General features: G+C 68.3%; 39 protein-coding genes and 2 pseudogenes. 18 read left to right on the top strand and 23 right to left on the bottom strand.

What is annotated here, in order from left to right:
- Positions 1 to 148: 148 nt before the first annotated feature.
- Complete coding sequence (locus tag ACFYWI_RS33480; protein WP_389239534.1) at positions 149 to 496, bottom strand: PRC-barrel domain-containing protein; 348 nt, start codon at positions 494 to 496, stop codon at positions 149 to 151.
- Positions 497 to 856: 360 nt separating this feature from the next.
- On the opposite strand from ACFYWI_RS33480, the gene ACFYWI_RS33485 reads away from it, so the two are divergent.
- The 3 genes from ACFYWI_RS33485 to ACFYWI_RS33495 all read left to right on the top strand — a co-directional run bounded on the left by ACFYWI_RS33485 (position 857) and on the right by ACFYWI_RS33495 (position 4594).
- A complete protein-coding gene (locus ACFYWI_RS33485) occupies positions 857 to 1084 on the top strand; it encodes a DUF5133 domain-containing protein (protein ID WP_389239535.1) in 228 nt (75 codons plus the stop codon).
- A gap of 88 nt (positions 1085 to 1172) precedes the next feature.
- Positions 1173 to 2477 (top strand): acetyl-CoA carboxylase biotin carboxylase subunit family protein, encoded by a 1305-nt coding sequence (locus ACFYWI_RS33490; RefSeq protein ID WP_389239536.1) that lies wholly within the window; start codon positions 1173 to 1175, stop codon positions 2475 to 2477.
- A gap of 89 nt (positions 2478 to 2566) precedes the next feature.
- Positions 2567 to 4594 carry a CocE/NonD family hydrolase gene (locus ACFYWI_RS33495; RefSeq protein ID WP_389239537.1) on the top strand — a complete coding sequence of 676 codons (2028 nt, stop codon included), beginning with the start codon at positions 2567 to 2569 and terminating at the stop codon, positions 4592 to 4594.
- A 759-nt stretch (positions 4595 to 5353) separates the two neighbouring features.
- On the opposite strand, the gene ACFYWI_RS33500 is transcribed toward ACFYWI_RS33495, so the two are convergent.
- Positions 5354 to 5485 (bottom strand): hypothetical protein, encoded by a 132-nt coding sequence (locus ACFYWI_RS33500; protein WP_389239538.1) that lies wholly within the window; start codon positions 5483 to 5485, stop codon positions 5354 to 5356.
- A gap of 88 nt (positions 5486 to 5573) precedes the next feature.
- Here ACFYWI_RS33500 and ACFYWI_RS33505 point away from each other — a divergent pair, with 88 nt between their 5' ends.
- The gene (locus tag ACFYWI_RS33505) at positions 5574 to 7937 is read left to right on the top strand and encodes a tetratricopeptide repeat protein (protein WP_389239539.1); all 2364 of its coding nucleotides are present in this window, start codon (positions 5574 to 5576) and stop codon (positions 7935 to 7937) included.
- Between the two features lie 266 nt (positions 7938 to 8203).
- On the opposite strand, the gene ACFYWI_RS33510 is transcribed toward ACFYWI_RS33505, so the two are convergent.
- Positions 8204 to 9130 (bottom strand): anti-sigma factor RsbA family regulatory protein, encoded by a 927-nt coding sequence (locus ACFYWI_RS33510; protein WP_389239540.1) that lies wholly within the window; start codon positions 9128 to 9130, stop codon positions 8204 to 8206.
- On the bottom strand, positions 9127 to 9423 hold the full coding sequence (locus tag ACFYWI_RS33515) for an STAS domain-containing protein (protein ID WP_389239541.1): 297 nt from the start codon (positions 9421 to 9423) through the stop codon (positions 9127 to 9129). The genes ACFYWI_RS33510 and ACFYWI_RS33515 overlap by 4 nt, the downstream gene beginning before the upstream one ends.
- A 270-nt stretch (positions 9424 to 9693) precedes the next feature.
- Here ACFYWI_RS33515 and ACFYWI_RS33520 point away from each other — a divergent pair, with 270 nt between their 5' ends.
- Positions 9694 to 10797 (top strand): low temperature requirement protein A, encoded by a 1104-nt coding sequence (locus tag ACFYWI_RS33520; protein WP_389239542.1) that lies wholly within the window; start codon positions 9694 to 9696, stop codon positions 10795 to 10797.
- Positions 10798 to 10854: 57 nt separating this feature from the next.
- On the opposite strand, the gene ACFYWI_RS33525 is transcribed toward ACFYWI_RS33520, so the two are convergent.
- Both ACFYWI_RS33525 and ACFYWI_RS33530 read right to left on the bottom strand, forming a co-directional pair.
- Positions 10855 to 11778 (bottom strand): LysR family transcriptional regulator, encoded by a 924-nt coding sequence (locus ACFYWI_RS33525; RefSeq protein WP_389239543.1) that lies wholly within the window; start codon positions 11776 to 11778, stop codon positions 10855 to 10857.
- A gap of 192 nt (positions 11779 to 11970) precedes the next feature.
- Positions 11971 to 12495 carry a GNAT family N-acetyltransferase gene (locus ACFYWI_RS33530; RefSeq protein ID WP_389239574.1) on the bottom strand — a complete coding sequence of 175 codons (525 nt, stop codon included), beginning with the start codon at positions 12493 to 12495 and terminating at the stop codon, positions 11971 to 11973.
- A gap of 958 nt (positions 12496 to 13453) precedes the next feature.
- On the opposite strand from ACFYWI_RS33530, the gene ACFYWI_RS33535 reads away from it, so the two are divergent.
- The 4 genes and pseudogenes from ACFYWI_RS33535 to ACFYWI_RS33550 all read left to right on the top strand — a co-directional run bounded on the left by ACFYWI_RS33535 (position 13454) and on the right by ACFYWI_RS33550 (position 16466).
- Positions 13454 to 14311, top strand: a complete 858-nt coding sequence (locus ACFYWI_RS33535) for an RNA polymerase sigma factor SigF (RefSeq protein WP_389239544.1) — start codon at positions 13454 to 13456, stop codon at positions 14309 to 14311.
- A gap of 410 nt (positions 14312 to 14721) precedes the next feature.
- A pseudogene (locus ACFYWI_RS33540) lies at positions 14722 to 15030 on the top strand (IS3 family transposase); the annotation flags it as partial.
- A gap of 171 nt (positions 15031 to 15201) precedes the next feature.
- Positions 15202 to 15432, top strand: a complete 231-nt coding sequence (locus ACFYWI_RS33545) for a hypothetical protein (protein ID WP_389239545.1) — start codon at positions 15202 to 15204, stop codon at positions 15430 to 15432.
- 5 nt (positions 15433 to 15437) lie between these two features.
- On the top strand, positions 15438 to 16466 hold the full coding sequence (locus ACFYWI_RS33550; RefSeq protein WP_389239546.1) for a serine hydrolase domain-containing protein: 1029 nt from the start codon (positions 15438 to 15440) through the stop codon (positions 16464 to 16466).
- A 665-nt stretch (positions 16467 to 17131) separates the two neighbouring features.
- Here the strand turns inward: ACFYWI_RS33550 and ACFYWI_RS33555 are convergent.
- Entirely contained in the window at positions 17132 to 17599 is a 468-nt protein-coding gene (locus tag ACFYWI_RS33555) for an NUDIX domain-containing protein (RefSeq protein ID WP_389239547.1), read from the bottom strand.
- 578 nt (positions 17600 to 18177) lie between these two features.
- Entirely contained in the window at positions 18178 to 19128 is a 951-nt protein-coding gene (locus tag ACFYWI_RS33560; protein WP_389239548.1) for a LysR family transcriptional regulator, read from the bottom strand.
- 115 nt (positions 19129 to 19243) lie between these two features.
- Between ACFYWI_RS33560 and ACFYWI_RS33565 the strand changes: the two genes are divergently transcribed.
- Both ACFYWI_RS33565 and ACFYWI_RS33570 read left to right on the top strand, forming a co-directional pair.
- Positions 19244 to 20695 carry an MFS transporter gene (locus tag ACFYWI_RS33565; RefSeq protein ID WP_389239549.1) on the top strand — a complete coding sequence of 484 codons (1452 nt, stop codon included), beginning with the start codon at positions 19244 to 19246 and terminating at the stop codon, positions 20693 to 20695.
- Between the two features lie 19 nt (positions 20696 to 20714).
- Positions 20715 to 21257 (top strand): pyridoxamine 5'-phosphate oxidase family protein, encoded by a 543-nt coding sequence (locus tag ACFYWI_RS33570; protein ID WP_389239551.1) that lies wholly within the window; start codon positions 20715 to 20717, stop codon positions 21255 to 21257.
- Between the two features lie 320 nt (positions 21258 to 21577).
- Here the strand turns inward: ACFYWI_RS33570 and ACFYWI_RS33575 are convergent, their stop codons facing one another.
- The 11 genes and pseudogenes from ACFYWI_RS33575 to ACFYWI_RS33625 form a co-directional block, all read right to left on the bottom strand.
- Positions 21578 to 22471, bottom strand: a complete 894-nt coding sequence (locus ACFYWI_RS33575) for an IS982 family transposase (RefSeq protein ID WP_389239552.1) — start codon at positions 22469 to 22471, stop codon at positions 21578 to 21580.
- 77 nt (positions 22472 to 22548) lie between these two features.
- The gene (locus tag ACFYWI_RS33580) at positions 22549 to 23163 is read right to left on the bottom strand and encodes an AAA family ATPase (protein WP_389239553.1); all 615 of its coding nucleotides are present in this window, start codon (positions 23161 to 23163) and stop codon (positions 22549 to 22551) included.
- Positions 23085 to 23912, bottom strand: coding sequence for a hypothetical protein (locus ACFYWI_RS33585; protein WP_389239554.1), 828 nt, complete (start codon positions 23910 to 23912; stop codon positions 23085 to 23087). The genes ACFYWI_RS33580 and ACFYWI_RS33585 overlap by 79 nt, the downstream gene beginning before the upstream one ends.
- Before the next feature lie 78 nt (positions 23913 to 23990).
- Positions 23991 to 24767 (bottom strand): hypothetical protein, encoded by a 777-nt coding sequence (locus ACFYWI_RS33590; RefSeq protein ID WP_389239555.1) that lies wholly within the window; start codon positions 24765 to 24767, stop codon positions 23991 to 23993.
- A 1-nt stretch (position 24768) separates the two neighbouring features.
- Positions 24769 to 25746 carry a radical SAM protein gene (locus tag ACFYWI_RS33595; RefSeq protein WP_389239556.1) on the bottom strand — a complete coding sequence of 326 codons (978 nt, stop codon included), beginning with the start codon at positions 25744 to 25746 and terminating at the stop codon, positions 24769 to 24771.
- Positions 25747 to 26062: 316 nt separating this feature from the next.
- The gene (locus ACFYWI_RS33600; RefSeq protein ID WP_389239557.1) at positions 26063 to 26272 is read right to left on the bottom strand and encodes a hypothetical protein; all 210 of its coding nucleotides are present in this window, start codon (positions 26270 to 26272) and stop codon (positions 26063 to 26065) included.
- A gap of 422 nt (positions 26273 to 26694) precedes the next feature.
- The gene (locus tag ACFYWI_RS33605; protein WP_389239558.1) at positions 26695 to 26898 is read right to left on the bottom strand and encodes a DUF5999 family protein; all 204 of its coding nucleotides are present in this window, start codon (positions 26896 to 26898) and stop codon (positions 26695 to 26697) included.
- 146 nt (positions 26899 to 27044) lie between these two features.
- A pseudogene (locus ACFYWI_RS33610) lies at positions 27045 to 27437 on the bottom strand (DUF6302 family protein); the annotation flags it as partial.
- Positions 27437 to 27883, bottom strand: a complete 447-nt coding sequence (locus ACFYWI_RS33615; protein ID WP_389239559.1) for a DUF6415 family natural product biosynthesis protein — start codon at positions 27881 to 27883, stop codon at positions 27437 to 27439. The pseudogene ACFYWI_RS33610 and the gene ACFYWI_RS33615, both read right to left, overlap by 1 nt.
- Positions 27884 to 27907: 24 nt before the next feature.
- The gene (locus ACFYWI_RS33620) at positions 27908 to 28051 is read right to left on the bottom strand and encodes a hypothetical protein (protein ID WP_389239560.1); all 144 of its coding nucleotides are present in this window, start codon (positions 28049 to 28051) and stop codon (positions 27908 to 27910) included.
- On the bottom strand, positions 28048 to 28380 hold the full coding sequence (locus ACFYWI_RS33625) for an ATP-binding protein (RefSeq protein ID WP_389239561.1): 333 nt from the start codon (positions 28378 to 28380) through the stop codon (positions 28048 to 28050). The genes ACFYWI_RS33620 and ACFYWI_RS33625 overlap by 4 nt, the downstream gene beginning before the upstream one ends.
- A gap of 163 nt (positions 28381 to 28543) precedes the next feature.
- Between ACFYWI_RS33625 and ACFYWI_RS33630 the strand changes: the two genes are divergently transcribed.
- Together ACFYWI_RS33630 and ACFYWI_RS33635 are read left to right on the top strand one after the other, a co-directional pair.
- Positions 28544 to 29947 (top strand): helix-turn-helix domain-containing protein, encoded by a 1404-nt coding sequence (locus tag ACFYWI_RS33630; protein WP_389239562.1) that lies wholly within the window; start codon positions 28544 to 28546, stop codon positions 29945 to 29947.
- Positions 29944 to 30831, top strand: coding sequence for an aminoglycoside phosphotransferase family protein (locus ACFYWI_RS33635; RefSeq protein WP_389239563.1), 888 nt, complete (start codon positions 29944 to 29946; stop codon positions 30829 to 30831). The genes ACFYWI_RS33630 and ACFYWI_RS33635 overlap by 4 nt, the downstream gene beginning before the upstream one ends.
- Here ACFYWI_RS33635 and ACFYWI_RS33640 read toward each other — a convergent pair.
- Positions 30824 to 31096: a hypothetical protein gene (locus tag ACFYWI_RS33640; protein ID WP_389239564.1), complete on the bottom strand. Its 273-nt coding sequence runs from the start codon at positions 31094 to 31096 to the stop codon at positions 30824 to 30826. The genes ACFYWI_RS33635 and ACFYWI_RS33640 overlap by 8 nt on opposite strands.
- 352 nt (positions 31097 to 31448) lie before the next feature.
- Complete coding sequence (locus tag ACFYWI_RS33645) at positions 31449 to 31802, bottom strand: transposase (protein WP_389239565.1); 354 nt, start codon at positions 31800 to 31802, stop codon at positions 31449 to 31451.
- A gap of 864 nt (positions 31803 to 32666) precedes the next feature.
- Here ACFYWI_RS33645 and ACFYWI_RS33650 point away from each other — a divergent pair.
- Both ACFYWI_RS33650 and ACFYWI_RS33655 read left to right on the top strand, forming a co-directional pair.
- A complete protein-coding gene (locus ACFYWI_RS33650; RefSeq protein ID WP_389239566.1) occupies positions 32667 to 34391 on the top strand; it encodes a SpoIIE family protein phosphatase in 1725 nt (574 codons plus the stop codon).
- Positions 34392 to 34886: 495 nt separating this feature from the next.
- On the top strand, positions 34887 to 35573 hold the full coding sequence (locus ACFYWI_RS33655; protein WP_389239567.1) for a TOPRIM nucleotidyl transferase/hydrolase domain-containing protein: 687 nt from the start codon (positions 34887 to 34889) through the stop codon (positions 35571 to 35573).
- Positions 35574 to 35698: 125 nt separating this feature from the next.
- On the opposite strand, the gene ACFYWI_RS33660 is transcribed toward ACFYWI_RS33655, so the two are convergent.
- Complete coding sequence (locus ACFYWI_RS33660; protein ID WP_389239568.1) at positions 35699 to 35956, bottom strand: WhiB family transcriptional regulator; 258 nt, start codon at positions 35954 to 35956, stop codon at positions 35699 to 35701.
- Between the two features lie 650 nt (positions 35957 to 36606).
- Here ACFYWI_RS33660 and ACFYWI_RS33665 point away from each other — a divergent pair.
- The gene (locus ACFYWI_RS33665) at positions 36607 to 37479 is read left to right on the top strand and encodes a potassium channel family protein (protein WP_389239569.1); all 873 of its coding nucleotides are present in this window, start codon (positions 36607 to 36609) and stop codon (positions 37477 to 37479) included.
- Between the two features lie 393 nt (positions 37480 to 37872).
- On the top strand, positions 37873 to 38451 hold the full coding sequence (locus ACFYWI_RS33670; protein WP_389239570.1) for a VanZ family protein: 579 nt from the start codon (positions 37873 to 37875) through the stop codon (positions 38449 to 38451).
- Positions 38452 to 38652: 201 nt separating this feature from the next.
- On the opposite strand, the gene ACFYWI_RS33675 is transcribed toward ACFYWI_RS33670, so the two are convergent.
- The gene (locus tag ACFYWI_RS33675) at positions 38653 to 39570 is read right to left on the bottom strand and encodes a serine hydrolase (protein ID WP_389239571.1); all 918 of its coding nucleotides are present in this window, start codon (positions 39568 to 39570) and stop codon (positions 38653 to 38655) included.
- 518 nt (positions 39571 to 40088) lie between these two features.
- Here ACFYWI_RS33675 and ACFYWI_RS33680 point away from each other — a divergent pair.
- Positions 40089 to 41369, top strand: a complete 1281-nt coding sequence (locus tag ACFYWI_RS33680) for an ATP-binding protein (protein WP_389239572.1) — start codon at positions 40089 to 40091, stop codon at positions 41367 to 41369.
- Positions 41370 to 43019 lie beyond the last annotated feature (1650 nt).

Raw genomic sequence — 43019 nt, forward strand, 5'->3', positions numbered from 1 at the left:
TTTGTGGGTTGGGGGGTTTTTTTGTTTTGTTTTTTTTCCCCGCCACCCCCACCGGCGCGGCCCGCCCCCCCCCCCCCCCCCCCCCCCCGGCGGGGGGGGGGGGGGGGGGGGGCCCCCCCCCCCCCCCCCCACGTCTCTCCCGCGAATGTCAGCTGCCGTAGCGGCTGTAATAGTCGCCGGTCTGCTGACGGTGCCCGAGGTCGCTGAGGTGCTTGTCCTTGTCGAACTCGGGGGCGTCCTTGATCTGGTCCTTGGTGCACTCGACGTAGATCTTTTCCTCGGCGGCGTCGACACGGGTGACGGTGCCGGCGGGAAGCAGCACGTGCTTGCCGAAGATCCAGACTCCGGTGTCGACGACCAGGTACGACGATCCGACCTCGTCGGAATGCTTGTCGACCTTTCCGATGCTTCCGTCGGTCGCCTCGACCTTGAAACCGACCAGGGTGGTGCCCGCGGTGTAGCCGGTCGTCGGCTGGTAGCCCCAGATGTCGCTCATGAAGTATGACTCCTCTGTCGACGATGTTGTAGCCGCGGGAACGTCCGCCGCAATTCGGCGTTCGCTCCTCGTCCGTTCGACTGCCCAGCATTTCGGAGCCAACGCACAGCACTCGAAGTTCTCTTCGGACGGAACCAGGACGACCACCGTGGGAGGCGCGATTCTCTGCGCGTCACGAAAGCACCCCCGGCACGTGTACGCCTGTCGCCGCAGCCCGCCGGTATCGCAGGGGAACCGTCGTCGACAACCTGGAGAAGGGGGAAGTACATCCCCATGATCGTGACGGCATGTCGTGGGAGGCGGGGGGTAGCCGGGGGACAACCCGCTCTGCAGCGGCCCTTGTCTTGAGGAGGCTCCCCTGTGCTGATGGCTCATCCTGTCGTCCTGCGCAATCTGATCGAGCAGTACGACGCGCTGCGTGTGCTGCATGCCGAGGAAGGGTCATCGCAGGCGCGACAGCGCATGGACGATCTCGCGTACACCCTGTGCGTATCGACCGGCACCGGCGACATCGACACCGCTCTCGTCGCGGCCCGCCACGGGCTCCCTGGTGCCCGCCCCGATGACGACTCCTGGCTCAGCGCCTGACCGGCCCAGCCCAGCTGCGGAGCCGGCCGCAGCGTGGCGGGTATCGGAACCCCCCGGACACAAGGACACCAAAGCCCGAGGAGAATCGGTGAGCGAGAAGAACATCTTCGTTATCGGCCTGGACGATGCCAACCTGCCCACCCTGCACAACGTGCCCGATGCTCAGGAGTACCGCTTTCACCCCCTGTTGACCACCGAGGAACTGCAGGTCGGCGAGGTGTCCGTGCCCGCGCTGCTGGAAAAGGCCCAGGGGGTACTGGACGCCTTCGACGGAAGCATCGACGCGATCGTCGGGTACTGGGACTTCCCGGTGAGCACGCTCGTACCGATCTTGAGCGAGCGGTATGGGACACGCAGCACCAGCCTGACGTCGGTCGTCAAGTGCGAGCACAAGTACTGGAGCCGCCTGGAGCAGCAGAAGGTCGTCGAAGAGCACCCCCGCTTCGGCCGGGTCGATCTGGAGACACGAGACCCGCACCCGCCGGAAGGCGTGCGTTTCCCGATGTGGCTCAAGCCCGCGCTGTCGTACTCGTCGGAGCTGGCCTTCGGCGTGAAGAACGAGGACGAGTTCCGCGCGGCGGTGGACGAGATCCGCGCGGGGGTGGGCCGCGTCGGCCGCCCGTTCCAGTACATCCTCGACCAGCTGGACCTGCCGCCGGAGATGGAGGGTGTCGGGGGCCAGGTGTGTCTGGCGGAGGAAGCGCTCTCCGGCATCCAGGTCGCGGTCGAGGGATACGTCCAGCACGGCGAGGTCACCGTCTACGGTGCACTGGACTCCATCAACTACCCCGGCAGCTCGTCCTTTCTGCGCCATCAGTACCCCTCCACGCTCCCCGAGCCCGTGGTGCGACGCCTTCACGACGTCTCCGAGCGCGTGATACGCCAGATAGGGATGGACTCGGCGACGTTCAGCATCGAGTACTTCTACGACCCGCGGACCGACGCGATCAACCTGCTGGAGATCAATCCCCGGCACTCCCAGTCGCACGCCGAACTGTTCGAGTACGTCGACGGGGTCCCCAACCACCACTGCATGCTCAGCCTCGCCCTCGGCAAGGACCCGAGCCTGCCCGACGGCGCCGGCCCCTACAAGACGGCCGCCAAGTGGTACTACCGGTGGTTCGCCGACGGTGTCGTGTACGACGTGCCCTCGCAAGAGGAGCTCCGGCGCATCGAGCAGGAGATTCCCGGTGTGCGGATCGACATGGTGCCCGAGGAAGGACAGCGGCTGTCGCAGATGCACGAGCAGGACAGCTACAGCTTCGAACTGGCCCACATCTTCACCGGAGGGGACAGTGAAGAGGATCTGCGCGAGAAGTACGACCGCTGCGTGGCGGCCCTGAGCCTCACGTTCGACCGCGTCACACCCCGCGGGGACGAGAAGAACACCTGAGGGCAGAACGGTCCGGCCCGATCGGTGTTCCGGACAGGACCCGGGGCAGCCGTCCAACCGAGCCCAAGGAGAAGGAGAGAGCCGGCCGTATGCGTTTTGTGAGCAATCTGCCCTACGCGACAACGGAGGAAGAGCACGTCGCCATCCCCATGTCCGACGGCATCTGTCTGTCGGCGCGGATCTGGCGTCCGGTCTCCTCGGAAGCGGAACCGGTGCCGGCGGTGCTGGAGTACATCCCGTACCGCAAACGCGACCTGTCCTCGGTGCGCGACTCGATCCACCACCCGTACATCGCCGGTCACGGCTACGCCTGTGTCCGTGTCGACCTGCGCGGCACCGGCGAGTCGGAAGGCGTGCTGGCGGACGAGTACCTGGAACAGGAGCAGACCGACGCCGAGGACACGCTGGCCTGGCTGGCCGAGCAGCCCTGGTGCGACGGCAATACCGGCATGATGGGCATCTCCTGGGGCGCGTTCGCCGCCCTTCAGGTCGCCGCACGGCAGCCGCCGAGCCTGCGAGCCATCGTCATCGCCTCCTTCACCGACGACCGGTACGCCGACGACATGCACTACATGGGCGGCGCCCTCCTGTCGGACAATCTGGCCGAGGCCGGCACCATGTTCGCCTACGCCACCTGCCCGCCCGACCCCGCCGTCGTAGGCGAGCGCTGGCGCGAGATGTGGCACGAACGCCTGGAGAACACCCGCCCGTGGGCGCTGGAGTGGCTGCGCCACCAGCGCCGCGACGCGTACTGGCAGCACGCCTCGGTCTGCGAGAACTACCAGGATGTGCGCTGTCCCGTCCTTGCCTCCAGCGGCTGGGCCGACGGCTACTCCAACGCGGTGACCCGTCTGCTGGGCAATCTCGACGTACCGCGCAAGGGCCTGATCGGCCCGTGGTCGCACAAGTACCCCCACCTCGGTGAACCGGGCCCCGCCATCGGCTACCTGCAAGAGGTCGTCGCCTGGTGGGACCACTGGCTCAAGGGCGTCGACAACGGAGTCATGGAAGGGCCCATGCTGCAGACCTGGATGCAGGACAGCGTGCCGCCCTCCACCTCCTACGAGGACCGGCCCGGCCACTGGGTGGGTGAACCGGCCTGGCCCTCACCGCATGTGGAGCAGACCGCCCACCCGCTCAGCCGGCACCGCATCGGCACCCCCGGTGAGACGACGTCGAACGAGGATGTCCTGACCGTGCAGTCGCCGCTGTCCGTCGGCCAGTTCGCAGGCAAGTGGGCCTCGTACAACGCGCCGCCGGACCTCCCCTACGACCAGCGGGAGGAGGACGGCGGCTCGCTGGTCTTCGACACCGACGAACTCACCGAGCGCGTCGAGATCCTCGGCTCTCCGAGCGTCGAACTGGAGCTGTCGGTCAGTGAACCGGTCGCCATGGTCGCCGCCCGGCTGTCAGACGTGGCCCCCGACGGCAGCGCCACCCGCGTCACGTACGGCCTGCTCAATCTCACCCACCGCGACGGGACCGGAGCCCCCCAGCCCCTGGAACCCGGCACGCGCTACCGGGCCACGGTCCACCTCAACGGCGTGGCCCAGGCATTCCCGCCCGGACACCGCATCCGGCTGTCGCTGTCCACCTCCTACTGGCCGCTCGCCTGGCCACCGCCGCGGCCGGTGCTGTTGAGCGTGTACGAGGGCTCCAGCACCCTGACGCTGCCGCTGCGCCCGACCAGGGAGCCCGACCACCTTCCCCAGCGTCCGTTCGGCGAGCCCGAGGGCACAGCCCCCCTGGCCACCACCCAGCTGACCTCCCCGGAGCAACGCTGGGAGGTCAAGCGAGACCTGGTCGGCTACAACTGCGAGCTCGAGATCGTCAAGGACCGCGGCATGGTGCGCTACGACGACATCGGCCTCGATGTCGGTCTGCGGGCTTACGAGAGGTATGCCGCCGTCGCCGACGACTTCACCTCGGTCGGCGGGGAAACGACCTGGACCATGCGGTTTTGTCGGGACAACTGGGACGTGCGGGTGGAGACCCGCACCGCGCTGAGGTCCAGCGAGACCGAGTTCTTCGTCGACGCCACGCTGGACGGCTTCGAGAACGGCCGCCGGGTCTTCTCCCGTACCTGGAACGAGACACTGCCTCGCGACCTCTTGTAGGAGCACCGGGCCGTGTGGGCGCTGACGTCGACGATCCCGGGATGTGCAGCCGCCTTCAGCCGGCGGTCCACGACAGTGCAGACGAAGGTGCCCACCCCGCGGCGTACGCCGGCGAACCGTGGCGTTGGCCAAAAGTGAGCCTCTGCCAACTTGAAGTCGCAGGTCAAAGGGCTGGCGTGGCGGTCTTTCGGGGCGCTCACGCTGGTCGGGGGCGGAAGTCTGCGGAGTAGATCGTCCGCCAGCACGGTCGGTGCGCCGGTTCCTGCTCGCTATGGCCGGGTGGCCTTCTACGATCCCGTGCATGGATCCCGAGCTGCTGGAACGAATCACCGCGCGGCGCGCGGAACTGGACGAACGTTCCGGGGCGATCTTGCTCGCCGCGAGGTGATGCCAGCCACAGGGCACCGGCGCACTGCGCGGGGTGGCCAGATGTTACTGGCGCGTTTAGGCGAAGAGTCAAGCGTTCTACATCGCCTAAATGCGTCGCTGCTTTCTTGGCGACCGTCGGACTCCGGCACCGTGGCCGTCGGCGCAGTCATCCCGGGCCGGGGCCCGCCCTGTGACAGCGGCCTCGCCCCGAGGCTCGACTGTGCCGTGAAGCGGTGGACTGGTCGGCACGGGGGAGAGCTCGGGCCTTACCGGGCTGTGCGGCGACACTGCTCCGCGCAGCTGACCACGAAAGCGGTGCCGCTGGGCGCGACTGGAACGAAGCCAACGAAGTCGAGATCGCTTGCATCGCGACCAGCAGCTTCGCGCGGTTCAGGGCCGCTGGGCTGTCGCGCCGCGGGTGCGCTCGTATTCGGCCTGGTCCAGGATCTGCCAGGCGGCCTGGCCGAGGGCGAGGAGGCCGTGGGCTGGCAGGGAACCGATCGCACCAAGCCCGCCCAACACGCTGCCCCTGCTCGCCAGGGCCAATACGCTTAGTGGTGGGGCGTCTTTGGCCGAACGAGTGGGCAGTACGCGCCCCAGTGGGGGCAGAGTGCGCGGGACGTTACTGGCAGACCGCTACCGGTTGGATGAACCGGTGGGGTCGGGAGGAGCAGGCGCGGTCTGGCGCGCCCGGGATATGCACCTGAACCGGCTGGTCGCGGTCAAGCTGCTCCACTGCGCCGCAACCATTCACGAGGCCGCGTTCGAGGCCCGCTTCCGACGGGAAGCAAGGATCACTGCGCAGCTCTCCGGGCACCCGCATATCGTGCCGGTCTACGACTACGGCCACTACCACGACTCCTATGGCCGCAGCGTCCCCTATGTGGTGATGGAACACCTCCCTGGCCCCTGCCTCACCGACCTGGTCACCCAGCCGTCAATGCTGGATCTTGCCCAGGTGATCGACTGGGGTGCGCAGATCTGCGACGCCCTGGCCACCGCCCACGATGCGGGGATCATCCACCGCGACATCAAGCCCAGCAACGTCATGCTCGCCCGCCCGTATCCGGACAACGGGTGCGTCAAAGTGGTGGACTTCGGCATCGCGACCTATATCGACAGCGCGTACACCCGGATCACCGCAGAGGGCCGTCTGATCGGCTCTCCCGCCTACATGGCCCCGGAGCAGGCCAAAGCAGGCGCCCGTCTGGACGGCCGTACCGACTTGTACGCCCTGGGCTGCCTGCTCTACGCGCTGCTGACCGGACGGCCCCCCTTCACCCCCGACAACTACTGGGCGCTGCTGACCGCCCACGCCCACACCGAACCCGAACCCCCCAGCACCCACCGCCACGATCTTCCCCCCGCCTTGGACCAACTCGTCCTGGATCTCCTCGTCAAAGACCTCGATGACCGCCCCCCGCACGCGCGCGCCGTCCGCGACCGCCTGCACACGGTGTTCTCCGCGCCGCACCACACGTCCAGCCACTCCACGCCAGAGGAACTGCGCCGCACGGAAGCACACGCACACAGGCTCGCCGAGGAAGGCGACCATGCGCAGGCGGTGCACCTGCTGGGCCACGTCGCCCGAGGTCGTGTTCGGGCGCTCGGCCCGGACCACCCCGCTACGTTGCGCGCCCGGCACGACCATGCGGTCAACCTCGGCGAGGCGGGGGAACGTGCGCGGGCGACACTCCTGCTGGAGCAGGTCGCCCGGGATCGTTCTCGAGTACTGGGTCCGGACCATCCCGACACCCTGCTCACCCTGCGTGCCCGCTACAACCACGCAATCTATCTCGGCGAGCCGGGCGAGCGTGTGGGCGAGCGCGAGGAGGCGGCGGGTCTGCTGGAGCAGATCGCCCGGGATCGTGCTCGGACGCTGGGCCCGGACCACCGTGACACCTTGAGCGCCCGGTACATCCACGCGTACTACCTCGGCGAGGTAGGCGAGCATGCGAAGGCGGCGGGCTTGTTTGACCAACTTGCCCAGGACTTTGTCCGGGTGCTCCGCCCCGACCACCGTGACACCCTGGGCGCCCGGTACTCCCACGCCCTGCACCTCGGCCATGCGGAGGAGTGTGCCCAGGCGGCGGGCCTGATGGAGCAGGTCGCCCAGGACTTTGCTCGAGTGCTGGGCCCCGACCACTCCACCACCCTGGAAGCCCGGTACTACCACGCGGGCAACCTCGGCCGGGCGGGACAGCACGTGCAGGCGACACGCCTGCTGGGCCAGGTCGCCCAGGACTGTGTTCGGGTGCTGGGCCCCGACCACCGTGACACCCTGCGCGCCCGGCACGACCATGCGTACTACCTCGGCCGGGCAGGCGAGTGTGCGCAGGCGGCGGATCTGCTGGAGCAGGTCGCTCAGGACTGTGCTCGGGTGCTGGGCCCCAACCACTCCACCACCCTGGACGCCCGGTACTACCACGCGTACTACCTGGGCGAGGCGAGCCGGCTTGTGGGCCAGAGTGAGGAGGCGGCGCGTCTGCTGGAGCAGGTCGCCCAGGATCGTGCTCGTTCTCGAGTGCTGGGGCCGGACCACCGTGACACCCTGGACGCCCGGTACTACCACGCGGTCAACCTCGGCAGGGCGTGGGAGCGTTCCGAGGCGGCGCGCCTGCTGGAGCAGCTCGCCCAGGACTGTGCTCGGGTGCTGGGCCCGGACCACCGCGACACCCTGCGCGCCCGGCACGGCAACGCGTACTACCTCGGCGAGGTAGGCGAGCATGCGAAGGCGGCGGGCCTGTTTGACCAACTCGCCCAGGACTGTGCTCGGGTGCTGGGCCCGGACCACCGCGACACCCTGCGCGCCCGGTACAACCATGCGTACCACCTCCACTTGGCGGGGGAGCGGGCGGAGGCGGCAGGCCTGTTTGACCAACTCGCCCAGGACTGCGCTCGGGTGCTGGGCCCGCGCCACCTCTACACCCGGCGCGCCCGGTACAACGTGTACGGCTGGGGTCCCTGCCTCTGAACAGTGGAGCGGGGGCAGGGACCGATGTGGCGGAACCTCTCTCATCATTGGCTCCCACCCGCGTGCTTTGCCGCACGGCGGCCGTGTTGGGGGGCCATTCGTACCGCAAGCGGATCATGCGAGCAGGTTGGCGGTGCAAACGGCCGTAGAGCTAACTCCCAGCAGGGCTCACGTAAGTCAGAAGTCCCGTAAGCTGATCACTGGTGCGGGAACGCCAGTCGGAGACTGCGGCTTCAAGTTGGCGGAGGCTCAGTGTTGCGTCACGGTCAGCTTCCGAGGTGGAAGCGGATCGCCGTGCCGTCCGGGCCGGTGTGGACGCGTACCAGGTCCGTCAGGTAGTTGACCATCAGCAGCCCTCGTCCGCCGAGTTGGTCGCGCTGGGGTGGTCGACGCCCCGCCAGCGGGTCACTCAGGTGCCCCGCGTCCCTCACCTCGCACAGGATCTGTCCGCCCTCTTCCCAGACCCACACGGCGCCTGATCCACCGCCGTGCACCACGCTGTTGGTGGTCAGCTCCGCGACAGCAAGGGCGAAGTCGTCCAGACGCTCGCCCGCCAGACCCAGGTGCCGGGCCCGCGCGACCGCGAAGTCCCGGGCGTCGGGCAGGCGTTCGGCTTCAAAGTCGAACGTGGCAGCGGCCCCCGGCGGGCGGGCCAGCGGCTGGTTGTGGGCAGCGACGGCGCGGTCGGGGTCGTAGGTGTCGCTGGGCTCCTCACGTCCTTCGTCGACGACGACGGGGTGTGTGGTGTACGCGTCGGCGAGCACCGCAGCATCGAGACGTACCGCGTCGTAAGGGCACACGATGGTGACGTTCCGGCCGTGGAACGCAGTGTTGATCAGTGCCTCATGCTGGACACAGGCGGGGTATTCGGCCTCGGTGCGGCCGGGCCAGATCGGCTCACCGATGATCCGCACCCGCCCGGTGGGATGGGTGTCGGCAAAGGCGCGCAGTACTTTGGGAATGATCCGCCCCGGGTTGCGCCCTGCCTCGTTCATGTCGATGAACTTCACTGCTTCGGCGCTTCCCTCCAGCTCTGCGCGTATCAGCTCGAGGTTGCCGCGGGGGACCGCTACCGCCACCGGCTCGCCGACAGCAAGCCCCTTCTGGATGAACGGCACAGTCCCGGCCAGGTACTCCTCGCTGCTCCGGTAGAACAGCGCCGGGTGGACGAAAGGCTCGGTCGCCTGCGTCACATCGTCACCTCGATCGCTGCCAGGTCGGGCCAGAACATCTCCAGGGCGCGCCGCAGCGCGGGGGGCGGCTCGTTGACGAACATGCGCCTTCCGGTGCCCAGCCGCTGGGCCGTGACCGCCACGGTGGACGACCCCGCTACGTCGACGAACGTCACCGCGGACAGATCCAGGTGAACGTCACCAGGCCCTCCGACCAGATCCTCCAGCGCCCGCTCCCACTCCGTGCGCGTGGTCAGAGTGACCTCTCCTGCCGCGACCACTCCCGCCCTGTCCGCCAGCGGACAGATCTCCAATGCCGCTACCCTGTGCTCCAACGACGTTGCCGGCGGGCCCGCACGGTGAGAGGCGTCCACACTTCCACCCCCACAGACTTCGGCAACATCCCGGCTTCGCCGAGCCTACCCGACGGGTCCGTCCGCAGGAGCATCACTGAGCACTCGACGTCGGTGGCGGCGGCGCGGCGTTGCATCTCCACGGGCAGACGCCGGTCGTTCAGGCACCCTCCCTCCCTCGGTCGGAGTGTCCCGGCAGGCTGCCGGGGCGGGGAGCGTTTGGGTAGGCACATGACGAACGGGGAACGGCATGCCGGCTGGCTCGAGCTCTTCTACGACCTGATGTTCGTGGCGTTCGTCGCCCAGCTGGCCCATCCGCTCGCCGGCAGTCCCAGTGTCGGCGCCGCACTGACGATGCTGGCGTTGTTCGCTCCTGCGTGGTGGCTGTGGGTGTCCTCCACCCTCTACACCAACCTGTTCGGCGAGGGCGGCCCCGAGCGCCGGATCTCGGTGCTCGGCCAGATGGCGGTGGTGCTGATCATGGCCGGCGGGGCCGAGGAAGCGGCGCACGGACAACCCGCACTCTTCGCCGGTGCCTACGTCGCCGGCCGGGCGGGGCTGCTGGTGGTCCGGTGGCTGCTCGGCGGCCGTCAGCCGCAGGGAGGCTCCAACACCGCGGTCCTCATCTCCATGGCCTTCTGGACGGCCTCGATCCCGCTGCATCCGCCGCTCACCTACCTCCTGTGGGCGGCCGGGCTCGCCACCGAGGTCGGCAGCACCCTCTACCGCCGGTCCCTCCCCGAGCTGGAGATCTCACACCTCGTCGAACGCTTCGGGCTCTTCGTCATCATCGTGCTGGGCGAAGGGGTGGCGCAGCTCGTCGCGGCGTTGGCGGCAGTGCACTCGACGGCGCAGGCGATGGCGACGGCGATCCCGGCCTTTGCCGTTCTGGCCGCCCTGTGGTGGGTGTACTTCGACTTCGGATCGGCAGTGGCAGCCTCAGCGCTGCGGGCACGAGGCGACGAGAGATTCCCGCTGGCCCGGCGGCTGTTCGTGTACGGCCATTTCGTGCCCGTGGCCGCTCTCGTGGCCCTGGGGGCCGGGCTGGGAGCTCTGGTCCGGGCGGCCCCAGCCCCCCGTGACGGCGTTCTGCCGCTGATCTGCGCCGCACTCGCGGCCTACTTCTGCAACAACTCGATCTGCGCGGTAGCCGTCGTAGGCCGGCCGGCCGCCACGCAGATCCGCTGGCTCGCACCGACCCTGCTCCTTCTGGCGCTGCTCGGCCTGTTGGGGCAGAACCTCACCCCGGCACTCCAGGTCACCGCAGCACTGGCCGCGTTCACCCTCCCCACAGCGGTCGACGGGCTGATGGCCCGCAAAATGCCCGCCCCGTGAACACGCCATGCCGCCCCCGGCCCCACTGAGTGACGCCTGGAAGGGCCGGACGCCGGCTCAATGCCCACCGTGCGTTCCCGGCCGAGCTTCCTGCCCGTGGGTGCAGCTGTGGATCACCGTGTCGGCGAAGGCGCGGGCCAGAGGGGACAGGGCGTCCCACTTCCGTACGGCCCAGCCCGCCGACAGGGCGGGCAGCGCCGGTATCGGAACGAAGCGCAGCGAGGGGTGGCCGGCGCCGCCCCAGCCGGGGAGGGCGGGGACGACCGCGTGGCCGAGGCCGAGTTCGGCCAGGAGGATGGCGGTGTCCCAGTCGGCGACACCCGTGTCCGAGGTGACATGGATGCCCCACTCGGCGAAGGCGGAGTCGAGCCGGGCACGCGAGGTGGAGTTCTCAGGGAGCCGGATGTGGCGGATGCCCGTCAGATCCCGCGGTTCGACACTGCTGCGGGTCGCAAGCGGGTCGTCCGCGTGGACGGCCAGCACCCAGGGCAGGTCGATCACCGGCCGCTGCTCGATGCCGCGCACGGGCGCGCCGATGGTGATCCATGCCAGGTCCAGGTCGTGTGCCGCGAGCGCGCCGAAACAGCTGCGGCTGGAGTTCTCCGTCTGGAACTCCAAGCTGACCAGCGGGTGTCGGTGCCGGAAGTCGACGACGGCTTCGGACATGAAGTGCCGCACGGTGGTGGCGCCGGTGGTGATGCGTACCGATCCGCCGTCGCCGCGTACGAGATCCGCGAGGCGCCGCAGCGCGAGGTCGAGGCCCGCGATGCCGTCGGCAGCGGCGGCCTGCAGGAGCCGGCCGGCCGGGGTGGGCACCACGCCGCGCGGATGCCGCTCCACCAGGGCGGCCCCGATCTCCCGCTCCAGCCGCTTCACGTGCTGGCTCACCGCGGACTGGGTGCAGGACAGCTCCCGGGCGACGGCACTGAGGCTGCCGGCACGGCACACGGCGACGAAGACGCGCAGATCATCGAGGGTCACAGAGCCCCAAGCTAATGCTTGAGTCAATACAAGGAAACCCTAGGATTGACTTGGGACTTGGGGATCGCGAAGATCTTCGTCGGATCCAGGGCGGCAACCTGGACCGCGTGACGACGCGTTCCAGGTGCCGACCCACCCCGCAGGAGAAGTTCACGTCACCGGGTGACCGACGGCAGCGGTCCGGTACGGCTGTCACGGGGGAGGAGGCGCAACCGTGTCCCGTTGCCACCTGACCTCGCCGTCGTGCCATCTGCCGGTCGGCACGAGGCCGCAGGCCGAGGCGATGGAAGCCGACGCCCGATGGTCGGGATGGATATGGGCGACGAGGGTGTGTACAGGGTGCTGCTCAAGCCAGGCGACCAGGGCCAGTGCCGCTTCCGTGGCGATACCCCGTCCCTGCCATGGCGTTCCGACGACCCAGGCGATCTCGGCTTCGAGTCTGCCGGAGGAGGGGACGACCGTCGCTTGAACGGTACCGACGAGACGTGACTCCTCCCGGAGCCGGACCGCCCAATTGCACCAGGAGACGCCAGGGTCGGGAGAGCCTGCCACCATACGTTGGTAGCGGGCGCGCAGCTCCCGAGGTGTGCCCGGGCTGCCGCCCACGAACGTGTGCAGGGCGGGATCGGACAGAGCGGCGGCCATCTCGTCGGCATGCTCGACAAGGAGCGGCAGCAACTCGAGCCGTTCGGTGCCAAGGACAGGAGGGTTGATCAGGGGACCCAAAAGCTTGCTCTCCGCACCAGGCCGACGGATTCCATCGACGGCCAGGCAGATACCGAAGACGCGGTCGTGGCTTGTCCAGCCGTTCACGCGCCCGCGGTTGTTGCTTATCTGTACGCGTCTCCTGGGTCTGTCCACTGCTGAGACCAGGTGCAGGTAGACGGTGCCTGCGACGCGGGCGAGAACGATGTCGCCGACTTCCAGCTTCGTCGGATCGGCAGGCCCGACAACGACCTGCTGCCGACTGCGTATCAAGGGGACCATTGAGCAGCCACTGGGCCGGAACTCCACCGTGTGTCCACCGGCGACCTTGCTTGCCACTCCGTCCAACATGCCCATTGCACAGATGGTGCCTGATCCGAGGGTGCCCGAGGAACTGATTTTTCCCCGGGGGTGATGCAGGTTCCAGCGGCGCGACCGGTACTCGGGCGGGCGTGACGGCGCCTCACGTGTCCGCTGTGGTGGCCAGCCGTGAGTTCACCGAGCCTGCCGTCACCGGCGGGACCACTTCTTCGGCCGGAGCCCGTTGACCAGGCTGAAAACGAAGACGAGCCCGGTTCCGACGACCGCCACGCAGGTCCACATCCCCCGCGTTCCCGGCCCGAGGAGCAATACCAGACAGATAATCAAGCAGATCACCGCGAGGGTGAGCAGTCCCGCCGAAGTCGCTCGATCATCCCTGTTCCTTCGGCTCCTCCGAAGCAGCATGTTCCTCACCCTTCCGTCGGCGGCCTCCGACCTGTGCGCCTACCCAGAGCGGCCGCACCCACGGCCTGGAGGGAGGCAGATTCCGTGGGGGCGCACGCCAAGCCCTGTCTGCCGAGGCACCCCCCTGAACTCGGACACACTCTGGCCGAATTGAAATGGATAAGGGACAACGAGGGGGGTAGGCGCCGCTCAGCGACTTCACGGGGGCGAAAGAGAAAACCGAACGGCATGGGAGGGATGAAGCATGACGACGGTGGCAACGGCCCTGCGGACGGCGACCACGAAAACCGGTATCGCTGCGCTGCCAGAGGTGCCCGACCCTCGGAGGACCGCGCCGAAGGACGCCCGCGCCCTGTCGAAGCTGTTCTTCGAGCAACTGGCCACGCTCGAGGAGGGGACGCACGAGTACCAGTACGCGCGAAACACCCTCATCGAGATGAACATGTCCCTCGTCCGTTACGCGGCCGGCCGGTTCCGCAGTCGCGGTGACGACATGGAGGACATCGTTCAGGTCGGCATGATCGGCCTGATCAAGGCGATCGACCGGTTCGAGCTGTCTCGCGAGGTCGAGTTCACCAGCTTCGCCATCCCCTACATCGTCGGAGAGATCAAGCGCTTCTTCCGCGACACCTCGTGGGCCGTACATGTCCCGCGGCGCCTGCAGGAGGCGCGAGTGGAGCTCGCCCGCGCCACCGAGGAACTCCGAACCCGACTCGGCCGCGCCCCCATGGTCGCCGAACTGGCGGCTCTGATGAACCTTTCCGAGGAAGAGGTCATCGAGGCGCGGCTGGCCTCCAACGGCTACCACTCCACCTCGCTGGACGCCGCGGTCAACAACGACAGCGAGGAGGGCGAGGCTGCGCTGATGAACTTCATCGGTGTAGAGGACCCCGGGATGGAGCTCGTCGAGGACTTCCACGCCCTCGCCCCGCTGATCGCCGATCTCGACGAGCGGGACCGGCAGATCATCCATCTGCGCTTTGTCGAGGAACTGACCCAGTCACAGATCGGCGAACGACTCGGCTGCTCCCAGATGCACGTCTCCCGCCTCCTGTCGCGCACCCTGAAGCGACTGCGTGAAGGGATGCTCGCGGCAGACTGACGGCCGTGGGCGACAGCCGGGCCGGCCGCCGACGTGTGGCACGCGGCCCGGCCTCCTGCTCCAATGCCGATACCGACGACGCGCACAGGGTCGTCGGTATCGGCATTGCTGCGCGTACGCTGATGTCGTCATTTTGCTCGCGAAGGTACTGCCACAGCAACACCCGCTTGAGCGCGGCGGCTCGCCGCACTTCTTCCTTGGCCGTGGCAAGGACGTCGACGTTCTTCTCCGTCCAAATCGGCGCGCTGTAGAGCTCCGTGTCTGCGGGCATGCCGTCGGCCGTGCGGGCCTGCTCGTACATCTCCCGCAACTCACCCACAATCGCTGTAGCGTCAACAGACCCCACACGCGTAGGGTCCTTGAACCGCTCCGGGTCTGGTGGAGGCTCGATTCCCTGAGAGGATCGAGTCATGGCTCGTCCATCCCCCTACCCTGCCGAGCTTCGTGAGCGTGCAGTGCGCATGGTCGCGGAGATCCGCCCCAACTACCCGACCGAGTGGGCCGCGATGAAGGCGGTCGCCGCGAAGCTGGGCATCGGTGCCGCGGAGACAGTGCGGACGTGGGTCCGCAAATCCCAGGTCGACGCCGGCCAGCGTCCCGGCGTCACCTCTGAGGAGGCCGCGGAGATCAGGCGGCTCAAAACCGAGAACGCCGAGCTGCGACGGGCCAACGAGATCCTCAAGGCGGCCTACTCGTATGCGCCGAGCGCCCAGCGACCACCCAATCGAGACTCCCGTTCGACAGACACCGCTCAAGATCGGAAGGACACTTACATCGGTGATGAAGACATCGCGTGCCCCCTGGCTCCTCCGATTGCGACACTCTCGGCACCTCACCGGTGCGGTCAACTTAGGTTGACGATTGAGAGGGGGGTCAACTAAGGTTGACTCATGACTGGAGTTGATATTTCGTCGATCACCGAGAACACCGATCCCATCGAAGCACTGCGCGAGGCAGCCGCGCTGCGCCACCGCTTGGAAGGACAGGAAGAGGTTCTGGTGTACCGGGCGCGGGCGGCAGGGACAACGTGGACGGAGATCGCCGAGGCGCTGGGGGTCTCAAAGCAGGCCGTACACAAGAAATACGGCGGCCGACGCCTGTTCGGCCGGACGGAGGCCTGACGATCATGACCTCGCTCCTCGATGATCTGGTACGACGAACGGCGGAGCGGCTCGGCACCCGACAGCGTGGCGTCGTCGTGGTGGGTGCCGTCCGGGGCGGGCAGTCCGCACTGCACGGTGCAGACCCCGGCACGCTGTTCGAGATCGGTTCTGTCACCAAGACGTTCACCGCGCTGGCCCTGGCCCAGCTCACCGTGCGTGGCGTCGTGGGACTGGACCAACCGCTTCGCGACCTGCTACCCCGCGACATCACGGCTCCCGAACGCGGCGGCGGGGTCATCAAGCTGGCTCACCTGGCCTGCCACACTTCCGGCCTGCCCCGGTTGCCCAAAGGCCTCTTGCCGCGAGGCCTGTTCCGATCGGACCCCTACGCCGGCTGCACGGGCGAACTCCTGCTGGACGGATTGCGGCGCACCCGTTTGCGGTCGGTGCCCGGTACCCGCTTCCGCTACTCCAACTTCGGCGCCGGCCTGCTCGGGCTCGCCCTGGCACGCCACACCGGCACCGACTACGACGCGCTTATTCAGGCCGAGATCTGCCGGCCCCTCGGCATGACCGACACCCACGTGGTTCTCGACCCCGGACGCACCGCACGACTGGCCGCCGGCCACTCCCGCACCGCCCGCCCCCGCCCGCCCTGGCACCTGGCCGCCCTCGCCGGCGCCGGCGGCCTGCACTCCACCGTGCCCGACCTGCTCACGCTGGCCCGGGCCCAGATCGGCCCCGCACCCGAAGAACTCGCCGAGGCCATCGCTATCACCCACACCACCGCCCACCGCATCAACGCCAGAGCCGTTGTTCATCCCGGCTGGATCTCGGCCAACCTGCCCCGCAGCCAGCACCGGATCCTGTTCCACACCGGCGGCACCGGCGGCTACCGCAGCCTGCTGGCCATAGCCCCCGAACACCAGGCTGCAGTCGTCATCCTCAATGCCAACGCCCGACCCGTGGACCGTCCCGGCCTCAACCTGCTCGCACAGATCATCGGCTCCGGACCCGGTCCGGACCCCGTCCCGGCCGCCACCGGCGCCTGACCGGGGGCGGCCCACACCGGCAGCAGCGGCCGGACCACGGCCCACTCCGCGTCCGTCATGTCCGTCGGGTAGCGCGCCTGCCGAAACCCGTTGTCCGCGGCGTTTCCGAACCGGTGAGCCAGGCAGTCACACTCCAGCGGGACTGAACTGGACCGCCCGCCCATCGACACGGAAGACTGCGGCACCGGGGCTCCTGATGCTGCTCGGTGATTCGACACCAACGAGCTGCTCAGGAGGCCCTACTCGTATGCGCCGAGCGCCCCGCGACCACCCAATCGAGACTCCCGTTCGACAGACACCGCTCAAGATCGGAACGACAACAGCTACTAAGCGGCCCGCACGACCTGATGGGACTCAGAACCACCCGGCACGCCGCGGAAAGGGAAGTACATGTGTGGTCTCGCGGGCATAGCTCGGCTGGGTGGGGGAGCGCTCGGCCCGGAGACAGACGCCCTCCTGAACAATCTTGCCGACATCCTTCACCACAGAGGGCCCGACGAACGAGAGTTGCTGCGGCAGGGCCCGGTTGGTCTGGCGTTCACCAGACTCTCTCTTGTCTTGTCCAACCCCGAAGATGGCACTCAGCCGCTGATCAGCGACGATGGCAATCGCTCTCGTAGATGAGTGAGACCTCGACACCGTTTAGAGGGTCGCGGCAGTCGCCGTCAGCTCCATCCTACTTCGTCCCAGTCGTGCCAGTGAGCCGAAGTGGGCTCTCCCTTGAAGGCGTGGCCGATGCCGAGTGCGTTGTAACGCACGGTGTTGTCCGGGAGGTCGTCGGGGCGGTGCCAGCTCAGGCCCGCGCACTTGGCGGGCTCCTGGTTCACTGGTTCGCCCCGGTACTCGCTGACCGCGAAGAACCAGCCGATGCGGGTCTCGCCCTCGGGGTTCCGGAAGTACATGACGTGGACCAGGCGCAAAGCGTCACGGTGCAGCCGGAGGCCGACCTCCTCGTGCGTTTCGCGGATCACGGCGTCGAAGATGTCCTCACCTTCTTCGACCTTGCCGGAGGGGAGGTTCAGGCGGCCGTCGGCGTATCCGGTGTTGCGGCGTTCGGCGAGGCAGATTTCGGTGGTCTCGCCGAAGCGGCGCTCGAGGATGATCATGACGTCGTTGATCGGGCGAGCGGGCACGGAGTCCTCCAACGGTGCGGTTGCCGAGGGGACTCTAGACGAGTCATTCCGATGTGTAGGGTCTCAGGTTTCGTGACTTTCAATCACGATGGCACAACGGTGGCACTTATGCCGCTGTAGTGAGACTCCCTGGTCGGAGCTTTCATCCCTTCGGGTGACGGACCTTCTGGTCCGCCCATCGACGGATGCGGCGCTGACACCTTGGCTTCACAGGCGACGGGAGGGATGGCCACGACCCCGAGTGGCTGACATCCGACAGCGCTGGGGCCACCCGCGTCATCAGGGTGCGGGACAGTGGCCGCCGTCAAGGGCGCGCTGCGGGCGTCGCGCTGCGATGGGGCACCGCCCCCTCCCTGAGCTGCGGCCACTGGCCCGGGGCTGGCTGGCTATCGGATGGCCCCAGCGGCCGAACGCCGACAGACGCCCGTATCCCGGGGAATTCAGACCGTTCAGGCACCAGAAGTACCGGCCACCTGCAGCTTGTCCTGTCTCCTCCCACTGACTCGTCAGCCGGTCGACGGGGAGGCCGGTTCGGCCGAGGACTTCATCACCCGGGGCCGACGCCTCGGGGTGGCTGATCAGCCGGGTATCGCTCTCCTGGGATCAGCCGGAGCCATGTCCCGTGCGATCTCGCGTGCTATGCGACCGAAGAGTTCTATCGCCCGGTTGCCGCCGTCGGACCGCCACATCAGGCCGTATCCGAGGGGCTTTTCTCCCTCCACCGGGACGTAGGAGATACCGGGACGGCCGTGGTAGAGGGCGATGTGTGCCCCTGACAGCAAGGCTCCCTTGCCGCCGGCGACGAGTGTCAGCGCCTCCTGGAAGTTGGTGACGGACGGCCCCTGCTCGATCGGCCTGCCACTGGGTGTGCGCGTCGGCAGTTGATGCTCCAGCCAGTACTCCGGGATGTCTCCCGCGATCGTCAGCAACGGCACCCGGGCCAGGTCCTCAAGTGTCACCGTGTTCCGTCCGGCCAGGGGATGCCCGGCCGCGACAGCCAGCACCCTGTCCTCGACGAGGAGTGTGGGGCCGCGGGTCAAGTCGTCCTCGTGCACGGGGAAGTCCGCCAGCTGGAGGTCGAAATCGCCTTTTCGTAGCATTCCGTACGGATCGGAGAGCGGCACCTCGCATACCTCGACGGCGAGTTCGGGATGGGTGGTGCGCAGCTTCTCGATCGTCTTCATCACCATCTCTCCGGCCAAGGGCGTGGAGAAGCCGACGTGCAGGACTCCTTCGATGCCGCGTGCCGAGGCGACGGCACGCGCCAGGGCGTTCTCGATGCCGCGGTAGTGAGGTTTGAGGTCGTCACGGAGGCGGCTGCCCAGGCTGGTGAGGGCCACACGTCGGCTCGTGCGCGTGAACAGAGGCGCTCCGACGCGGCGCTCCAGCTTCTGAATGAGCTGACTCACCCGGGCGCGGGAGAGATGCAGGCGGGTGGCGGTACGGCCGAAGTGCAGTTCTTCGGCGAGTACGAGAAAGCAGTCGAGCTCGTTCTGGTCCACGTACGTCTCCGGGATGGGTGCAGACATGGATCGGTAAGCCTGGCTGTCCGAACGTCGCGATCACCGCTGTTGTTCCCAGGTGGGTTGTGGCGAAGGCTTGAGGCACCGACAACACCTCACACTCCGGAAGGAGTTCATCATCATGAGTGCCTTGAGCGCTTCGGGCGGACTGAGCACACGCAAGTGGGGCATCCTGCTCGTGCTGTGCGGCGCGATCTTCCTCGAAGGCATCGATGTCGCCATGCTCAATGTGGCGCTGCCGTCGATCCGCGCCGACCTCGGACTCTCCACCGGTGAGCTGCAGTGGGTCATGAGCGCCTACGTACTCGGTTACGGCGGCTTCATGCTCCTCGGCGGACGGGCGGCCGACCTGTTCGGACGCCGTCAGATGTTCGTCTTCTGGCTCACCGTCTTCCTGCTGTTCTCCGGGCTCGGCGGATTCGCCACCGAGGGGTGGATGCTGATCGTCGCGCGGTTCATCACGGGCGTCGCCGCAGCCTTCATGACCCCGGCGGGTCTGTCCATCATCACCACGGGCTTCGCCGAGGGGCCGGAGCGGAACAAGGCACTGCTCATCTACTCGGGCACCGCTGCAGGAGGCTTCACGATCGGTCTGGTCGCCGGCGGGCTGCTCACCGCCGTCGGCTGGCGGTGGGTCTTCTTCGCCCCGGTCGTACTCTCCTTCCTCATCCTCGTCGCGGCCCTCGCGTTCGTCCCCAAGTCGGCGCGCCCCGACAGATCCGGTAAGCGCGTCGACGCTGCCGGCGCGCTCACCGTCACCGCTGCCCTGGTGCTGATCGTGCTGGGCGTCGAGCGTGCGGCCCACGCCGGGATCGCCGCCAGCGTCGGAACGTTGCTGGCCGGGCTGGCGTTCTTCGCGACCTTCCTCGTCATCGAACGGCGCTCCGTCGAGCCCCTGGTACGCATGGGCATCTTCCGCAACGGCTCCCTGGTGCGGGCGAACCTTTCGGCGATGCTGTTCGCCGCCGGGTTCTTCGGCTTCCAGTTCCTGGTCGTGCTGTATCTCCAGGAACTGCGCGACTGGTCGACGCTGCAGACGAGCTTCGCGATGCTGGTCATCGGGGTCGACGCGATTCTCTCGCCGACCCTCACCCCACGGCTGGTCAACCGCTTCGGCACCGCCAAGGTGATCTTCGGGGGACTCCTGCTCGCGGTGCTCTCCTACGGGCTGTTCCTCCCGCTGGGTGCGGACTGGAGCTACGCGACGATGTTCCCGAGCCTGATCATCCTCGGCCTCGCGTTCTCCCTGGCGTACGGCCCGCTCACCATCGTGGCCACGGAAGGGATCGCGGAGGAGGAGCAAGGACTCGCGGGCGGCCTTCTCTATACCACCTTCCAGTTCGGTGCCGCCCTCGGACTCTCCGCAGTCACCGCCGTCAGCGTGGCCGCCACGCACGCGAAGACTCCTGCCGCACTGCTGGACGGCTACCGAGCCGGCCTGCTCGTCCCGTTCGCGGCAGCCGTCGTCGCCGCGGTCATCAGCGCCTTCGGCCTGCGCACCCGGCGGGACGGCGAGCCCTCCGCCGCGGTGGACGCTGCCGCTGAGCGAATCAACGTCCCAGTCTCCCGCTGAGCCTCGAAGGGACAGACTCATGACCGATACCGTCAGCGAGTTCTCCGAGATCCAGGACTCCTTCCTCGACTACATCCGCGACATCAAGTACGCGACCATGATCACTGTCGACCGTCAGCACCGCCCGCGCGCTCGTGTGCTGCTGCCCGTGTGGGAGATCGTCGACGGCGTGCCGGTCGGCTGGCTCGCCGCGTACCGGACCCCCGTCAAGAGCGCGCACCTCGCGGGCAACCCCCACACGACGTACGCGTACTGGAATCCCCGTCAGAACGCGGTCTTCGTGGACAGCTTCTCCACCTGGGCCGACGACGAGGAATCCAAGCTTCATGCGTGGGACCTGTACAAGCGGGGCGGTCCGCCGGGTGTGGGCTACGACCCGGTCCACTACTGGCATGGCGGTCCCGACGATCCCGGCTACCACGTGCTGCGGATCGATCCCTGGCGCATACAACTCGTCCGCGGTTCCGATCTGCGCAGCACGCTGTGGCGGATGCAGGACCCGGCCCCGGCGGTCACCTCGTCCGCCGCCTCGAGGGACTCGGCCAAGGCGGCCGTCTGCTGAATCCTCGTGAGAAGGACGGATGCCCCCCGCTCCGACGGGGGGCATCCGTCCTTCTGACGCGTGGTTCCCGCTCCGGCGGCCGTGGGGCCGGTGGTGTCACGGCCGTGATCACGGCCGCGGCGGGTCCAGGACGGTCCGGAAGCCGCACCGGGAACAGCCCGAGGCTTGTGGATGGGGGAGGGTGCAGGTGCGCCGTCCCCTCCGTAGGAAATGACGCGTTCGTGAGACAGAACCCTCCGGCCAAGCTGTGAGTCAGCCGCAGAAGCCGCAGGTCACGGCACCGCTCTATGCCACGGGCTGCGAGACCCTACACGATGTGATCAGTGGTCATAAGCGATCAAGGATCGTATGACGGGCTGGCCGGTCTTGTGGTTGTGCCAGATCGCGGCGGCCATCGCGAGGATGCGTTGGGCGACGCGGACGGCGACACCTTCGAAGGTCCGGCCACCGTGCTGTTCCAGGTCGAGCTGGCCTTTGAGGGTGTCGTTGACCGACTCGATCAGCTGCCGCACCGACTTCAGGAGGCTCTCGCCCTTGCGCTTCTTCTCGCGCTTGAAGGAGGGACGCAGCAACTCCGCGCCCTGGAAGGCCAGATCGGCCTCGAACTCCTTGGAGGCGAAGCCCTTGTCCGCGATCACCAGCAGGGCCGGCCGGTCCGTGGCCAGGTGCGGTTCGCGGTCCAGCATCGCCGACAGCACCTCCCGCTCGTCCAGCTTCGGGTTCGCCAGTGCCCACAGGATGGGCATCCCGGTCGGGGTGCACACCAGGAACAGGCGCAGACCCCAGAAAAACCGGGAGTGCGAGGCGCAGTACCCGTATCCGGCCCAGCCGACCATGTCCGACCGCTTCACCGTCGGACGCGAGCGGCCACACTCCACCGGCGTGGAGTCGATGATCCAGTGGTTGTCGAACCAGAAGTCCGTATCGACGGCCAGTAGCCGTATTGCCTTCTTGACCAGCGGCAACGCTGCCCGCAGCCGCTTGTTCCAGCCTGGCTGCCTGGGCACATACGGGAACATCGCTCCCAGCCGGGAGTCCACGAACCGCAGCCAGCGCGACTCCGAGGTGAAGCCCAGCAGAGCCTGCGCGACGGCAAGGGTGACCAGCTCGGAATCCGTCAGCTGCGGCGGTCGGCCAAGCCTTCGGGTACCTCCGAGCTCGTCGTCGATCTTCACGTACAGTGCGGTCAGCAGGGCGTCCAGGTTGTTCGTCACACAACGATCTTGGAAGCCCTGTCTGCGTTCCCGGACACACCGTCAGCATTCGGAATGACTCGTCTAGTCCTGGAGGGTCAGGCGGTGGCGATGAGTCCCACGCGGCTCAACTCCTTGTCGATCCACTGGACACGTGCGGCCGTCGTCAGCCCGCTGGGAAGGTCAAGAATGGGCACCTTGGTGTCCTTGCAGGTCTGGTAGATGACCGAGTCTGCCCGCTCTTGGAGGCCGAGGAGCTTCTGACGCATGCGGTCGCCGCCGGCCTTCTGGTCGAAGCGGTCGCGGCAGTACACGATCGCGTCATAGGTCTGCGGCATCCAGGCCCGGCAGACGGCTTCAAGGGCTGCGAGGACCGGAGCGACCTTCGGGTCCGTCTCGTCGAGGACGAGGCGGGAGAGCGCAACGACGTTCGCGGGGGTCTTGTCAGCGATCAGGAGCTGGTGATGGCGGGCGGCGCGCAGTGGCACGGAGAGCTGCTGGCCGAACAGGTCCACCTCGGCGATGAGGTCGAAGGTGCCCTTGCCGTGCATGACGATCTCTTCGAGGAAAGGGCTGACGCGGGCTGGCTCGCCTGTGCAGGCGACGTTGATGGACTGCTCACGGAAGTGACTGGTCAGCGCGTGGATGAGCGTCGTTTTGCCCGATGCTTGGGTGCCTTCGATGGCGATAACGGCCGTGTCGCGGATGGGCACGTACCCTCCAGGAGGTTGGTGAAGGTCGGGTGGTCGAGCCATCCCCAGGCCCCTTTGGCGCCGGTAGCGAGGGCCGTGTTGACGTTGAATCCCTCGGGTGCCCAGTGGCCGAGCCCGTCGGAACGGGCGGCCACAAAGGCGGTGGACAGGGAGTGGCGCAGGTTGAGGACGCTGACGCGTTCGCGGCCCTCGACGTCGCCGGTCTCGGTCCACTTCCGGTGCAGGGCGGGCATGGAGGTGCGCAGCAGCTCGGGCTGCGTGACGTCCAGGCCGATCTCGGTGCAGACGTCCACGAGCCGGCGGGAGTGGCCCTCGAGGAGGTGCCCGGCGTCGTAGCGGGTGTCGACGTACCGGACTTCGGCGTCGGTGGCTTTGCGCTGTTTCCAGTCGCCGCGGGCGCGCTGCAGGTCGGCGTCCTGCGGAGCCTTGTTGGCCAGGACAGCGAGGTCGGAGCAGAGCTGATGGCCGGTGATGACGTCGGCGTGCTCAGTGGCTGTGCGCAGCGTTGCGGCGGCGGCCTTGACCAGGCTGTCCTGTTCGCCGGGGTCTTCGACGTAGACGCTGGTGAACTCGTACGGTACGTCAGCCAGGTCGGTGGAGGTGTCGGCGCGCAGGTCGAGCCAGACGATCGAGTAGCAGAACGGCCTGTTGCCGCCTTGAACGAGCTTGTCCGTCCACTCGACGTCGATGGAGGCGATCCGAACTGCGCCGGTCCGGCGGCCGGGTGGGGCCTGGGTAGGCCTTTCCATGCTGCTGGTTGTGATCATGTGTGTCCTTGGGGTGCGGGCCTCGGACCGGGTGTCCAGGGCCCGCGACGACGCTACTGGCTAGGCCGGCAGCGAGGGGTGGAACAGGTCAGGGAACTCGTCGCATGCGGCGTCCCGGACTGCCTCGAACGCGTTCGGCGGTGTGTCCCAGGTGAGGTGGTCCAGGTGCCGGCCACCGATGAAGGCCGTGACGAGGGCTTGCGCGAGAGCACCGATGGCGGCGCCCTGGGTGGCCAGGGCCTTGGACGTCGGATCGTCAGGGTGCTTGAGAAGCAGCTCGTAGAGTTGCTGGGTGTGCTCCTGATCCTGTAAAGGCCTCAACCACGGCCCGAACGGGAGCCCGGCGGCATCCGCCGTCTTGGCCAGGAGACCGTCCGGACCGACGTCCTTTGCGGTGTCCACGCAGCGGGCGATGCCCTTCTCCGGGTGCGAGCGTCCGGCCCAGGCCTCGCTCAACCCGGTGACGCCGGCCCGGCCGGGACGCAGTGCCTCCATGACGTGAAGGTCGTCCTGTGCGGCGTGCCAGGTGATGGCAGGTGCATCGCGGCGGGCCTGGACGAACAGGACGTCCAGCGCCGAGAGAAGCCGCTCAGTGTCGTCGGGGCCTTCAGCAGCGAGGGCTCGGTACCCGAAGTTGACCGTGCCGTCGGTGACGGTGACGGGCTTGGTGCGATGGACGTCCAAGAACACCGCTGCTGCGCTCATGAGCACCGGGCTGCCGTCGTCGTCGGCCCACAGCGCGGCTATGCCGGTCAGCAGGCGCCGCGGCTTCTTCACGATCTGGGCTGTGGAACCGTAGGGCGTCACGGGCCAGCCCAGGTTGGTCATCTCCAGCACGTCACGCCCCCTGGCTGACGGTGGCGATGGTGCGGCCGAGGTACTTGTTGAAGTGGTTCACCTTGTAGGGGTAGCGCTGCCAGATTTCACTGATCGGCTCCTCCAGCACGTTGCCCAGGTTCAGCCACAGGTCCTTCTCGTCGTACACGGGCCAGGCGCGCGCGACACCGTTCGGCTCGATCACGATCATGTGGCCCTCGTTCTCGGGGGTCCACGTCGTCAGGCGCAGCGCGGGAGTCCAGCGGTATTGTGTGCGGTCGGCGGCCAGGCGGGCGAATGCCGCCTCGGCCTCCTCGTTGGTGATGAACTCGCTCTCGTCCATCTTGAGGGCGTTGCCCTTGCGTAGCGGCATGATCAGCTTGAGCTTTCCCGCGCCCAGGACGTCGCCGATCTGCGCGGTGTAGGACAGTGCCGGCAGCAGGGAGCGGGTGACGACGGTGGACATGGAGATGGGGATGCCTGCGTCGAGCAGAGCGCGCGTGCTGGCCATCGTCTTGTCGTAGTCGCCGCGAATCCGCTGGAAGTAGGCCCTCGGTCCCTCCCAGCCGACGTTGGCGTAGGCGACCTTGCCGGCGATGTTGCGGGCGTGGACCTTGCCGTGGGTGGCGTTGGTGGGGACAGCCAGGATCGCGTCGTTGTGCCACATGTCCACGATGTCGCTGAAGTCTCGGCGCATCAGCGGCTCGCCGCCGGAGAGGAAGATGCGGCCGACGCCGGCCAGGTTCTGCCGCATCATGTTGAGCTGGTCGAGCGTGGGGTCGGGCATCTGGAGGGTCTCGGAGCACATCGTGCAGTCGAAGTCGCAGCGCTTGGTGACCTGCACGATCACCGAAAGCGGCACCGTGGACGCCTCCGCCAGCGCGGCCACATCCAGATCGGCGGGCGCGGTGAAGTGGTGGCCTTTCACGGCGAAGGCAACTCCACCTCCAACGTCGCGCGACGTCTGTGCGGGGACCGTCGGCAGGCCGAGGTTCGTCATGGGGTTCTCCATCCGAGTCGTGTGGGCTGTGCTGATGAAGTGGTGCTGAGCCCGTGCACCGGAGCAGGGTCAGGCGCCCTTGATGCCAGGCGGGTTTCGCTGGCTGCGCTGGACGTTCACTGTCCGGCGCAGCCCCACGGGGGGACAGGGGGCGGCGGGCACGCGCCGCGAGTTCCGGCCCGGTGCGCGGCCGGGAGGTGCGGACCCCGGCGGGGCTCCTGGCTCACGAGGGGAGGGTCGTGAGGGTGCTCCCGCGCCGGAGGTCTTGCACCGCCCGAGGGGCCGGGCCGAAGCAGCCGGACCGCCGGGCGGTCTTCTAGGCCGTGGCGCAAGCCACGAGGTCGTCCAGGTCGACGGTGGTACAGCCCTGCAGGACAACCGCGTCACCTACGGCGAGGGTCCAGCGGATTCTCGGGTCGTCGTACGCCACGTACGTGAGCCCGTCGTCGTTGTCGCAGGGCAAAGGCCTGAAGGTCTTGGGGTCGTACACGATGCCGGCGACGCCCCAGGCCGGGGCGAACTCCACGAGCGACGCCGTATAGCCCTTCCGCAAGTGCGAGCAGTCCCGCACGGCCTCGACAGCGCAGTTCTCGTGTACCTGGGGTCTCGCCCTCGGCAATGGTCCGTTCGCGGCACGCACAAGGAAGAGATGGCGTCCGTCGCTTCTGCCGAAGGTGCTCTCGCCACAGACCTGGCAGAGCATGTGGCTCATCGCCTGCCGTTGACGCAGCGTGTGCACACCAGCGAGAAGCGGTCGCCCGAGCCCGCGCGTGGCCGACACCCTGATCCTCAGCGTGCCGTTCCGTCGGTCTGCCCTGCTGTACTCGTCCGCGTAGCCAATCGCCGCCGACACCACGCCGCAGCACGATGGCGACCGCACGTACCTCTCGCTCGTCCAGGGCGCGATGAATGGCACACGAAGGCCATTCCAGTAGAACTGACGCCGGTTCACGCGGAGGCTCGCTCTGCGGGAGCGGTCGGCCGGTGCGGCGCGACAACATTGCCGTCCGGCAACAAGCCGCCCGTGTCCTCGAAGACCAGGAAGCCGTTGCAGAGCAGCGCCCAGCCCTGATCAGCGTGGCGCGCGACAACCCTGGCGGCCTCACGATCGGGCGCCTCAGCTGTAGGACAGGGGGGATCATGCCGACACATGCGCACTCTTCCTCTCGGGCTGCTCGTTCGATGGGGAGTTGGGGCCCTCTTCGGCGCTCTACGAAGCCGCGGGGGAACGGCTCGGGAACGCCGAAGAGGGGCCGTAGGGCCGCGAGCACCGCAGCGGCAGAGCGGCACACGAATGCGGCGATGGCGGTGTTGCTGTAGCCGTAGAAGCGGCCCAGCACGGCGTTGTCCCACCGTTGAGCGGGCTCGTGCTCGCCCCACGCCACGATGTGGCAGGCATCCGGATACGGAGACCAGCGCAGGCGCACGTTCGGATAGCCGTGCCGTCCCTGCAGTTCGTCGCGTACGAGCAGGCCGACGCAGAGGCAGGAGACGGTGTGGTAGCCGCCGCGGCGCGAGCCGCCTACCGGAACGGCGAGGAATGGAATCTGGAGGGAGCGCAGGGCGATGCTTCGATCCAGCAGCCGCGGATCGGCGAGCCGGGTGAGGAAGTATCCGTAGTCGTAGGCGTCGGCCGCCGGCAGAACAGTGACGGGCGGGGGCACAGGGTGTGGGGCTCTTGGGTCGTGCATCAGTCGACGTCCTTGATTTGCCGAGTGGCGATCAGGCGTTCCACGAGTTCCGTTGTCGTCCACGCGAGCCGGCGCGGGAGCCCGAGGCCCCGCCAGTAGTCCCCGGGCATCTCCTCATTCCGAAGGCTGCGGGCCTGTTCGACGAGGCATAACACCTCGGTACTCGGCGGGAACTGGGGGTCGGCCACCGCGATGTTGCATAGCTGCATCAGGTTGCCGCGCAAGCGTTCGCAAGGCTCGTCGACGTCGTCCACGGCGGGCCTCTGCTCCCCAAGGACCTCGTCCAGGTTGTCGAAGACGGCCGTCAGGTTGAGTGGCTGCCAAGCGCGCGCCTTTGCGGCAACTTTGGCAGGCACAGCGGCGCTGAGTGGGGGTTCCCACTTCGATACGTGGCGTTGTGGACTCGCGCTTGCGGCGTGCTCCGAGACAAGAGGGGCGGGGGACATCAGGAACTCCAGAGAGGGACGGGGTCAAGGGCGCTCGAGGGATCCCGGGTCTGACACGAAGACCCAGACGTCCTTGCCGGCGCCGGTGGTGGAGACGGACGACTCGTCGACCAGGGCGCGTACAAGGGCCAGGCCGCGCCCGCATTCGGCGAGTGGCTTCACAGTCACAGGCACTGGGGGCGGGGGTCGTTGTCGCGGACGATCGCGGTGACGCCGTCGGGGACTTGCTGGACGAGAAGGCTCACCATTCGGCAACCGGAGTCGTCCGGTGCGGTGTGTTCCAGAACGTTCGTCAGCAGCTCATTGATGGCGACGAGCAGCCGGTCGGAGGTCTCGGCGTCGATGTGCCACCAGCGCAGGTGTGCGCGCAGAATGCGCCGGACGCCCGTCAGGTGCTCAGCCTCCACGCTGAAGGTCATGTCGAGCTGACCGCGCCTGCTTCTGGACGTCGTTCGAATCGGAGTGTCCGTGTCAGGGGTGTCGAGGAGTGCGCTCATCTCTGCTCCGTCCGTTCTGCCGGAACCCCCTGCAGCAGGGGGAAGTTGCGGTGTGTACTGGGACCGAACCGATCAGCAACCATTCAGGCAGAGCGCACCGAGATCGTGCAGAGCCTGATGCCGAGAGCTGGAATGTTCGGCATCGCGACGACGGGGACGGGACATGCCGCAGCCAGAGAAGAAGCTCGACCCAACAGCATCCCCGCAGGAGTGGTTCGGCTACGAGCTACGCACTCGGCGCAAGGCGGAGGAGCTGTCGGCTCGCGCTCTGGGGCGCTTAGTACAGGTCAGCGACGATGTGATCCTGAATATTGAGAAGGGCAAGTACCCGTCGTGCCAGTGTGACTTGGCGAAGCGCCTCGACGACATCCTTGGCACCGGTGGCGTCTTCGACCGGGCATGGCCGATGGCTTTCGACCCTCGCGATGCCGATAAGAACCGCGCTGATGCCGATAAGCGCGCTGCGGCCAGGGCGGAGGGAACGGTTCTGGTGCGAGCAGGGCGCATCCTGGGCAGTGACGAACCACCCTCTCGCCCTGGGAGCCATGATCCCGTGGACCGACGCTCGTTCCTCCAAGCCAGCGGCCTTGCCGCCATCGCCCCCATAGAAGTCACCCAGGCATTCGCCCCGTCCAGCCTGGCACTGCCTGAGTCCATCGGCGCCAGCCACATCGACCAGATCCAAGAGGTCGCCACCGCAATCAGCGGCTGGGACAACAAGTTCGGCGGCGGCGGCATGGTCCGCGACGTCGCCGGCCGGGCCATGCAGTGGTCCGCGGGGCTTCTTCAGGCCCAGTGCCCGCAATACCTGCGCGCCGACCTCTTCGCCGCCGTCTCCCGTCTCGGCATCGTCGTGGGCGCCTCCGCGTTCGACTCCTACGCACACGACGAAGCCACCACCACGTTCAAGTTCGCCGCCGACTGCGCGGAGGAGGCCGGAGACTGGCACCTGCGCGCCAAGACGTACAGCTTCCTCGCCCGCCAGGCCGTGTGGATCGGCCAGCCCGACGACGGGCTCACCTATGCCGAAAAGGGCCTGGTGCGCCGCGACCGGCTGACTGCAACCGAGCAGGCGATGCTCCAGACGGCGCGCGCTCGAGCGTTCGGGAAGTTGGGCAACGTACGCGACTGCATGGCCGCCGTCGGAGAAGCCGACGACGCCTTCGCACAGTCCCGCCCTGCGGAAGACCCGCCGTGGATGGCCTACTACGACGAGGCGCAGCACAACGGCGACACCGCCCACGCATTGTTCGACCTCGCGATCCTCGCCGGTCAGGACCCCGGCCGCGCGGCCAGCCGCTTCTACACCGCAGTGAAGGGACACTCGGACGCCTTCAAGCGGTCCCGGGCGATCTCCCGTACCAAGCTCGCCGCGCTCATGATGGCCAAGGGTGACCCACAGCAGGCTGCGGTGATCGGACATGACGCCCTGGACGAGGTCGGCCGGCTTACATCCCGCCGCGCCGCCGATGACCTTCGGCAGCTTGGCGCCTTTGCCTCCAAACATCCGCGCGTTCAGGAGGCCGTAGGCCTGCGCGAGCGCATCACCGCTACCGTCTCGGCATGACCACGTCGGCAGCCGCGCCCGCCCGCCAGACCCTCGAACTGGCCTGCTCAGCCGTCGGACTGGACACCGACGGCGCCGAGCCGGTACGGCTGGCCGAGAACCAGATATGGCGGCTACCGGGCCAACAGGTGATCGTGCGCATCGCCCGTTCCGGGCAGGGCGCGGCCGCAGGCCGGGAAGCGCGCGTCGCCCGCTGGCTCGCCGAGAACGACGTGCCGGCCGTGCGCCTGGTCGATGTCGAGCAGCCGGTCGAGGCGGACGGGCGACCGGTCACCTTCTGGAAGGAACTCCCGCCCCACGAGCACGGCACACCGGGCGACGTCGCGCAGCTGCTCCGCCAGCTCCACGCGCTCCCGGCCCCGGACCTCGAGCTCGGTTACCTCGACCCGTTCGTCAGGATCACCGAGCGGCTCCAGGCGGCAACGACCCTGCACAAGGCTGACCGTTCGTGGCTGCACGGCCTCCACCAGGACCTGGCGGCAGCGTGGGCCGCCCGGCCTGCCGGACGGCCCGACTGCGCCGTCCACGGCGACGCCTGGCCTGGAAACCTCATTCGTACGGCCAGCGGGCCCGTGATGATGGACCTGGAGCGGTTCTCGCTCGGGCCGCCGGAGTGGGATCTCGTCTCAACTGCCGTACGCACACGGACAACCGGCGCGGTCACCGCGACCGAGTACGAGGAGTTCTGTGCCGCGTACGGGTCAGACGTCACCGACTGGCCCGGCTACGAGATCCTGGCCGGGGCCCGGGAGCTCCGCATGGTGACGTATGCCGCCCAGCACGCGGCTAGCAACCCCGAATGGGCAGGTCAGGCCCAGCACCGGATCGACTGCCTGCGCGGCCGCCGCGGTCCTCGCCCGTGGAACTGGAAAGGGATCATGTAGCCGACGGGGCTCGCCATGACCGCAGACGGTCGGCGAGGTCGAAGGTGTCCACGCGCAGAGCCTTGATGTCCTCGATCAACTGGATCCACTGCTCTTGAGCCGCGACGACGGTCTCGCCGGAGGCCTCGATGTACGCCACGGCGACCGCGTACCCGTACAGCTCGTTCCGGGCGGGCAGCGGCCGCTGCAGCACGATCGTGTCGAGCAACGCGGCGGCCCGCCAGTAGGCATCGGGGTCGCTCACATCCAGGTGGGGCGTGTTCACCCGATGCCCGGCACCCGCCGCTTCTCAGCGGCCAGTCCTGCACCCGCTCTTGCTTCCCATCTGCGAGGCTTGCCATCACGGAGCATCGTTGAGGGTTCAGTGAGCTTCACCCGTCCGGTCTTCCCCTTCCCTGTGGCTCCCGGATGGAACGGGAGCTCTTGGGCTTCTTCCCCGAGCTTCGCACCCCGCCGTTACCAGCGACGCACGTCGGGGAGGGGACGGGCCTTGGACACTGGCCCGGGTTACGTCATCGGCGTCATGCCGACCTCCTCCCTACGTAACCACTCACAGCGTGCGACCTCGCGTCGCACCACCGATCTGACAGCTCGGTGCGGCCGGCGGTCCCGGAATATTAGCGCTGGACCCCGGCGGAGGTGGTGCCCTTCTTGATGAACCCGGTGTTGTCGATGATGAGGACCCCGCTGTCATCGCCGAGCTTGTCGGCGACGTATCCCTGCAGGTCATCGCGGATATCGTCGGGCTCCCACTTCGCGCCAGCGAGCAGATGCTGCAGACCGTCGGGCGTGGAGTGGCCCGCCTGCTCGGCCAACTGCCAACTGTTCTTTCGGGCCACCGGGGCGAGCGGCCCGCGTACATAGTCACGCATGCAGCGGCGAGGTTCCACACGGCCGAAGCGATGACCGATAGCCACGAAGAGGTCGTCCAGTTCAAGGTCCCACTGCTCGGCAGCACGCTCGGCGATCACGTGGGGAAACCTTCCCACCCGCTGCCATTACCAGCGGCGTTGTCGCACGTCGAGGGGCAGCCTCCGTGAGACCGCCCCTGACCACTCCACAGCCCGCTACACTCCAGCCGCCCAGCGAACCCGCAGGTCAGACAGCGAAATCCTGCTGGAGTACTAAGTGCCCGAGCGAGGTCGAGCTGGGCAGTGGTGCAGGACGCCACGGCGAGGCCGTTCACTGCCAGCCAGTCGATGAGTCGGTGCGGGGTCATGGAGTTCGATCACGCCCAGAAGGACGCTGCCGGGCGAGGGCGCGTTGCCCCGCAGGAGAGATCAACGACGATGTCTAGGCAGCGTGGCCGAGGGTCGTGCGGCGCAGCCTCCCGGCAAGCTGCCTCAAGGCGACCGACCCGTTGGGAGAGGCTCGCGAGCTCGCTGCGCACCGACTGCAGGGCATCCTCGAGCGGATCAGCTGGCATGGCTGTTCACCTTCTTCAGAGCGTCCTTGGTGGCTTCGGCGATCTCCTTGGCCGCGTTGGCCTTCGTGGATCCGCTCGAACTTCACTCGGGTGACCGGCGTGTGTGGCGGTGCACGACGAGTCCTTCGTGCTCCTTGATCTGGCGGATGTCACCGGGTTCGAGCACGGCACGGGTCGGCATAGGGCTGGATGCCTCCTGCGTATCGGAGCGGGGCGGACCACGAGCAGGCCGCCTGGCCGACGAGTCCGAACCTACGCCTTGTCAGGGCGAACCCGCCGAACACGGGTGCGAGGCCTGCGGCCCGGGGGAGCCCGTGAGCATCGCATGCTCCCGTTGGGGCATGTGGAGAGATGGCAGGGACGGACGGCGGACGGCAACATGGGCACTTCGGCCAGGGGAGACAACCACATGACGGACCCCAAGACCGCGGAAACGGTCGGCGAACGATCTCCGGACTTGGCTCTGGAGGCGCTCACCGGGGCGTTGGGAGCCCTGCATACCGGCGCCTATCTGACGGACGACCAGGGGTGCGTCATCGCGGTCAATGCCCGCGCCGAACAGCTCCTGGCCCGGTCCGCGGCAGAGCTCGTCGGCCGGGACGCGCACGACGTACTGCACCGCAACCGCCACGGAGAGCCCATTGCGAGAGCCCAGTGCCCGGTGCGGCAGGCCATCTTCGCCGGGCGCACGGCACAAGGGGCGGACGAGTGGATCGAGCGTGGTGACGGCTCGATCCTGCCGGTGTCATGGCTGGTCACACCCTGCGACGTCGGGGACCGGAACACGGTCACCCTCGTGATCTTCCATCCTCGCGACGCTCCCTGTCCGCCCGCTGAACTTCCCGACCGGCCCGCCGCGTCGCTCTCGGAGCTCGAGCGGCTGGCCCTGCTGGCGGAGACGACCACGACACTGACCTCCACCCTGGACGTCGACGAGGCTCTGCGCAGACTGGTGGACCTGGTGCTGCCCCGCCTCGCGGACTGGGCCGTCATCGACCTGATCACCGAGCGCGACGAAGTGTGGCGCCCCGCCGTCGTGCACGCGGAGAACGGGACCCCGGTGAACAGGGAGGACCTCCAGGGGCCGATGCCGCCGGTACCGGAGGATTCCCCGATGCCCCTGTCCCGGGCCCTGCGGGGCGTGTCGTCCGCGCTGGCCGGGCCGGAGACGTACCAGGGCCCGCCGGACTCGGGCATCGCGGTGGAACAGCGCCGCCTGTTCACCGTGACCGGCATGCACTCGGCGGCCATCGCCCCCATCCGCGGCGTACGGGAGATCCTGGGAGCCATCACCCTGGGCCGCTCCGAGCGGCCGGAGCCGTTCACCCCGGCCGACGTCGCGCTGCTCGAGGACATCGCGCGCCGAGCCGGCCTGGCCCTGGCCAACGCCCGCCTCTACCAGCGGCAGCGGAAGGTCGCCGAGACGATGCAGCGTCATCTGCTGCCCCAGCTGCCGAGCGTGCCGGGGCTGGAGATGACCGCCCGCTACCTGCCCGCACCCAACGCCTCGCAGGTCGGCGGCGACTGGTACGACGCCTTCGCCCTGAGCGACGGCGCGACGGCCCTGGCCATCGGTGACGTCGTCGGCCACGACCTGGACGCCGCCGCCGGCATGGCGCAGCTGCGCAACATGCTCCGCGCCTACGCCTGGGCGCAGCACGAACCGCCGAGCAAGATCGTCGAGTGGCTCGACCACGCGTCTCTGCACATCGCCGAAGCCTCCATGGCCACCCTGGTCTACGCCAGGACAACCATGGCCGAGGACGGGCGGTGCGAGATGACCTGGACCAACGCCGGACACCCGCCGCCCCTGCTGGTCACGCACGACGGCGTGGCCCGCTTCCTCACCGACGGCCACGGTGTCCTCCTGGGTATCGGGGCTCATGAAGCCCCGAAGGGCCGTGTCGACGCGACCGTGTCGCTGCCGCCCGGTTCGACGCTCGTGCTGTACACCGACGGCCTGATCGAGGCCCCAGGCCGTTCCCTGGACGAGGGCCTGGACCGGCTCCGCCGGCACGCTGCGTCCCTGGCCCACCGCCCTCTGGAGCCGTTCACCGACCATCTGCTCGAGCGGGCCCGCCCTCCGCGGAACGAGGACGACGTCGCGCTTCTCGCCGTACGGATCCCTGTCTGAACCCGAGCCGCACGGATCCCCCGGGGGCGAGCAGCCGCCTGCACCCGGTCAAGCGCGGCTGGAGCGGCCTTCCCGGGGTATACGGGGCGTCGCTGTGGTGGATGCCGCCACTGGCGTGCCAACGCCCGGGTCCGCCAGAAATGGCCGTGCCCCGGGCGGTTTCGCGTTGATAGGCCGGCCGTCGGAAGCATCGGCTGCGCACAGGCTACGGCGGGAGGGGCGGCCCTGCGCAACTGACCTGCCTGGGGGCGCCGTCTACCCCAACCACACCGGGCCCACCGTCGCCGACTGGCGCCAGGCATGCTATCGAACCCCCTGGACTGCAGGTTCTCTGACGCTGCCCCAGCAGCCTCGGACGAGAAGGGAACCGAGCTCCAAGGACGGTCGATCCGGCTCCGGCAGTCCGGTCTGCTCCACGGACCGCCACTGCTGACCGCCTTGTTGGGCCCGGAAAATGCCCCGCAGCGCCCGCGCCGGAGTGCGAGACTCGGGCGGATGGAGCAGATGCGGCGTTTCCGATCGTCAGTCGTCGAGTGGGCAGCCGGCCGCAGTGGTGCCCCGGAGGCTGCCGCGGCCGCCCAGGAACTGGCTGCTCGCACAGGGCTGCGCACGGTCATCCTCGTCGAGGGCCACAGCGACCAGGCGGCGGTCGAGCAATTGGCCGCCCGCCTGGGCCGTGATCTCGACGCCGAGTGTTCTCCGGTCGTTCCGCTCGGCGGTGTGACAAGCATCGGGCGCTTCCTGCACGTGCTTGGCCCCCAAGGGCTGAACGTCGATGTGGCGGGTCTGTGCGACGCTGCGGAGGAGCGCTTCTTCCAACGCGGCCTGGAGCGGGCCGGACTCGGGCACGACCTCGGTCGTGTCGAGATGGAGCGACGCGGGTTCCAGGTGTGTGTCGCCGACCTCGAGGACGAGTTGATTCGGGCCCTGGGCGCCGACACGGTGAAGGAAGTCGTCGAATCCCAGGGCGAGGGCCGCTCGTTCCGCACCTTCCAGAAGCAGCCGGTGCAGCGTGAGAGGAGCGTCGAGCAGCAGTTGCATCGCTTCATGGGCACTCACAGCGGCCGCAAGGCGCAGTATGCCCGCCTGCTCGCCCGCCACCTGGACCTGGGCGATGTCCCAGGACCGTTGGCCCGCCTCCTCGCACATGTCGCGAACTGTGAGGCCCCGGCCGCGGGGTGAGCCGACGCACCGTCCGCAGACACGGCGGTGCACACCGTGGTCCGCCCGAGAGCGCACCGAAGCCCCGCCCGTGAGGCGGGGCTTCGCAGTGCACGGTACGGAGCGGATCGGACGCTGGTCGGGCCTCAGCCGCTGTCCACGGCCCGCTTCTTGCGGGAGCGGCGCCTCAGCGCCCGACGCTCATCCTCTCCCAGCCCGCCCCAGACACCGACGTCCTGGCCGTTGTCCATGGCCCACTGGAGACACTGCTCCCGCACAGGACACCCACGGCAGACGGCCTTGGCTTCCTCGGCCTGGAGCAGTGCCGGGCCACTCGTGCCGATGGGGAAGAAGAGGTCCGGGTCCTCGTTCCGACAGGCCGCAGCTTCACGCCAGTTCTCCATTACAGCCTCCCTCACCGCGCATGATCGCGGTCTTGGCGTTCCGATTCCGTTCTCTCTTCGGGTGACCGTTGCTGCCCAGCTGAAACAGAGCCGTCGAAGGTGCGCGCTCCTGGCCGATGAGCCGACGACGTCGCGACCGGCGAGATGAAGCCGCTGTGAGGGGTGTGTGCGTATCCACTCACGGGGTTGCGTCGGCCTTCGCCGAGAGCGACCGGATGTGGTCGGGCGTCCCTGCCGGAGACGTCGAACCCGCTGCTGTCCACCCTGAGCCTCGATCACTCACTCCGGGGGCGCGACCGTCGGGAGATGCCACAGCTCCGGTGCCGTGATGCGGAATCGGACCGTGGTTGCGTCGTTGCTCCAGCGTCCGGCGGGCCATGTTCGTCAACCTCCCTTGCCGCGATGGTCATCGCGGGGTTTGTGCGTCGGAGGATCGCACCGAAGGGGTCGCAACAGGCAGGAGGCGGCAGCTCCAGACGCACCGATGCGGCGTGCTCCTGAGGTAGTTGAAAGGCGCTCGGCCCCAACGGCCGGCGGCACCGGCTTCGGCCGGGGTGAACTCCGCCCAGTACCGGGGCGTGGCCTGCGCAGGCCGGGCCGGTGCGCCGTGCATGCTGGGCACCGCGTACACCGCGGCTTGGGAGACGCGTATGAAATGGCTGGTCTCATTGGCCGGAGCGGCGCTGGTCATGGCCGCTCTGCGGGACGTGTTCCACACCCTGTGGCACCCCACCCGTCACGGAGGGCTGAGTCGGCACGTCATGACTGCCCTGTGGAAAGCGTCGCGCCGTCTCCCTCCGCGCAGACGGCCGGCCGGACTCGCCGGTCCTCTCGCCATGGTGACAGTGGTGGCCATGTGGGCAGGCACTGTCGTCCTGGGATGGACGCTGATCTATTGGCCCTATCTGCCGGACGCCTTCTCGTTCGCCACGGGACTGGACCCCGCCGAGCACGGCGGTTTGGCGGATTCGCTGTACATCTCGCTGGTCACCGTAGCGACCCTCGGACTCGGCGACATCGCCCCGGCCGAGACATGGCTCCGCATCATCGCCCCCATCGAAGCCCTCGTGGGCTTCGCTCTGCTGTCGGCCACTGTCTCCTGGGTCCTGGAGATCTATCCGGCACTCACCCGCAGACGCGCTCTGGCCCTGCGCCTGTCGCAGCTGCAGCGGAACGACCCATCGCCGCAGCAGCTCGACTCACCCGCGGGAGCCGCCATTCTGGACGGTCTCGCGGCAGAACTGGCACGCGTCTCCGTCGACTTCATCCAGTACGCCGAGTCCTACTACTTCCACGACGGCGAAGACCGCACTTCGCTTGCCTCGATGGTGCGATACGCAGCCGACCTCGCCGACCGCGGCAGCAACGCCCAACATGCCGAGGCACAGCTCGCCGCCGCCCTGCTCACCACGGCGCTGACGGACCTTGCCGTCATCCTCGACCAGCGATTTCTGCACCGCGGTGGCTCAGCGCGTGACATCTACCGTGCCTACGCGGAAGATCACGGCAGAAGTCGTATCTGATCGCCGGTCGGAAGCGCCAGGTCATCTCCTGTGCAAGCGACTGCGCGGCACACCCGGCGGCCGGGGAGCTCACCGAAACGGGGTCGAGGAAACGGCCCCACGGTGCGCGACGTCACCGACGTCGTGGAGCGGCTTGCCGCGACGGCGCGTGGACCCAGGCCGAGTACGCGCGCCTGCCCTTCACGGCCCTCTCCGTGCTCCCGCTGCCATGCCCCATCCACGGCGAGGACCCTGTGCACGCTGTCCTCCTGCGCATCGCGAGGCGCACGCGGCTCCGGCGCCGTGCGGCGCTTCCACGGACGGGCAGAGCTCCTGGTCAAGACCCAGGCGTGTGGCTTGGAACCGGGGGTAACCGCACAGGACATGTGAGGACTTGGCTGGGAGGCGACAGGGATGCGGACCGGAATCGGCGGCAGGTCGGTCAGGGACAAGAGCGCACGGTCCGGAACACGGGCAGGACCCATGTCGCCTCTGGTGAGGGGCATGGCCATCATGCTGGCGTTCGCGGCGACCGTAGCCTTCAGCGTGGTTCTCGCGAAGCTGACCTTGGAGCCCTCCGCGGCCTCCGAGCCGTTGACCCACAGCAACCTGCGTCCGGGGGACTCCATCCGTGACTACCTCGCGCAACCCGCGCTGCGTGACACCGTCAAGCAGCTGGGCGGAAATCTGCTGCTTGGCGTTCCCTTCGGTCTGCTGCTGCCGGTGCTCGTGGAGCGGGCGCGAGGACTGCTGCGGGTATCGGTGGCGACGGCCCTGGTGATGACCCTGGTCGAGCTGGTCCAAGGCGCTCTTGTGACCGGTCGTGCCTTCGACGTCGATGACGTGATCCTGAACACCACAGGGGCCCTGCTGGGATACCTGCTGCTGGGCCGTCGCCTCGGCCGCGCCGTTCACCCGCGCCGCCGTCACTGGTGGCACCGCTGGAGCGGGAGCGAGAAGAAGGCCGCCACTGCCGGCACGTCACGTGGGTAGTGGGCCCCGGTGTCACACGGGGTTCGTGCGCTGCCCGGCCGTGCGACGCATCGGGGGACGGGCGACGAAGGCCGGGAACCCCGGACTCGGACGCACCGCCGGGGACGGCGGTTCGACGACGAGCTCGCTCACCACGAGCACTATGCGAACCGCGAGTCCCGGGACGGCGAGTTCGGGTCCGGCAGCGGTCCGGTCAGCCGGTCACTGGGCAGGTACGGCAGGGAATGCTTCGCGCGGCGCGTTCGTCGGTGTGTACCGCTGTGCGGCCACGGCGGTCGGCACCAAGTCCTTGTGGATGGCCTTCGCGACGCCCTGGATGGTGGCGACGCCGTAGTCCATCGTGCTGTTGTCCTGCGTCAGCACCGAGATGTAGTAGTCGTGGCCACCGCCTTGGAACGCGCCGATGCTGTGCACCCGCCAGCCGTGCGTGGACCGTGACAGCCAGCCGTTCTTGACGTGCACCTTCACGGAGGAGGGCGCGCCCGCCGGTGTGCCCCAGCGCTGCGACGAGATCACCTTGTTCATCAGCTTGAGGATGTAGGCGCGGGAGTTGTCACTCAGCACCGAGTTCTTCGCGGTGATCAGCGAGAGCAGCTTCTGCTCGTCCTGCACGGTGATCTGGGTGAGTCCCCAATAACCGCCCGAGCCCGGCACGGTGCGCGTCATCCCGGCCGCGGCGAGGAAGCCCTTGACCTTGGTGACGCCGAGCTGCCTCCACAGCGTGCTCGTCGCGTTGTTGTCCGACTTCGTGATCATGGCGGTGGCGAGATCGGCCTCGCGCTGCGTGAGATAGCGGTTGTGCTTCTTCGCATCCCACAGCAGCGTCGCGAGAACGGTCACCTTGACGATGCTGGCCGAGTCGTAGGCCGAGGTCGAGCGGAGGCTGCACGTGGTCTTCGTGGTGCGGTCGTAGAGGCCGACCGCAATGGTGCCCCTGCGGTTCCTCAGGGCAGTCGCGATGTCCTGCTGCAACTTCGCGGCCAGGCCGGCCTTGGCGGAGGTGCAGGCGACCTGCGGCGTGGCAGCAGCGGCGGGTGCTGCGGCCACGAGCGGTACGAGCACCCCGGCCGCGAGGCCCGCGGACAGCACATGGGCACGCCGGAATGTCCGGTGAGTCATTGGAGGCTTCCCCATCCCCTTTGTCTGATGCCGGGCAACTGCGGCCAGGCACATTCGCCCCACACGACTCACCGAACGGGTCGATGGTTGTAGCCGTTATGAAAAAATGATCAGAACCAGACTTCACTCGGCCCGGTCAAGGGCTCACGGCCACACCAGCGGTGCCCATCGATTCGGGCGAGGTCCGCACCACGGGTGGCCCGAACGACTCGGCGAGGGACACGAACCCGGCCGGACATCTCGATCACCGTCGCCTCCATGAACGCCTCCGTCACGTACGCGCGCAGGATGCCGGCGTGGCAAGGGCGACGAACGCCTGGGAACCGGTCCACAGGGAGGGCCGCGTCACACCCTGTGCCGCCTCGGTCTTCCGTTGTGGGCGTCGGCGGCAGACACCTCCCGCCGGTTCGACGCGGGTCCGATCGGCGCGGAAGATTGAGTGAGGCAGGATGCCGCTCCGGTAGTGCGCGGCCACGCGTCGGTGAGGCGGTGGCGACCTGCCGGGCAAGGTGGTGATGATGCCGACGTGGCGATTGCGGGACTTCCGCTACGACGATCTGGACCGCGCCATCCAGCTCTGGGATCAGGACCGGTCGGCGGACGAACCGCCCGCTGTGTTCCCCGTCTCCGAGGTCATGGCCGCTGCCCGGGGCGACGGTCCCGCCGTGGTCGCCGTGGTGGGCGACGACATGGTGGGCATGGCAGTGGCGCAGGCCCAGGGTGAGCGCGCCTGGATCACGCTTGTGGCGCTGGCCGGGACGTGGCGTAACCGCGGGATTGGCAGCGCCCTGATTGCGGGGCTCGAGCGTCGCCTGCGGGCGCAGGGGGCACGCCGGATCGGTGCGCTGCTCGCCCCGGGGGCCACCGGAACGACAGCTCTGGAAAACTCCGGCTATCAGGCTCACGCCGGATTGATCTTCTACGAGAAGGTCGAGCATCTCGGCGCGAGTGATGCCGGTCTGCTCGCGGAGCTCGGCGGGAGGGTGCTGCCGCAGGGGCTGTGGGGCTCCCTCGCGGGCATGGAGCGGGAGAAGGAAGCGATCGAGCGGCGGATCGTGCTGCCTCTGGCCGAGCCCGCGCTGGCCGACCGGTACGGGGTGGCGCCGCCGAAGGCGGTCATCCTCTTCGGCCCGCCGGGCACCGGCAAGACCAGCTTCGCCAAAGCCGTCGCCTCCCGTCTGGAGTGGCCGTTCGTGGAGCTCTTCCCTTCCCGGCTCGCCTCGGAAGGGGCCGGAGGCCTTGCCGCCTCGCTACGGGACACGTTCGCCGAACTGGCCGAGCTGGAGACCGTTCTGCTGTTCATCGACGAGGTCGAGGAGATTGCCGGCGTCCGGTCCGGCCTGGCCGTCGATCCCGGCCACGGAGTCACCAACGAACTGCTCAAGCTGATCCCCGGCTTCCGGGACCACGACGACCGCCTGCTGATCTGCGCCACCAATTCCGTTCGCTCCCTCGATCCGGCGTTCCTGCGCCCCGGCCGGTTCGACTACGTCATTCCGGTCGGTCCCCCCGACCCGGTCGCCCGGGCGGCGATCTGGCAGCGCTATCTCGGCCCCGTCGCAGACGGCATCGAACTGGACCCGCTGGTGGCGGCCAGCGAGATGTTCACTCCCGCCGACATCGAGTTCGCCGCACGCAAAGGTGCCCAGGCTGCGTTCGAACGGGAGGTCGTGGAACGCCGTGGAACGCCGGCCGGAACCCAGGACTACCTGGCCGCCATCGCCGACACCCGTCCCACCCTCACCGACCAGGCGCTCAGCGAGTTCAAGGAGGACATCGAGCACTACGTGCGCATGTGACGCCGGGTGCCGGCTGCCTCGGGGCGGCGGTCAGGAACATCACCGCTCGTGCCACGCCTCGAGTTTCGGATCGTGCCCCGGGGCCGCCCGGGGGACTGCCCGCCCACCCGGCCTGGCGCCGGGGAGACATCCGTCGTGGTAAAAATAGCGCATACGTTCGAAGGGGAAAGATGCCGCCAGCCGGCGCCGAGCGTCTGGATTGCATATCTATGCGAGATATGTCATAGTTTTGCCATGTAGCCCTCTACCTCGAGGAATATGACTTGATGACTGCTGGAGCCCACCCCACCGCTCCTGCCCCCCGCGCGAACATTGCCCTGGCTCGCGACTGCGACGAGTGCCGCGGCTGGGGGAGCGTGGTGACCGATGGCCGCTACGAGCTCTGCCCCGTCTGCCAGAATCTGAGTGACCGATCCTGACTGTCTCGCCGACGAGGGGCCCCGGTCCATCTCCGCGTGCGGCGGCCCGGGAGCCGGGCCCGCTCTCGAAACTCCACGCCGCCGCAGTGGTCGCGCGCCCCCGACATGACGGAGGCGCCACTGAAGCAGATCATCGCCGTAGGCCTTGCCGAGTCCCGGCCGGCCGCGGCTCGGGCCCATCGGATCCGATGTCTCTGTGAACGCGGCGGAGGATGCGCCGAGCGCGGCGGGTGCGACATCGGCCTCGGCCCTTCCATACCGGCAACTCTTCGGCGGACCGGCGCGAGCCGAGTGGTCAACCAGCCATCTTCGCCATCGGGTTGGAAAGGCCCGTACGGGCCGGGTGGTTGCCAAAGTGGCGGCGTGGTCATGACCGCGCGTATGTCACCTGCGTCGCAGCCCCGCCGACGGACCGTAGGACCCTCGCTTGTACGCCCCGAGGCGCATGGACGAGGAGTGGCTCGCGCAGCCGGAAAAGCCCGGCGTGAACTGGTCCCGTGGCGCGACGCGGCTCCGCCGACATTGCGACACGTCACCGCGCGAGGCGTGTCCGGCCCCGGTTCCGCACTTGGGGCCGGGGGCCGGCAGCGCCGCCGTCCGGGTTGCGCGCAGATCGCCCAGAGTGTCGTCGCCGTCCCGACGGAGGAAGGCATTGCAGCCTGGGGGCGGTGTGCGTATGGCCGGCGTGCGCTGGATCCGCCGTTACGCGGGCCGGTCTCAGGCGGCGTGGCCGGCCTTGCCGGCGCGGAAGACGCCCCTGCGCCGATCTATGTGTGAGGGAAGCGCGTGGCCATGGCGGCAACAGCTTGAAGAGAGGGCGGCATGGATCTGGCTTTGGCGCCATAGACGCTGGCTCGCTTGCAGTTCGGCATCACCACGTCTACCTCTGATGTGCGCAGTGCGCCGCCCTTCACTTCAGGGCGGTGGTGAAGCGCATCTCAAGATTGCTCTGGCCCGCACCGTAGGCACGGGTTCGCACTGTTGACCAGCTCACGGAGCGCTGCTGCTGCTCGATGTACTGCGGCGTCGGTCATGGCCTCACGTCGGTGCTTCGTGACAAAAACCAAGTGCATGTGCAGGTGGTAGACGACATGACGGCCAGTGCGCACGTCCGGTTCCATTGTGGTGGCATAGGTTTGCGGTCGTGCGTCAAGGAACCCTGGCCAAGCGGCAGTTCGGGCACCGGGCCCGGCTTTCACTGTCGCCTGCCGAGGTGTCGACGGCCCAAGCC

It is taken from the genome of Streptomyces sp. NPDC002889 (genome assembly GCF_042888425.1).
Classification (GTDB): Bacteria; Actinomycetota; Actinomycetes; order Streptomycetales; family Streptomycetaceae; genus Streptomyces.

What these genes read in the sequence shown, in the direction of transcription:
- ACFYWI_RS33635 (WP_389239563.1), top strand. Translation starts at nt 29,944, where the DNA reads ATGACCACGTCGGCAGCCGCGCCCGCCCGCCAGACCCTCGAACTGGCC.
- ACFYWI_RS33585 (WP_389239554.1), bottom strand. Translation starts at nt 23,912, where the DNA reads ATGGAAAGGCCTACCCAGGCCCCACCCGGCCGCCGGACCGGCGCAGTT.
- ACFYWI_RS33520 (WP_389239542.1), top strand. Translation starts at nt 9,694, where the DNA reads ATGACGAACGGGGAACGGCATGCCGGCTGGCTCGAGCTCTTCTACGAC.
- ACFYWI_RS33675 (WP_389239571.1), bottom strand. Translation starts at nt 39,570, where the DNA reads ATGACTCACCGGACATTCCGGCGTGCCCATGTGCTGTCCGCGGGCCTC.
- ACFYWI_RS33625 (WP_389239561.1), bottom strand. Translation starts at nt 28,380, where the DNA reads ATGAGCGCACTCCTCGACACCCCTGACACGGACACTCCGATTCGAACG.
- ACFYWI_RS33545 (WP_389239545.1), top strand. Translation starts at nt 15,202, where the DNA reads ATGACTGGAGTTGATATTTCGTCGATCACCGAGAACACCGATCCCATC.
- ACFYWI_RS33660 (WP_389239568.1), bottom strand. Translation starts at nt 35,956, where the DNA reads ATGGAGAACTGGCGTGAAGCTGCGGCCTGTCGGAACGAGGACCCGGAC.
- ACFYWI_RS33560 (WP_389239548.1), bottom strand. Translation starts at nt 19,128, where the DNA reads ATGTCTGCACCCATCCCGGAGACGTACGTGGACCAGAACGAGCTCGAC.
- ACFYWI_RS33650 (WP_389239566.1), top strand. Translation starts at nt 32,667, where the DNA reads ATGACGGACCCCAAGACCGCGGAAACGGTCGGCGAACGATCTCCGGAC.
- ACFYWI_RS33655 (WP_389239567.1), top strand. Translation starts at nt 34,887, where the DNA reads ATGGAGCAGATGCGGCGTTTCCGATCGTCAGTCGTCGAGTGGGCAGCC.
- ACFYWI_RS33630 (WP_389239562.1), top strand. Translation starts at nt 28,544, where the DNA reads ATGCCGCAGCCAGAGAAGAAGCTCGACCCAACAGCATCCCCGCAGGAG.
- ACFYWI_RS33615 (WP_389239559.1), bottom strand. Translation starts at nt 27,883, where the DNA reads ATGTCCCCCGCCCCTCTTGTCTCGGAGCACGCCGCAAGCGCGAGTCCA.
- ACFYWI_RS33680 (WP_389239572.1), top strand. Translation starts at nt 40,089, where the DNA reads ATGCCGACGTGGCGATTGCGGGACTTCCGCTACGACGATCTGGACCGC.
- ACFYWI_RS33665 (WP_389239569.1), top strand. Translation starts at nt 36,607, where the DNA reads ATGAAATGGCTGGTCTCATTGGCCGGAGCGGCGCTGGTCATGGCCGCT.
- ACFYWI_RS33570 (WP_389239551.1), top strand. Translation starts at nt 20,715, where the DNA reads ATGACCGATACCGTCAGCGAGTTCTCCGAGATCCAGGACTCCTTCCTC.
- ACFYWI_RS33550 (WP_389239546.1), top strand. Translation starts at nt 15,438, where the DNA reads ATGACCTCGCTCCTCGATGATCTGGTACGACGAACGGCGGAGCGGCTC.
- ACFYWI_RS33605 (WP_389239558.1), bottom strand. Translation starts at nt 26,898, where the DNA reads ATGTGTCGGCATGATCCCCCCTGTCCTACAGCTGAGGCGCCCGATCGT.
- ACFYWI_RS33535 (WP_389239544.1), top strand. Translation starts at nt 13,454, where the DNA reads ATGACGACGGTGGCAACGGCCCTGCGGACGGCGACCACGAAAACCGGT.
- ACFYWI_RS33670 (WP_389239570.1), top strand. Translation starts at nt 37,873, where the DNA reads ATGCGGACCGGAATCGGCGGCAGGTCGGTCAGGGACAAGAGCGCACGG.
- ACFYWI_RS33565 (WP_389239549.1), top strand. Translation starts at nt 19,244, where the DNA reads ATGAGTGCCTTGAGCGCTTCGGGCGGACTGAGCACACGCAAGTGGGGC.
- ACFYWI_RS33495 (WP_389239537.1), top strand. Translation starts at nt 2,567, where the DNA reads ATGCGTTTTGTGAGCAATCTGCCCTACGCGACAACGGAGGAAGAGCAC.
- ACFYWI_RS33595 (WP_389239556.1), bottom strand. Translation starts at nt 25,746, where the DNA reads ATGACGAACCTCGGCCTGCCGACGGTCCCCGCACAGACGTCGCGCGAC.
- ACFYWI_RS33480 (WP_389239534.1), bottom strand. Translation starts at nt 496, where the DNA reads ATGAGCGACATCTGGGGCTACCAGCCGACGACCGGCTACACCGCGGGC.